The organism is Micromonospora sp. NPDC047670 (genome assembly GCF_043204915.1).
Taxonomy (GTDB): domain Bacteria; phylum Actinomycetota; class Actinomycetes; order Mycobacteriales; family Micromonosporaceae; genus Micromonospora.
Genome location: NZ_JBIDDA010000005.1, coordinates 210,343 through 268,013 on the forward strand (window position 1 = coordinate 210,343; position 57,671 = coordinate 268,013).

Here is a 57,671-nt window from a genome sequence, read left to right on the forward strand (position 1 = left end):
GTAACCGCCTGCGGTGAGGCGTACCCCCGTGGGGGGGGGGGGGGGGCGCCGCCCCCCCCCCCGGGGCCGCGGGGGGGGGGGGGGGGGGGGGGGGGGGGGGGGGGGGCCCCCCCCCCCCCCCGGGGCCCCCCACCACCGGTCGGCCTAGAAGAAGCCGCAGGTGGGGACGCCGCTGACCGGGGCGGCCGTCGGGTCCGCGCCGGTCGGCGCGTACACCTCGAGCCGGATGCCGTCGGGGTCGACGAAGAACACGCCGCCCGAGTTCGCCCCCTCGCCGTGCGGGACGACACCGTCGTAGGCGAACTGCGCGCCGAGCCCTCGCAGGGTCTCCTGGACGGCCTCCACCTCCGCCATCGTCTCGACCTGGAAGGACAGGTGGTGCAGTCCGGGGCGGTCGGTGGGGAAGCGGCCGTCCGACTGCTGCCAGAGCGCCACGAGCATTCGCCCGTCGCGGCCGAGGAACGCGAAGAGCCGTCCCTCCTCCTTGCCCTCGGCCTGCACCTCGAGTCCGAGCACCGTTCGGTAGAAGTCGACCGAGCGCGCCAGGTCGGTGACGTTGAGCCCGACGTGCCCGGTCTTCAGGTCGGTCGGGGCGGCGATCGTGGTCATGGGGACTCCTCCGTAGCGGGGCGCGCCGGATCACCCGGCGCTACCTAACCTGTGATTGGGAGATTAAGGGTTAGAGGACAACCCGTCAAACCCCCTTCATGGGTTAGGGTGGTCCCATGAGTGGCGAGGAACCACCGCGCGATCCGCGTCCGCTCATCGGCGAACCGCTCAGCCTGGACCTGCTCAACACGATCTGGGTGGATGCCGAGGGCGGGCAGGACCTGCTCGGCGACCTGACGGGCACCCGGCTGTGGCTGGCCAGCAACAACCACTCCCACCACCCGGCCACCGAGCCGGTCCGCCAGGCACTGCTCGTCACGCGCGAGGCGATCCGCGCGCACCTCACCGACCCGACTTCGCCGGCGGCGCTCGCAGACCTCAATGCCGTACTCGCCTGGGGGCACATCACGCGCAGCGTCGGGCCGGGCGGTCCGGCGAGCATCGTGCGGGTCGACGACCCGGCACACCTGGCGGCCTGGCACGCGGCGGACAACTACCTCACGCTGCTGGCGCAGCGCCCCGAACGGCTGCGGCGCTGCGCCCACCCGGACTGCGTCCTGCACTTCTACGACACCAGCCCGAAGGGCAATCGGCGCTGGTGCTCCATGGCCGGCTGCGGCAACCGGGCAAAGGCCGCCAGGCACTACGCCCGCGTCCGGCGCCCGGTCAACTGAGCGGCCGGCGTGCACCGGCACGCCGGATCGAGGCCCTGACGCTCCCCGACGCTCCTCGCCGACCTGTACGCGGCACAGGAAAGGTCGACGGTGCCCACGAGCACAGCCCCCGCGCGGTGGCGGCCGCCCGCGCCGGCGGGTACGCGCTGGTGGCCGGTCGGGCGCGCAGCCGTCCGCCCCGAACTTCCGGCCTGCCCGCGTGCCCCGCCGGCGACGGCGGCGGCTTCCCCGTCCTAAGTCATCCGCGACATCGGGTTGGGACCGGTCGTCGGGATCCTGCTGATCACGGGCACCGCCGGGCCCCGGGGCTGAGTCCTGCTGACGGAGGCCGTCGTCCCGTTCGGCGACATGACCAACGTCCTGGCCCACCACAGCTCCGTGACCGCCGCGTACGGCCCCACCGCCTGACCTCGGCGCTGGTCGCGCTCACCGGCCTGCTGATCGTGCTCGAGACCGGTAGGAGCCGTCAGGCCCGCGAGGCCGCCGCGGGGCCCGCCTGACGTCCGCGACCGCGGCGGGGGTGGCCCGGCCGCCTCCCGCACGGGCGCCCGGTGCGCCCGCCGGTCATCCGTCACGAGGCGTCGGTCTGGCGACCCGGGCCTGCGGCGCCGTGCGCCGGACCCTGGCCCGCGTCGTCGGCCCGCCGCCTGCCCGCGGTCTGCGCGCTCCCGTCGAGTTCGGCGCGCAGTTTGCCCGCGTCAGGGTGTCCCAGCCCGTCGAAGATACGCAGCGCCTCCTGCCTGGACCGCCGCGCCAGGGCCGGCTCGCCCGCCAGGTCGTAGGCGGCGGCGAGCTTGCGCAGGGTCTGGCCCTCGTTGCTGAGGTCGCCAGCCTCCCGGAACAGTTCCAGCGCCCGCCGGTAACCGGCCACCGCCTCCCTCGGCTCGCCCCGCCGTTGGTGGATGTAGCCGAGGCTGTCCCAGGTCACCGCCTCACCGAACCGGTCGCCGGCCTCCCGCAGCAGCGCCAGCGCCGCCCGGCAGTCGGCGAAGGCCTGCTCCAGCTCACCCAGCTGCGCGCGCTGCCAGCCCACCGTGTTGAGGGCGTTGGCGGTCATCGCCCGGTCGCCGAGCCGCTCGTACCGCAGCATGGCCTCCCGGGCGTGGTGCAGCGCGTCGCGGGAACGGCCCTCCCGCTCCGCCACCCAGGACAGGTTCCCGTGCACGTGCGCCGCCCCGGCGTCGTCACCGTGCCGTTGGTAGAGCGCCAGCGCCTGGCGCAGGTGGGTGTCCGCCTCGCGCAGCCGGCGCAGCCGGCTGTAGGCACGGCCCAGATGGCGCAGGGCGTGCGCCCGGGGCAGCGGGTCCGCGTCGTGTTCCGCCGCGTCGAGCGCCGCGTGATGCACCGCCACGTAATCGTCCCAGTGTCCCTGCCGGTCGAAGTAGGTCACCAGGGCCCAGGCCAGCTGCCAGCGATGGGTGTCGAAGCCGGTCGACGCCGACTGGACCAGGGCCACCAGCACAGGGTGCTCCGCCCGGAACCACCGCATCGCCGTCGGGGCGTCGGCCGGCGTCTCGGGGCGGGCCCCGAAGCGCGGCGGCACCGGCGCGATCGCGTCCCGGCGAGGATTCAGCAACCGGTCCGCGGCCAGCGCCGTGTGCAGATAGTGGTCCAGCATGCGGTGCGTCGCCGCCCGCCGCCGCCCCTCGTCGTCGCGGGTACGCACCAGCTCGGCGGCGTACGCCCGCAGCAGGTCGTGCATGCCGTACCGGCCCGGGGACGGCTCGTCGAGCAGGTGGGCGCGGGTGAGCGAGACCAGCGCCCGGCGGGCCTCCCCCTCGTCGACGCCCGCCAGGCTCGCCGCGGCGGCCACCGAGACGCTCGGCCCGGGATGCAGCCCCAGCAGCCGGAACACCCGCGCCGTGCTGTCGTCCAGCATCCGGTAGGACACGGCGAGCACGGTACGCAGATCGTTGCGGGGACCGCCGCCGTCGAACCGGTCGAGGCGGTGGTGCGCGCGCAGCTCGGCGGCGAGCGCGGTCAGCGGGAACGAGGGCCGGCCGGCAGCCCGGGCCGCGACGACGGCCAGGGCCAGCGGCAACCGGGCGGAGGCGTCGATGATCTCCCGCACGGCCTGCGGATCCCGGCGCACCCGGTCGACGCCGAGCCGCCGAGTCAGCATCTGGTACGCCTCCGCCGGCGAGAACAGGTCCAGCGGCACCGGCACCGCCCCCTCCGCGGCCACCAGTCCGGCGAGGTCGGCCCGGCTGGTGACGAGCGTGAAGCAGGACGCCGTTCCGGGCAGCAGTGGACGCACCTGGTCGGCGTCGCGGGCGTTGTCCAGCACCACCAGCACCCGCTGGTCGGCCAGCAGACTCCGGTAGAGGCCCGCCTGCGCGTCCAGACCGGCCGGGATCCGCCCGGCCGGCACCTGCAACGCGTCGAGCAGGCCACGGACCGCCTCGGCCGTGGTCATGGCCGGGCCGCCGGGATCGAAGCCCCGCAGATCCACGTAGAGCTGCCCGTCGGGGAACCGCGCGTGCGCCTGGTGCGCCCACCGCACCGCCAGCGCGGTCTTGCCGACTCCGGCGGTGCCGGTCACCACGACGATCCGGGCTCCGGTCCTGGAACGCGCGGCCGCGTCCAGGTCGGCGAGCTGTTCCGCACGACCGACGAAGCCCGGCAGCTCGGCCGGGAGCTGCCGGGGCACGGTGACCGGCAGCCCGCCGCCCTCCGTTTCGTCGCCGCGCAACAGCAGCTGCTGCGCCCGGCGCAGCACGGCACCCGGATCGACCCCGAGTTCGTCGGTGAGTCGGGCCCGAACGGCCGCGTAGACCTCGAGCCCCTCGGCGGTGCGCCCGCAGCCGTGCAGGGCGAGCATCAGCTGGGCGTGCAGCCGTTCGCGGAAAGGCTCAGCCTGCACCGCCTGCCGCAGCGGACCCACCACCTCGGCGTGCCGACCGGCGGCAAGCTCGGCGTCATACCACTCCTCGGCCACGACGAGGCGACGTTCCCGCAGCTCGGGGCCGCGGGCGGCGCGCAGATATTCGGTGGTGCCGCCCAGCTCCGGCCCGGGCCACCCGGCCAGGGCCTGGCGCAGCAGGTCGGCCCGCGCGGCCGGATCACCGGTCTCCCGCTGGGCACGGGCCACGGCCTCGTCGAAGTCGTGCAGGTCGAGCTGGCCGGGCCGCACGGTGATCAGGTAGCCGGGTGGGCGACGGACGATGGTCGCCGGCCCGAGCCACCGGCGCAGGCCCGACACGTACACCTGCACCTGGCCGCGCACCGTCGCCGGCCAGGTCTCCCCCCAGGTGAGGGCGATGAGTTGTTCCTCCGGTACCACCCGGTTGGCGTTGAGCAGGAGCGCGGCCAGGATGGTGCGGGGTTTCGGCCCGCCCAACGGCACCGGCACCCCGCCGTCGTGGACCGTCACCGGCCCCAACAGGTGGTAACGCCGACCCTGGTTCCGGTCGTCCATGCCCCCACTATGGATCGTCTTTCCTCGACGGGTTGTCCCCCTCGCGGTGCCGCGCGCCACACCGCCGCACCGGCAACCCGCACGCCTGCCGCCGGTCACCCGAGCGCCCTCGGCCGTTCATCGGCCGGGCCGCCCGGCCTGCCGTTCGAAGGGTTTTCGAAGCGCCCGTCCCTACCGTGGCGCCGCCCCTGATCCACGGAGACGTCCGCGCCGTCGACGACTCCGCCACCCACCCGCGCAGCGGGACGGTGGCGGGCGCGGCGCCGCGCCTGCTGGCGGAGACGCCCCACCCCGCCTGACCAGGAGCGAGCGGCGTCGCCGGTAGGGGCCGGCACCGGCGGCGAGAGACGCCGACGGATCACCCAGGAGGTCGTGGTGGACAGACAGACACGAAGATGGGACCGGCCCCTTCGGGCCGGGCGTCCCGGCGGCGGTGGCCGCCTCGTCGCCACCGCGCTGTGCGCCGTGCTGGCGGCCGGCCTCGGCGCGGCGGCGCAGGCTCCACCGGCGCAGGCGGCGCCGCAGGGACCGACAGCCCCGGCCGGGGAGCCCGACGGTCCGCTGGCCCGGTCGGACGAGCCGGCGGCGCTGGCCACCGCGCGGCTGACCGGCAAGCGCGTCCTGATCAGCAGCCGGACCACCGCGACCACCCAGTTCTGGGCGCTGCCCGGCGGCGAGGTCGAGGCGGAGATCAGCGCCGGGCCGGTGCGCGTACGCGGCGGTAACGGCGACTGGGTCGATGTGGACACCAGGCTGCGGCGCAACCCGGACGGCTCGGTGACGCCGACGGCGCACCCGTACGGGCTGAAGCTGTCCGGGCCGGCCGGCGCCGGCGAACACGAACTGATCCAGCTCGGCACCGGCGGCCAGCGGTCGAGCCTCGGCTGGTCCGGCCGGCTGCCCGAGCCCACCCTCGACGGCGCCACGGCCACCTACCCGGAGGTCCGTCCCGGGGTGGACCTGGTCGTGACGGCGACCCGCACCGGCTACGAGCAGACGCTCGTGGTCAAGAACCGGCAGGCTGCCGCCCAGGTCCGGCAGATCCGCATGCCGTGGCGCACCGCCGGTACGGCGCGCGCGACCGCGACGCGGGCCCGCCAACTCCCGGCGCTGATGTGGGACTCCCGGGTCGATCCGGCCTCCGGGGAACGCACCCGGCGCGCGGCCGTCGGCGTACGGCACGAGGGCACCGGCGCCAAGTCCGCGGTGGTGCTGACCCCCGACGCGAAGTTCCTCGCCGACCCGGCCACCACCTACCCGGTGGTCATCGACCCGTCGCAGAGCCTCGGCCCGAACTTCGACGCGTTCGTGCAGAACACCTACACCAGCGACCAGTCGACGGCGACGGAGCTGAAGCTGGGCACCCACGACGGCGGCTCCACCAAGGCCCGGTCGTTCCTGAGCTTCCACAACCTGTCCTGGCTGTGGGACAAGCGGGTCACGGCCGCGACCCTCAACCTGTGGAACCACCACTCCTACTCCTGCTCCGCCCGGTCCTGGGAGGCCTGGCAGGTCAACCCGGTCAACAACACCGCCCGGTGGACCGCACAGCCGGCCTGGCTGGCGAAGGCGGGCACCTCCACCGCGACCAAGGGGTTCAGCACCGCCTGCGGTGACGGCTGGGTCAGCGTGCCGGTGACCCTCGCCTTCCAGAGGACCGCCGAGGAACGCTGGCAGACCTCGAACATCGGTCTGCGGGCCACCAGCGAGACCGACAGCTACAGCTGGAAGAGGTTCCACTCCGCCGAGGGGGCGAACCCGCCCAAGGTCACCCTGACCTACGAGTCGAAGACCACCGTCACGACCCAGGCCACCGCGCCGTCCACCGTCTGCGCCACCGGCGCCGACCGGCCGTACGTCGCCAGCCTGACCCCGCAGCTGCGGGCCCAGGTCACCGACGCCGACGGGTCATCCGTCCACGCCACCTTCGAGTGGCACGCCGTCGGGGGCGCGCTCATCGGGTCGGCGACCGAGGGGCCGGGCGCGTCCGGCTCCTGGCTGTCGACCACCGTCCCCGCCGGGGCGTTCGTCGAGGACGGCAGCTACGCGTGGCGGGTGCGCGGCAGCGACGGCGCCGAGGCCGGCGCCTGGTCGCCGTGGTGCGAGTTCACCGTCGACACCGTCGCCCCGTCGGCGTCGCCCACCGTCTCCTCGACCGCCTACCCCGCCGGGCAGTGGGCCGGGGCAGCCGGCACCGCCGGCAGCTTCACCCTCGGTGCCGCCGGGGTGGCCGACGTCGCCGCCTACGAGTACGGGCTCGACACCAACCCGCCGAACCAGGTCGCCAACGCCGCCACACCGGGCGCGAACGTGACCCTGTCGCTGACTCCCGCCACCGACGGCCCGCACACCCTGTACGTGCGCACCCGCGACCGGGCCGGCAACCGGTCGCCCCTGCGCGCCTACCCCTTCTCGGTGGGCGGTGGGGCGTTGACCGGCCCGCGGACCGGCGACATCACCGCGGCGAAGACCGCGATCACCGGGATCGGCCGGTCCACGGCCACCGGCGTGACGTACCAGTGGCGGCGCGCCGACACCGACGCGTGGGTCGACATCCCCACCTCGCACGTGACGGTCGCCGCCGGTGGAGGGGCGGTGACCTGGCCGTTGCCGACCAGCGGCGGCGGCCAGTTCCCGAAGCTGAACTGGGACGTGGCCGCCACCCTCGCCGGCGCTGACACGCAGGCGGTCCCCCGCGACGGCCCCCTGCAACTGCGCGGCACCTTCGTCGGCGGCACCGCCGGCGCGTCCGGCGCGGTCCGGATCACCTTCGACCGGGACCGGGCCACCGCCGCCACCGAGGAGATCGGGCCGGGCACCGTCAACCTGATCACCGGCGACTTCTCCGTCACCGACACCGACGTGTCGGTGGACGCCTACGGCAGCGACCTCACCGTCGGCCGCACCTACCACAGCCGGCGCTCGGCCCAGACGGACGCCGCCGCGATGTTCGGCCCCGGCTGGGTGTCCGGCGCCGCCGTCGAGGAGGCCGACGCGGGCTGGACCGGACTGACCGTGTACGGCTCGCTGGTGCAGGTCGGCACCGCCGACGGGGACACGGTGGGCTTCTCCCGGCGCACCGCCACCGCCTTCGATCCCGAGGTCGGGATGGAGACGCTGAAGCTGACCCACACCGCCGCCACCGACACCTACACCCTGACCGACACCGACGGCACCGCCGTGACGTTCACCCGGATCACCGGCGCCACCGCCGGCCGGTACGTGCCCACCGCCACCCGCACCCCGGGCAGCGACCAGACCACCACCTGGAGCTGGGAGCGGGTGACCCTCAACGGGCAGGAGGTGCTGCGCCCGACCCGGATGCTCGCGCCGGTGCCCGACGGGGTCAACTGCACGACGCTGACCCGCGGCTGCCGCGCGTTGGTGTTCCGCTACGCGACCGCCACCACGGCCACCGGCGGCGGAGAGGACGCCTGGGGCGACTACCTCGGCCGGGTCAGGGAGATCGCCTTCACCGCGTGGGACCCGGACCAGGCCACCCCCGGCATGCGGACCGTGGCGCTGGCCCGCTACGCCTACGACGACGCCGGCCGACTGCGGGCGCGGTGGGACCCCCGGCGGGACCGCACCGACGGCGGTGTCGTACGGCACCAGTGGGAGACCTACGGCTACCACGCCGACGGGGTGCTGTCCACGATCACCCCGCCCGGTCAGGAGTCGTGGCGGTTCCGGTACACCACCGTCCCCGGTGACCCCGGGATCGGCCGGCTGCACCAGGTGAGCCGCTCCGCGCTCGCCGCCGGCACCGCCACCGACACGGTCGTCTACCGGGTGCCGGTCTCCGGTGGCGGCGCGCCGTACGACCTGTCGCCGACCCAGACCGCCCGTTGGGGGCAGTCCGAGGCGCCGACCGATGCCACGGGGGTCTTCCCGGCCGACCAGGTGCCCTCGGGCGACCCGGCGACCGGCGCCCTGCCGTCGAACTGGGAACGCGCGTCGGTGACCTACCTGGACGCCAACGCCCGGGAGGTGAACACCGCCGCCCCCGGCGGACACGTCACCGCCACCTGGCGGGACGCGCACGGCAACGTGACCCGTTCGCTGACCGCCGCCAACCGGGCCCGGGCGCTGGACGACGCGCCCGACGACACCCCGGAGCGGGAGAGCAGCCTCGCCTTGGACCACTCCACCGAACAGGTCTGGTCCGACGACGGGCAGCGGCTGCTGTCCACCCTCGCCCCGCGCCGTGAGGTGGTGCTTCCCAACGGCGCCACCGTCCTCGGCCGGCCCCTCACCCGCAACGCCTACGACCAGGGCGCGCCGTCGACCGGCGGCCCGTACCACCTGCCCACCAGCCGGGAGGACCTGGTCCGGCACTGGGGGCCGACCGGTGGCGAGGTGGACACCGACAAGCGCACCACCAGCACCGCCTACGACTGGGCGCTGCGCCAGCCGACGGTGACCACCGCGGACCCGGGCGGGCTCGCCCACACCGTGCGCAGCAGCTACGACCCGGCCACCGCCGTGGAGACGGTCACCACCACGGCGGCCGGTGGCGCCTCGACGGACACCCCGGCCACCCGCCGGACGATCGTCTACCGGGCCACCGCCGGCTCCGGGCACGCCGAGTGCGACCTGCGACCGGAGTGGGCGAACCTGCCCTGCCGGGTGCAGCCGGGCGGGCAGCCGGCCGACGGGCCCGAGGTGCCGACGACCGTGACCACCTACGACATGTTCCACCAGCCCCGGACGGTCACCGAACGCACCAGCGCCGGGGTGCTGCGGACCACCACCACCACGTACGACGCGGCGGGCCGGGAACACGAGACGACGGTGACGGGTCCGGCCGGTTCCGGCACCGCCGTGCCGGCCGAACGCAAGGTGTACGACCCGGTCTCCGGGCTGCTGCTGCGGACCCAGTCGGTCAGCGGGGGCGCGGTCGTCGCCGAGATCGTGCGCGGTTACGACACGCTGGGCCGGCTGACGTCGTACACCGACGCCGACGGCAACGTCTCGACCACCACGTACGACCTGCGCAGCCGGGTGGCGACCAGCACCGACGGGCGGGGCACGAGGGTGCACACCTACGACGGGGGCACCGAACGGCGCGGCCTGCTCACCTCCGTGCACGACAGCCAGGCCGGCCTGTTCACCGGCCGCTACGACGCGGACGGCACCCTGGTCGCCGAGAACTGGCCCAACGGTGTCGCGGTGAGCCGGCAGATCGACCCGAACGGTGAGCCGGTCGCGGTGGCGTACACCCGGCCGGGTTGCGCCGCCACCGACTGCACCCTGTTCCGCGAGTCGGTGGACCGCTCCGCGCACGGCCAGGCCCGGGAGATCGTCAACACGCTGTCGCACCGGTCGTACCGCTACGACCAGGTCGGCCGGCTCACCCGGGCCGAGGTCACCGTTGGCAACGCCTGCACCACCCGGGCGTACGACTTCGACGCGGCCAGCAACCGCCGGTCGGGCACCGAGTACGGCCCGGCCGACGACGGCGGCTGCCAGGCCACGAGTCCGGCGACGACACGCACCTGGGACTACGACACCGCCGACCGGGCCACCACCGCCGGCTACGCCTACGACTCGCTGGGCCGTACGACGAGCGTGCCGGCCGTCGACACCGGGAACCCGGCCGGCGGGGCGGCCACCGTCGGCTATCACGTCACCGACCTGGTGGACACGATCACCCAGGACGGGCGGAGCACCGACTACCGGCTCGACGTCGACGGCGAGCGGGTCCGTTCGTGGACCGACACGGCGGGCGGCGCGACGGTCACCGCCGTGCACCACTACGACGGCGACGAGGACACGCCGGCGTGGACGCAGGAGAACGCCACCGACCACACCCGGCCGGTGGCCGGGCTGGCGGAGCTGGCTGGAATCTGGGACAGCGCCGCCGGCGCGGTGGCCTGGCAGTTGACCAACCTGCACGGCGACGTGGTCGCCACCATCCACGGTGACGACGCGGGCCTGACCACGGCCGGTGAGGCGTCCGAGTACGGCGTCCCTGCCGACGGCGCCGGCGAGCGCCGGTACGGCTGGCTGGGCGGCAAGCTCCGCGCCGCCGACGCCCCGTCCGGGCTGGTGCTGATGGGCGTCCGGCTCTACAACACCGTCACCGGCCGGTTCCTGCAGGTGGACCCGGTCTACGGGGGCAGCTGCGGCCGCTACGAGTACACCTGCGCGGACCCGGCCAACAAGCTGGACCTGGACGGTAAGCGCATCTGCGTGTGGAAGTACTGCTGGAACCGCAGCGGCGGCTCGGGCAGGGTCCGGTGGTGCGGCACCTGCTGGCTCAACGCCGGCGCGAAGAAGTTCCACCGCTTCACCAAGAAGTGGACGAGCCGCGGCAAGCGCTACGGCAAGGCGTGCGCCTACGGCGCGTTCGGCGGGGTCGTCGCGGACACCATCAAGAACCGTCGGGCGTTCCGGGGCAAGGCGCGGGCGTGGGGCTACGCCGGCTGCTTCGCCTACGTGTACACGAAGTGGTCACGCGGCCGATGGTGACGGCCGGATGACACCGGCGGGCCGGGTCGGCACCTGCCGGCTCGGCCCGCGGGGGCCGGAGGACGAGCGCTTCGGACCGCACCGGTCGGGGCGTCGCCAGGCATCGACCGCAGGACCGTCAGGACCAGCACCGGCCGGCACGCCGCGCGGCCGGTCGACGAACGGAAGTGAGACAGTGATGCCCCTCCTGAACCGGCTACTCGGGATCCCGACCGCGCTGGCGCTGCTGCTCGCCTGGGCGGTGGTGACGGACCCGGACCCGGCGGTCGCCGCGGTCGCCGAGGGGCGGATCGTCCTGTCCCCCGGCACCCACGGCTACGCCTGCTACCGCATCCCGGCGCTCGTCCGGGCCACCGACGGCACCCTGCTGCTCTTCGCCGAGGGCCGCACGCCGGACTGTGCGGACACCGGCGCCCACGACGTGGTGTTGGTCCGCTCCCGCGACGGCGGCCGGACCTGGTCGGCGCCGGCGGTGGTCCACGCCGGCCGGACCAGCACCGCGCACAACCCGGTGCCGGTGGTGGACGCCCGCACCGGACGAATCAGCCTGGTCACCACCCGGGGCTACCGCACGGTGTGGGTGCAGCACAGTGACGACCAGGGAGCCACCTGGACCGCGCCGAGGGAGATCACCGCGTCGGTGAAGCAGCCGAGCTGGTCCGGCTACGCCACCGGCCCCGGACACGGCATCCAGACGACGAGGGGTGCGCACGCCGGCCGGCTGGTGATCGGCACCAACTACTCGGTCGCCGCCGACGGCAGTAAGGGCGGCGCCCTGATCTTCAGCGACGACGGCGGCACCACCTGGCAACTCGGCGCCTCCGACCACAGCGCCGACCCCGACCTGCGGGTGCAGGAACTGTCCGTCTTCGAACGCCCCGACGGCGCGCTGTTCGCCTTCGCCCGCGACGAGAACGGCGCCAACCCGGCGACGGTGGCCTCGGCGACCTCCACCGACGGCGGGCTGACCTTCTCGACACCGTTCCACGCCGGCGCCACCGAGGCCGGCCTCGCGGTACCCACCGTGCAGGCGTCCACCCTGGAACTGCGGGCGACGGACCGCGGCGACCGCTACAACCGGGTGCTGCTGTCGGCGCCCACCCGGCAGGCCGAGACCCGGGAGCGGCTGACCGTGCGCAGCACCTACAAGGGTGGCGCCGAGTGGGTGGACCCGGCGGGCGGCACCCTGGTCTACGCCGGGATGGCCGCCTACAGCGACATGACCCTCGTCAACCGCGACACCGTGGGGCTGGCGTACGAGCGGGCGCGGTCCTGGTCGCACGGGTACATCTGGTTCACCACCTTGACGGAGGCCGACCTGGGTCTGCCCGACGCCGCTTCGGCCGGGAAGCCCACCACCGCGGACCTCTCCCCGGCCGGGCTCGACGCCTACCTGCACGGTGGCGCGACCCGGGTGACCGGTCGGTTCGGCGGAGCGGTCAACCTCGACGGCGTGGACGACCACGTCCGGCTGCCGTTCGCGGAGGCCCTGGCCGTCAGCGACGACGACTTCACCTGGACCGGCTGGTTTCGCTACGGCGCCAGCGACAGCACCCAGGCGCTGCTGTGGGCCTACCACCAGGGGGAGGTCTACTCGCAGCTGTGGCTGCGGGCCGAACCAGCGAGTGGCCAGCTGCGGGCCTGGGCGCAGAGCGGCCAGACGAGCTTCACCCTCACCTCCACCCGGGCCTACGACGACCAGGCCTGGCACCACTTCGCGCTGCGCCGCTCCGGGGGCACCCTGACCCTCCACGTCGACGGCGCCGCCGTCGGCTCGGTCGACGTCACCGGCCTCGGCTCGGTCAGCCCGAGGCGGCCGTTCCAGATCCACCTGGGGCAGCGACTCGACGGCGCGCAGCGCCTCCGGGGCGCCCTCGACGAGGTACGCCTCTACGACCGGGCGCTGACCCCGGCCGAGATCAGCTCGTTGTACACGGCGAACAGCCCCCTGACCGACGGGCTGCGCATCCGGCTACCCCTGGACACGATCCGCCAGCCGTGACCGCGCGCGTCGGCACGCCGACGCGGCCCGTCCGAGGGGGCGAGTGCCGAACGGCACTCGCCCCCTCGGGGCTGCGCGTCGCGCCAGTCAGGTAGTCATTACTCGTACGTTGGTGTTCTGCATGGCACTGATGGATCCACCGAGCTCAGTCCTCTCGGTCGTCACGACCGTACCGTGGTTGCTGAAGCTCCGGTCCGGAGTTGTCCTGTCCTGCTTCCCGTGGACGACGGCCGCAGGCTGCACGCGATCGCGCAGCCGGGCGTTGCGTCCGACGGCGGACCTAGCCCGCCGCGGTGATCCGCTCGAACGGCAGCCACAGCACCTGGCCGATGGTGGCCGCCGTGTTCTGCAGCCGCACGTCGTCCAGCTCGGTGGGGGTGAGCGCGCGGCGGAACACCCGCACCTCGTCCAGCGCGCCGTTCAGGTCGTCCGCGCCGTCCGGCCGCCGCCCCAGGTATAGCCCCTTGATGCCGCCACCGTGCCCGGCGGTGAGCGAACCGGCCGGGGCGGCCCCCGCGGCCACCCGCACCCCGTCGACCCAGAGCAGCAGTTCCCCGCCGGTGCGCTGGAGCGCCAGGTGGTGCCAGGCGTCGTCGCCGTACGCCGGGGTCGTCGACGTCCACCCCGCGGCGACGTCCGACTGGGCCCAGGCCACGATCTGGTTGTCGGCCGGTTGCGCGCGCAGCCAGAGCTGACCGCTGTCGGCGCCGTGGTCGTACGCCCAGAGCAGGCTGTGCCTCCCCGGCCCACCGGGGTGGCGCAGCCACATGGTGATGGTGAAGTCGCCCGCGCCCAGGTCCAGCGTGCCGGTGAAGGGCAGGTGGACGTGGTCGTCGGTGCCGTCGAAGGCCAGCGCGTTGCCGAAGCGGCCGGTGGCGAGCGTGGGCCCGCCCCGCAGCAAGCCGGTGTTGCCGTTGCCGGACAGATCCGCGGTGGTGAGGCCGTCGGCGGTGAAGGGCAGCCGCAGCACGGCCCCGCTGGCGCTGGTGGCGTTGCTGGTGCGGATGGCGTCGATCTCCGCGCCGCTCAGCGCGCGTCGGTAGAGCCGCACCTCGTCGAGCTGGCCGTGGAAGTGGTGGGCGCCGTCGAGTCGCTGCCCGACGTACATCGTGAACGGCCGCCCGGGGCTGATCGAACCGGTCGGCGCGGTCGCGGTGGCCGCCACCGTCCCGTCGACCCAGAGCTTCAGCTGGCCGCCGGCCCGTTGCAGCGCGACGTGGTGCCAAGCGTTGTCGTTGTACGCCCTCGCGCTCGCCACCACCGCGCTGACGCTGCCGCTCTGGATGAAGCCGCGGATGCGGTTGCTCTCCGGCTCCGCACGCAACCAGAGCTGCGAGTGGTCGCCCTGGTGGTAGGCCCAGAGGATGGCGTGGTTGCCGGTGCTGGCGCCGTACCGGATCCAGGCCGTCGCGGTGAAGTCGCTGTTGTCGATCGCGAGCGACTCGGCGAACGGCACCTGTACCGCGTCGTCCACCCCGTCGAGGGTGGCAGCCTCGTCGAACCGCCCCGCGCCGTACGTCGTCCCGCCGCGCAGCCGCCCGTCGTTGTTCAGCCCGGACAGGTCCGGTGTGCGGATGCCCGAGTAGTCGTCCGGCAGCCCCAGGTCGCTCTCGACGAGCCGGGTGAAGCGGATCTCGTCGCGGGCGTCCCCGGTCGACTCGCCGGCCTCGTAGAGCAGCCCGATCTCGCCGCTCGGCAGTTCCGCCAGGTCGGAGTACCCGGACCGGTCCGCGGTGATCTGCTTGGCCGGTGCGGTGCTCCAGGTCCGCCCCTCGTCGTAAGACGACCAGATGGTCAGGTACCTGCGGTACGTCGGGTCGGCGGGCGAGGCGAAGAGGATGCGGTTGTATCGGTCCCCCTCGTCCGCGGCGCGCAACCGCAGCGTGGAGCCCTGCACGCCCGGCGCGGTGACGCCGGGCGTGCTCGCGAAGGGTGCCGCGAAGGTCTCGCCGCCGTCCCTGCTCACCGCCCAGGCCCGGTGGGTGCCGTTGACCTGCGAGTTGGTGCGGGCGGCCGCGTAGATGCCGCCGTCGGTGCGCTCGACGAGGGAGAGCTCCTGCGGGTCCAGGTCGTCCGAGCGGATGTCCGTGGCGCCGAGCTGCCAGTCGGCGCCGCCGTTGTCGCTGTGGACGAGTGCGGCACCGTGGCGGCCGGACCCGTCGGTGAAGTTGACCCCGGCGACCAGGCGGCCGGCGTGCGCTCCCCGGGTGAGCTGGATGGCGTGGCTGGGGCCGGTGGCGTACCAGCCCCACTCCGGCTTGTCGATCTGGGCGGCGATGCTGCGGGCGGTGCTCCAGGTGCTGCCGTCGTCGTCGCTGTACTGCACGTACGGCGTGCGCGGCCGGGAGGTGGTGCTCGGGTTGTACGTGGTGAGCAGCACGATCCGGCCATCGGGGGCGCCGGTGTCCGGCGCGCCGGCGAGTTTCCGGTAGACCACGGGAGCCGGGTTGCCGCGTGTGGCGGGGGTCGTCGGGCTGCCGTCTGTGCCCTCCAGGACGACTCGTTGGGCGCTCCAGGTTCGCCCGTTGTCGGTGGAGCGGCGCATCACCAAATCGATGTGGCCGACGTCGTTGCACCAGGTGGTGCCCGAGATCCGCTTCTCGGCGAAGGCGAGCAGGCTGCCGGCCTTCGTCCGGATCAGGGCGGGGATCCGGTAGCAGGCAGCGCCGAACGTGTCCCGCTGGAACAGCGTCTGCTCCACCAGCGCGGCTCGGGCCGGTGACGAGACCACCAGGGGCCCGGCGAGCAGCAGCACACCGGCCAGCATCTCGCCCAGCCGTCGGCGCCAAACCGCGCGGAACGCCATCCCTGTCCTCCAACCCGTCGACCCGCCGACAGGTGCCCACGCTATGGCCCGTCGTGGTGGGCGCCAACGCGACCGCGATGACGAACGGATGAAGCTTGTGTGTGCGCTTCAGACGGACGCGCTCGGAGTCCGTGCCCGGTCGGCCGCCGGAGCCGCGGCGGCGATTCCCACCCGCACCTGTGGCCCGTTGCTCTGGCCAGCCGAGAGCTGTCGCCTGACTTCACATCGACGTCCACGCCTTCGGTTGACCACGACCGACGATACGTACGTCACGACCGTGCGGCAGCCGTCGCGCGGGGAGACCGGCGACCGGGGCGACGTGGTCGCGTTCGCCGACGCGGCGGTCGCCGCCGGCGTGGACGCCGGGGAGAACCTGCCGCAGCGAGCCGCTGTGCTGGGGCGCATCCGCCGGCCGTGCCACGTGGTCGACGGCGCGGAGCTGGCAGCACTGCGGACCGCGGCCGGCTCGGCCGGCGGCGTGACCCGCTGGCAGGGCGACAACCAGCAGGTCCGCCTGGTGGTGCGGCCGAGCGGGCCTGCGCGGACCTCGGCTGAGGGCTCGGCCGGGCCCGTCGCCGCCGCCCGGTCACTGCCCGGGGGCCGTCCTGCGGGCGCCGGCAGGCCAGATGATCGTGGTCGGGATGCCGTGGCGGCGCGCCCAGTCGACGGTCCGGTCCGTCGACGCCTCGTGGCAGCCCGGTTCGCCGTCCCACACCGCCACGAGTCGCTGCACCCGCCGCACCAGTTCGCGGTTGGCCGCCACGTATGCGGCGGTGTTCGAGCGGTCGTGCCCGGTGTGGACGACTTGCGCCGCCCGGGCGAGCAGTTCGTCGAAGACCGTACGGTTCTCCGGGCGGATCACGGCGGTCCGGTAGTCGCGAGCCGGGAGGATCACCTCGTACGTGCCGCCCAGGTCCAGGACCGTGCGTACGAAGACCTGGTCCGCGCCGGCCGCCAGGCAGGACACGCCGTGCACCGGCCGTTCGCTGATCCGGCGCAACTCGACGCGGAGCGCGTCGGCGACGAGCAACTCGGTGTCGCGGGTCAGGTTGATGTGCCCGGTGATGCCGACGCGCACCGGTGCGGGATCAGCCGGCATCCCCTGGTCCTCTCCGCTGCGCGGGCACCGCGGGTGCCAGCCGGATCAGCTCGAACCCGCTGTCGGACAGCACGTCGGGCAGCGCCCGGATCTCCTCGCGGTTCTGCTCCTGGACGTCGGGGGGCAGTTCGTCCCACGGCCGCAGGGCGGGATGCCGCCGCCGGGCGTCGTCGCGGGGCTCGCCGTACGTCCAGCCCTCCCCTCGCCGTTCCCGGCACCACCGTTCGTGCTCGAGGCGGGCGAGATCCTCGATCCGGTCGTCGATGACCTGCCCGGCGGCGCAGGCGTCCCCGGTGTTGCCACGCCGGGGCGCCACGACGCACCCGAGATTCAACAGTTTGGCGGCGATGTCCTGGACGTGAGCCCGGTTGGCCCGCCGCAGCGACTCCGGCAGTCGCGACCACTCCACCATCGCCGGCGCGTCGCCGGGGCGCACCCCGGCGCGATGCTGGGTGTGGAGGTACCGCTCGTGGATCAGTCGGGCCAGCCGCTCGGTGAGATCCTCGGCGATCAACCGCGCATCGCAGGCGCGGGTCAGCACCGGATAGAGGCGGAGCTTGCCGTGCACCTCGTCGAGCAGGTCGTGGTGGGAGTCGCCGTGGAAGGCGGCGGCGAGCGCTGCCTGCTGGTAGACCGGCACGAAGACGGAACTCTCGGCGAGCTGCCAGAGGGCGGGCGTGTCCAGCACGAACTGCAGGCCGCTGGTCTCGTCCGGCGCGCAGACGTAGATGCGGTCGTAGCGGTCGCGTTCGAGCTGCGCGAGCCCGACGAGGCCGTCGAGGTCCAGGTTGTACGCGGTGAGCTGGCAGACGGTGGCCAGGAACGGGTAGCGGGACGCCGCGACGGCGAGTTCGGCGCCGGCGTCCGGGGCCACGAGGTCCACCCGCAGGGGTGGCACGACGTGACCGGGTGGGGCGTCGGCGCGGCGGGCCCGCCAGTGCCGAGCGGTCTCCACCAGGAGGGCCCGGCGGAAGACGCCGGTGCCGGCGATGAGGACCTTGGTGGGTCGGCCGCTCGCGGGTGGCAGCGGGTGGTACCGGTGCAGGGCGCGGGCGGCGACGTCGTCGACGTGGAAGTAGTCCAGCCGCAGCCGGCTGGATCCGGCGGCGCCGAGTCGTCGGGCCTGCAGTGACAGGCACATCTCGGAGTCGTGGACCAGCACGTAGACCCGAGGTGGTTGCCGTCGGTCCTGGACGAGACGGCTGGCGGTGTTGGCGATCGCGTGGTTGCGGTCGTCGTCCTCGCTGCAGGCGTAGACGGTGTGGGCCCTGCTCAGACCGGCGCCGCGCAGCACCTGAGGGCTGGCCGGGTCGCCGACGACGCCGAGGTATCGGCGCAGGCGGTACTCCAGCGGCCCGAACGGTTCGGAGCGCACCACCACCACGCGTTCCCCGTCGGCGAAGAGCCGGTCGGCGAGCATGTGGGCGAACTGGGAGTCGCCGCAGACCAGGACGTGGCCGCGAGCTCGCCGGGCCCGCAGGCGGCGGCTCTCGGCGGCCAGCAGCAGCCGACCGGCCTCGGCCACGGCGAGGAGGGTGAACAGCGGGGCGGCGAACCGGGCGACCTGTAGCTGCCACGGGTAGGGGCCGGCGTTCTGGAAGGGTTCGGCGCCGAAGACGAAGAGTTGCAGGTCGTAGTAGAGCACGTCGTACGGGTCGTGGGCGGTGCCCGGGCGGGCCTGCAGCAGGCGGTCGAAGCCGACGTAACCGAGTATGAAGGCGGCCAGTCCGATGACTCCGAACACGGCGCGAAGCCACCATACGACCAGGTGGCGCGGGCCGGCGACCGGCTCTGTCATGACCCCGATGGTATTTGACGAGGTCGATCCGGCACTTGCTCGGCGCGCACTATCGGCGGCACCGCCCGTCCGGGCGTCCGGTCGGGCGCGGTCATGGGAAGTCGTCGGGTCTGGTGTCGGGCAGCGCGGCCAGCAGTTGCCCGGCCAGCCGCCGTACGGTGCCGTCGTCCTCCTGGCGGGCGAGCCGCACGAGCACGGTCCGGGTGCGGGTGTCGCCGGAGTAGTGGCGGGTCAGTCCGAGCAGCGCGGTGCGCCGGATCTCCCAGTCGTTGTCGTCGGCGAGCCGCAGCAGCAGCTCGTGTACTCCCACCTGGCCGGCCAGGGTGGCGCCCAGCTGTTCCACGGCGCGGCGCCGGACCTCGAGGTCGGGGTCGTCGCGGACGAGCCCCACCAGCAGGACCCGGACCTCGGGGTCGGCGCCGAAGTGCGCGCCGAGCGCGGCGGCGATGCGGGCGCGGATCGCCGGGTCCTGGTCTGCCAGGCGGCGCAGGAGCCGCAGGGTCACCGTCATGGATGCCGTGCCCTGCTCGGTGAGGCAGCACACCGCCGCGTCGAACACGGCGGGGTCGGTGTCTGATTCGACGCATTCCAGCAGCACGTCGGTCACCACGTCAGGACTGCCGTGTGCGCAGAGAGTCTGCACGGCGGCCAGCCGGATGCCGACGTAGCTGTCTCGGCGGGCTCGCCGGCACAGTGTCTCCGTGAGGCTGTCGGTCTCGCCGTGGCGGGCGAGCGCCTGGGCGGCCGCGCGCAGCACGTTCGGGTCGGGGTCGCGGCTGACCTGCTCGGCGAGGCACTCCAGCACCTCGGGGTCGGGCGGGTCGGCGAGGCGGGTGAGGCGGAGGGTGACCCGTAACCGGACGATCGCGTCCCGCTCCTGGGAGGCGCGGCTGATGAGCAGGTCACGAGTGGCGTGGCCGAGTAGTGGTCGGCCGGTGAGCAGGTCGATCGCGGCGAGCCGGACGCTCGCGGTCGGGTCGCCGTCGGCTTTCTCCAGCAACAGCTCCCCGGTGCGGTGGTCCGGGTATGCCTCGGCCAGCGCGCGCACGGCGGCGAGGCGCACCGTCGCGTCCTCGTCGGCACGAGCCGCGTGCGCCGCCACGGTCCACGCGGTGTCGTCGGCGCGGTCCCGGTCGATCAGTGCGGTGACGGCGGCGGCACGCACGGAGGCGTCCTCGTCCTGCTCGATCTGGTCGACCAGCCGGGCCCGGCAGCGCCCCTCCGGGTCGGGTACGAGCGCCAGCCGCTGCACGGCGACCGCGCGGAGCCGCGCGGAGGTGTCCGAGCCGGCCAGCTTCAGCAGCAGTTCGGTGCTCTCCGGGCTGGGCCGCCCGGGCAGCAGCTCGGTCACCACGCAGCGCCGTACCTCGTCCGGGCTGTCGCCGGTCACCCGCTGCAACGCCCGGGTGCGGGCGGTTTCGGCATGCTCCGGCAGGGCCAGCAAGCCCTTCAGAGCGCACTGCACCACGCCGGGGTCGGTGTCGGTGGCCAGCAGTCGCTGCAGTGTCCCGGGGGCGTCCGGCAGGTCGGCGCGGTGCGTGGTGAGCACTTCGGCGGCGGCCCGCCGCACCGCGGTGGCGGGGTCCTCGGTGGCCCTGGCCAGCACCTGGCGGACGTCCTCGGACAGCTCGGTGCGGCCGCCGAGGGACTGTACGGCCAGCGCGCGCACCGCGTGGTCGGGTGAGTTGGCAAGGTCACGCAGCACGTCGAGGTGGTCGGGGTCGGCGCCGAAGTGCGCGACCAGGGCTCGTACGGCGGCCTGCCGCACCGCGGTGGAGACCTCGGCCTGCGCCTGGGCGAGCAGGAGGTCGCGGCATCGGCGGCGGCTGCGGCTCGTGGTGTCCAGCCGGCCGGCGGTCTCGGCCAGCCCCGCGACCAGGATGAGGTGGGCCTGCCGCTCGCGGCCCTGCCCGAGTTCCCGGATCAGCAGTTCCTCCAGCTGCTCCTCGGCGGTGGAGAGCGCCGCCGCGATGCGGGTGGCGAAGGCGGAGCCGGAGCGCCAGCTGGTCCGCACGCCGCGACGGCGGTACCAGTGCAGGAAGGTTTCCCGGCCGGGCCAGTTCGGTCCGAGTGCCCGGATCGAGGACAGCAGCTCCTGCTCGGTGAGCTCCACCAGGTTGGGGTCGTCGACGGAGATGCCGTGTTCGATGAGCCGCACGACCTGGCACAGCACCGCGTCGCCCGCGCCGGCCAGGTCGGCGGGTTGTGGCGCCTCCGCCACGCACTGCGCGGCCAGCACCAGGTTCCATGGTGGGCCGATCAGGTTCAGCGGCGGCCAGGGTTGGTTGGCCTCGGTGGCGAGCAGGATGACCAGGTCGTTGGCGGTCTGGGCGGGCAGGGCACCGGCGACCAGCCGGAGCACCTCCCGCCAGGAGGGGTCGGCCCAGTGCTCCCGGAACAGGGCGCGCAGTTGGTCGAGGCCCCAGGCGTCCGGGTCGTGCTCGAACCTGTCCACGATCTCCTCGGCGCAGAAGAACTCCAGGAACGTGCGGTGCACGAACCCGAACAGTCGCAGTCCGTACCGTTCCAGGATGAAGCTCCGCTGACGTAACTTGTCGATCATCGAGTAGGCCATGGCGAGTGCCCGCTCGTTCTCGAAACCGTAGAACGCGACGAGATGGTCCCGGAAGATACGCGCCAGTTCGTCGGATTCAATGTAGTTTCCGGCCGGGCCGGACTCGCGGAACTGCATCCAATACGCCAGGTGGCGCACCAGCCGGTGCTTTGCCTGCAGGTCCAGTTGCGGCACGTCGCCGTGGCTTTCCCGCAACTGTTTGGTCACGTCCCACTCGGAGATCAGTACGTCGGTGACGTGCGCGTAGAGGCGGTGCCGGTTGCGGGGCAGCGGGTGGCCCCGGCCGACGATCGCCATGAGCATCAGCAGCAGGGGGTTGCCGGCGATCTCGTGCATCGCTCGGGACCTGTTCACCACGTCGAGGATCTGTCGCCGCTGCCGGTCCGCCTCGGCCGCCGGTGTGGGCATCACGTAGCGGTACCAGTTGCCGAGGAACTGGGCGATGCGCTCGTCGTCGAGGTCTTCCAGCGTGAAGTGGTCGAAGCCGGCGTTGGCGAAGGTGTGTCGCAGGTAGCCGGCCGCCCGCGAGGTGACCAGCGTCCGCACCCCGGGGTATTCGTTGGCGAAGGTGGCGATCTGCGCGGCCACCTCTTCGCGCTGCGCGGGGTCGAACACCTCGTCCAGGCCGTCGAACAGGAACAGCGCCTGGCCGCCCTGGCGCAGGTACGCCTCCAGCACGCCCTGGTCTATTCCGGCTAGTCCCTGCTGGTGGCGGTGGCCGACGTAGTCCAGCAGGCCGTCGCACCGCCCGTCGCCGCAGTGCGCGGCGTAGGAGCGCAGCTCGATCAGGACGGGCAGGTACCGGTCCAGCGCCGCCAGTCGGGGCTCGGCGCAGACCCCGGCCAGCGCCAGCGCCAGGTATCGCGCGGCCGCGGACTTGCCGGAGCCGGGGTCGCCGAGCAGCACGATCGCTCGCCGGCCCGGATCGCACACGACGTCGAACAGTGCCAGCGCGTCCTTGGCCGCGTACTCCTCCCAGAGCCGCTCGACCTCCTCCGGGTTGACCACCCCGGGCAGCCCGCCGGCGTCGCCGCTCGCTGTGGAGCTGGCCCAGCGCCACCAGGCCAGTGGCATCTCCGGCCGGGTGTCCTCGTGCACGCGGGGCTCCACGAACATCTTCGGTAACCCGACCGTGAGGTATCCGATGGTGGGGCGTGGCGAGACCGCGTCCAGCGGAACGGCCTGGTATCTGAGGGCCAACTGTTTGTAGTACTGGCTGCGCGCGGCTTCCGGCAGGTGGGTGTCCGGGTCCGCGGGCTCGCGCGTCGGGGATCGGCCGCTGCGCACCTCGGCCAGCGCCATGGTCACCTTTGCGGCGAGGTCGTCCACGCCGGAGAAGAAGGCGCAGAGGTGGCGCTCCTTGAGTTCCCGGCGCAGCGCGACGATCTGTTGCCAGTCGGCGTCCCGGTCGATCATGTCGACCGGCCAGGGTGTCTCCTCGGCGAGTAGGAAGATCAGGCAGGGCTTTCCGGCCGCGAGTGCCTCACGGTACTCCAGTTCGGTGATGGAGGACTCCTGGCCGGGCGGCCGGAATCCGTAGCGCCAGGCGAACAGCCCGACGTAGAGGTCGCACCGGCGCACGTCGGCCAGGCAGCGTTCCAGCGGTGGTCGGATGTCGGCGCCGTACGCCTCCATGGCGACGTCCTCGATTTCGAGGCGACGTGCCACGACGTGTACGGCAGCACGATATTCCAGCAGGTCCTTTTGGGTGGCTGAAATGTAGACCTTCATGAACGGCAAACTCCAGGGGGTGGCTGGCGACCGCACCAATGAAAATATCAGTCGATGTCGAATCGTCCCTGCCCGCGGACGCCCGCCACCCCCGTCGTACATGGGAATCCCGCGGACAGTGGGCTTATGATGTGCACAGGACAGGTAGGGATCCGGGGCGAGCCGGATCCCGTCCTTGCGGGGAGTTTCGGTAAACCCGCGCGGATCCGTGTCGGTGCGGGTCACGGCGGCGTACGTCAATCACCATGGGACCGCGTTCCGCGGGGCGACCGCGGAGCCGTGCCGGCGATGCGGAGGAAGCCATGCTCACGGTGGGTGAGGTGCACACCAGCCTGCTGCAGCACAGCACGGCGCTGGCCCAGGAGCAGAGCTCCGAGGTGCTCGGCCTGGTCGAGGGTGAGGTTGTGCTGACCTCCCGACGTCCTTCGCTCTACGCGGTGTCGCCCGACGTCCGCACCGGCGTGGACTGTTGGCTACCCAGCGCCAGGAACCGCCAGCTGCGTGGGGTGGGTGCGGTGGTCACCCGGGCCATCGTCACCGGCGGCCGGATCGTGCAGGCTTCCTCGGTCATCCAGGTCGTCGCCGGAGAGCGTCGCCGGCCGTGGTCGCACTATCTGGCCAACCCGGGCGTCCTCGAGACGGTCGGCAAGCTGGATGCCGCGGACCTGACCGCGGGCTTCCTGCGCGGCAACAACGCGGACGTGCTGAACCTGGAGGCGATCACCGGCCGGGTGCTCGACGGCGTGCAGATGTCCGACCTGCTGGACCGGCACCCGCCACTGCGCGCGGCGCGCACCCGGCTGCGCTGGACCGCGCAGGTCGACCAGCAGCCGGGCCGGGACGTCTCGGCGGTGGTCACCGTGGACTCCCCCACCCTGCGCACGGTCGAACTCGTGGTCGGCCCGCAGGACGTGCCGGCCGCCGTGGCTGGCCTCTGCGAAGACCTCGCGCTGCACGACTGGCTGCTGACCATGCTCTCCTCCCTGGTGGAGGCCGCGGTCACCCGACCGCCCTCCGGGCAGGAGCACATCGAGCGGCTGCGGCCGGTGTTGGAGCATCTGCTGCACCTGTGGCTGCCTGGCGCCCGGGTCCACCCGCGGTTGCGGCCGATCTGGGACCGCCTGGAGCAGGTGCCCGGGTTCAGCCGGCAGTGGAAGTCGTCGGTCAACTGGATCCGGGATCAGATCAGCGTCAACAACATGGCCCTGCTGCGTGACCTGGCGGACCGGGTGGCGGTCAAGCAGCCGTGCGGGCGCTGATGCCGCCTACTCGCCGATGAACACGTAGCTCAGCCGGTCGACCAGTTCGCTGGGTAGCTGGAGCCCTTCGCCGCCGGCCCGCTTGGCGACCTGCTGCGCGACCGCCGGTGGCACCGCCACCTGGCCGAGGATGGTCCGTACGGCCAGCTCCACCGGCAGGTACTGGGTGTCCATCAGGGTCAGCGTGCGGTACGCGCAGAACGGCGCGGCGACCGGGTTCAGCTGGACGATCGCCGGCAGCTCGTCCCAGCTGGTGGGCAGCTCCCCGGCGAGCCGGCACGGCTGCCTGATCGTCTCACCGCGGTGCCGCAGCACGCCCAGCCGGGTCAACTGCCAGACCGAGGCGAGCAGCGCGCATGCCCACACCCGGGTGTTCGGCTCGTCGGACCACAGCTCGATGTCGACGAAGATGGAGTGCTGGGGATCGCCGGACTGCACCGGCGGGGACCACGGCCGGGGCAGGGTCATCGCCGGGGCGTCGACGTGCCCGGGCGACCGCTGGCCGTTGGACAGCCAACCCGACTCGCTCAGGGGTGGGCGGCTCCCGGTGGTGTGCCGGGGCGGCTCCACCACCAGGGTGTCGACCACCAGCTGGGCCAGCTCGACGCCGTCGTGCCGCGCGAAGCTGGACTCCCGGGCCACGTAGTCCAGCACCAGGCCGTGCTCCGCCGCGGCGCTCTGCACCTGCGGGATCACCTCGCGGGGGGTGCCGAAGCGGTGGAAGTAGTCGTCCACCATGAAGCAGGTGCTGATCCGTGGTTGCCGGTGCGGGGGCAGCCCGCGTCGGGCCAGGGCCGGGATCGCGGCCGACCAGTCCGCGATCCGCTCGAACTTGCGCCGCAGCTCCTGGCACCCGTCGCCGAAGTCCTCCGCGTAGAAGTGCCCCAACTCCACCGACAGATGCGAGTACGCCACGCTCTCTGTACGTCGCACCGCAGCTGCCTCCTGGAACCTGACATCCACGCCAATCACACGGTCTCCCATGCCGTCTCGTCGAAGAGCTTCTCGGTCAGTTCCACGAAGGCGTCCACGGTCTTGACGTTCGCGATCTTGCTTTGCACGTCGTGGTCCGAGATGAGCTGCTCCCGCCACTGCAACAGGGGATCCAGTGGCACCGCGCCGAACAGCGTGGTGCGCCCGACGCCCCGCCGTCGGGCCAGCTCCGACAGCTCCGCGTCGCACTTGCGCAGGAATGCCTGCTGCGCGAGGTCGAGGTGGCCGACCTCGGGGCCGCGTGAGTCGATCACCGCCGTGCGGATGAATCGCAGCGACTCGCGCAGCCGCTCCGGCTCGTGACCGTACTCCTTGCCCATAGCCACGATCCCGCCCGCCTCGAAGGCCAGATCCGCAGCCGCGGTGACGTGCTGGGGAGTCCACCGGTGGAAGACCAACCAGCGCACGGTCACCTTGCGAAGGGTCGCGATCGCGGTGGCTGCCAGCGCGATCTGGCTGGCGTACGACCGGCCGGCGCTGAGGTCGACCAGGGTCAGGTCGAACTCCTCCTCCAGGCGGAGGAAGAGTTCGGCGCAGCGCTTGGCGATGTCGTTGGTGAACCCGAACTCGCTGCCGTTGCGCTGCCCGGGCAGGAGAACCAGCGGACCGGACCCGATGGGCCGCTGGCGCAGGCTGGCCCGCTCCGACGTGCCCCACACGTCCAGCTGCTCCGGAGACGGGATCTCCCCGCGCAGATAGCGGTGCAGGCCACCGCCGTTGGGCCCGGTGCCCTCCACTCCGTTGACGGCCTGCGGGATCTGGAACGTGATGCCGGCCGTCGGCGAGCCGAAGTCGTAGTCCAGGTAGCAGGTGGGGCGGCCGGACAACGCGCTGCGGTAGGCGATGTTCGCTGCGGTCACCGAGCGCCCGGTACCGCCCTTGTGCGACGTGACGAAGACCAGCATCAGATCCCCTCGCTGGCTTTCTGCTGCCCGGTCGCGACGTCGTTGAGCAGCAGCAGCAGGGCGTTCGCCAGGGCGGCCGCCGTGCCGGGGCGTTCGTCCACCAGCAGCTGTGCCCGGCGCAGGCTGGCCCGGATGCTGCGCATGCTGCGCTGCATCGCCTCGCCGGCGAAGGTGCCGCGCATCAGCTCCCGGTCGAACAGGTACTCGGCCTCGTCGATGAGATCCTGCGCGTACGCGGCGAGGCGGCCAGCCCGCGGGAACGGCCGCTCCCAGAGCAGCTGACCGGCGGTGACCAGCGCCTCCACCACCCGCTGGGTCAGGTACCAGGAGGGCGCGTCCGGCTTCGGCGCCAGCCCGGGGTAGGCGCCGGCGGCGTGGTCCCACAGCCCTCGGTGCTGACCGTCGGGGATACGTCGCAGCAACAGGTGATCCCACACCTCGTCCGCCAGCTCGAGCAGTTCGCTGCGGCGCCGGGCGTTGCTCAGCAGGCCGGCGACGGTGGCCGCCCGCTGGAGCAGCACCGTGGAGTACTCGTTCACGTTCCACGTCATGATCGGCTTCGACGTGTCGTCGTTCAGGGTCACCCGCTTGCCTGGCGCGTGCAGGAGCAGCGCCGGCTCGTCGGGCGAGGCACGTCGGGTGATCCGCGCCCGCTGCGCCAGCTCGACCAGCACCGAGGCGATCCGACCGAGCTCCTCGTCGGCGCCGCGCCCGCCAGCGATCAGGCCCTTCACCGCCAGCGACGTGGCCTGCAGGGTGTAGTAGTCGGTCCGGTCGCCGTCGGTCGTCCGCCAGGGGATGTCCTCGATGGGCCACCGCCGCCGGTTGTCGAAGGTGGCCACCGTCGCCCAGTAGGTCCGGGTCAGCTCCCAGCGCAGCTGCAGTGCGCGGGACAGCCGCTGCTGCTCCTCGTTGAGCAACCCGAGCAGGCGGGTGCGCTCGGAGTTGAGGTCCTCGATGGCGTCCATGGCGATGACCGTGAAGTAGAGGTAGGGGGCGTTCTCCGCCGAGCCCTCGCGTTGCAGGCCGGTCGGCTCGGTGGTCGGGACCTCCTCGGCGCCGGCGATGATCCCCCACGACCAGCCGCACTCGAACAGCATCTCGCTGTTGTCCAGGTCCTCGGTCACCCGGCCCGACCCGATGACCACGTTGCGCAGGCTGGCCATGGTTTCGCGCAGCTGTTCGCGCAGCGCGGCCACGAGTTCGCGGCGCGGCAGCTCGTCCTGGTTGATCATGTCGCACAGCCGGACGCCGTACTCGTCGGTGGCGGTGAAGACGAAGGTGCTGAAGCTGCGGAGCAGGCCGACCATGGCCGCGGTGAGCCGCGCGCTGGCCATCGCGTCCAGGGCGTCCAGCTGCGCCAGCAGGTCGCGCCGCTTCGTGGTGCCCCGGTAGACCTTGACGAAACCGATCGTCGCCAGGGTGAGCGTGACCGACACCGCGAACGAGTCGACGATGTCCAGGGAGCGTTGCTCCTCGGTGAGCTCCGGGCCGTCATCGAGCGGGGTGAGGTAGCTTCCGCCGCTGAAGATCGGGGTGCCGGTCTCGTCGGTGTACCGCGTGAAGTAGTCGCTGATCACGCTGACCAGCCGGCGGGGAATCTCGATCGCGCCGCCGAGCGGGCTGAGCGCCTCGATCACCTCTTCGTCGGCGCGATCCGGGTCGTCGAGTGACAGCACGGGGACCCTGGCCGCCGGGAGCAGCAGGGTCAGTAGCTGCTCGGCATCGCTGATCGAGTTGCTGCCGCTTCGACCACCCCAGCGCCATTCACCGTTCTGCCAGCAACTACGCACCGTGGCCCGCCAGATGTCGAGGATTTCCTGGCGTGGCTGTATCCGCACGATTCACCGCCGTCTGCTGTAGTCGTCGCCTCGAAACTGCTGGTGGTGCCGTTCACAGGATGATCTACGGTGGTCCACAATGACGTGCAACAACATGGTAGCGGGCCCGTCGAGTGCCACTTGAACAGCTTCGATGGCCGCGTGTCGGCGGCCCGGCCCACCTGTCGGGCGCGGTCGCGGCTGGAGTATCAGCCGTCACGCGTACGGTCCCGCACCACCGCGGCTTCGGCCGGTGGTCAGCAGCATGCTCAGGTAGCCGTCGCGCAGCGTGGGCGTGAGCCGCACCTCGTGGACGTCCAGGTCGTACGCGCCGGCCGCGATGCTCGCCACCACCTCGGCGCGTTGCAGCGCCACGGCGGGGAAGACGCGCTGGCCGACGCTGTAGCCGCGGGAGTCGAGCATGACCGCCACGGCAAAGGGTGAGCTGGGCCGCAGCGCGTCGAGGAAGCGGCCGATCGCGTGCTCGGCTTCCGCGCGATCCGCCGATATGGAACAGGCCACGAAGAACATCGTGCCCGCGTCCCAGGCATGCCTCGGCACATCGAAGACACTGGTCCGCATCACTCGGCCGACCCGCGCCAGGCGGCCCCGCGGATCAGTCAGCGTCGAGTACGCCGGGTGCTCCGCGCACACCTGCCAGTACGGGTCCCAGAGCTCGTCGTAGCTGTCGACCTGCGTACGCAGCCAGCTGACATTCGACGCCGACCAGTCACACAGGTCGATCGTGCGGGCAAACGGCAGGAGCGCCAGCGCCGGGTAGAGGTTCGCCCCCGACCCCACGTCGACACAGTGCGCGTCGGAGAGCTTCGCCTCGGCAAAGAAATCCCTGGTACGGCGGAGGATTTCACGATCGTCGGCACGCAGGACCGCGTAGTTGTGCCGGACATATGCCAGGGGGTCGAAGCTGTCCCATTCGACGTCTGAATTCACCGGCCTCGCGGATTGGCTCGGTGGGGATGGCGTCGACGACTCGTCGCAACCGCCGCCAGCCTCCGGGGTCAACGCCATGGACGTGCCTCCATCGATGTCGGCGGATCCCATTGGTCGTCGTTTCGGCGCGCTCCTTCGCGCTGCTCATGTGTATCCGAGGCGGTGTTGGCTCGCAAGCAGCGGCACTTCGCCAACCCCGGGGATTGACGACCTTGGCGGTGACCACGCCGACCGGTCCAGTTCACGGTGCCGAGGCGTGGGCCTGACGCGCTCTGACGGACATCCGATATCGGGGCCGCGCGGCACCACCACACACAACTCGCGGCGCCGAGGAGCGGCTGATCAACAAGCACGTGGCCCGGCGAGGCATCGAACCCGCTACGACAAGACCCCCCGCAGAGCGACCTCGCCGTCCTCCGCCTGCGCCCCTCGGTGGACCAGGATCGAAGAGCTCACCCGGACAACCCGTTGATCACAATAGGATGCGCAGTGACGGACGGTGAGCGAGGCCGACGATGACGCAGGTGAACACGGCGGGGACGGGGCAGGGCGACGCCGGCCGCCGGGACACCGGCGCCGGGGCCTGGCGCGCCCGCATCCGCCGGGTGATACGCGCCGCCTCCCGCCCGAGCCCCTGGAGGCGCGGTCCGGTGCTCGCGGCGCTGGCGCTGTTGCTCGGCCTGATCCTGCTGCGGCACGCGCAGATCACGAACCGCGGGGGCCTCGGCAGCCTGGTGGAGACCTTCCTGCCGTGGCTCGGCCTCTTCATCCCCGTACTGCTGATCGGGGCGCTGTGGCGTCGTTCCGCCTCCGCGGTGGCCGCGCTGCTGCTGCCGGCCGTGGCGTGGCTGAACCTCTTCGGCGGGCTGCTTGGTGACAAGTCCCGCCCGGGCGGAGACCTCACCCTGGCCCAGCAGAACGTCAACGCCGACAACCCCGACCCGGCGGGCACCGCCCGCGACCTGGCCGCCTCCGGCGCGGACGTGCTGGCCCTGGTGGAGCTGACCCCGCAGGCCACGGGCACGTACGAGAGGGAACTGGCGCAGGCGTACCCGTACCACACGGTGCAGGGCACGGTCGGGCTGTGGAGCAGGCTGCCGCTGTCGGACACTCAGCCGGTCGACATCCAGACGGACGCCGGGCCGCTGGCGGCCACCAAGCCGGTCGACGTCAAAATGGCCTACAACCGGGCGCTGCGCGCCACGGTGGCCACTGACCAGGGGCCGCTGGCGGTGTACGTGGCCCACCTGGGGTCCGTACGGCTGTATCCCAGGGTGGGCTTCTGGACGACCCATCGGAACCGGAACGCGCAGGCCCTGGGCGAGGCCATCGCCGCCGAGCGGAACGAGCGGGTGGTGCTGCTCGGCGACCTGAACGGCACCATGGACGACCGCGCGTTCGCCGGCATCACCTCGCAGTTGCGCTCGGCGCAGAGCGAGGCCGGGAAAGGCTTCGGCTTCACCTGGCCGGCGACGTTCCCGGTAGTGCGGATCGACCACATCCTGGTCCGCGGCGTGCAGCCGGAGAGATCCTGGGTGCTGCCGGCCACCGGCGGCGACCATCTTCCGGTGGCGGCCAGCATCAGCTGGTGAGCACCGCGTAAGAGCTCCGGTGCTGTCTCGAAATCCGGGAGAACGCGACTCAGGCGCGCCAAATGATGATCAATGGGACCGGCTCACGGTGCCCGACGGTTGGCGCGCAGGGCGGCCAGCACCAGGCCGGGCGTGACCAGCGACCTCGGATGCGCACGCATGGAGACGACCTCGTTGAACCGCCGCGCGACAGCCACGTCCGTGACGGTCGCCGCGACGATCTGCCGGCTGATCCGGCTGGAGAACCGGTACCCGCGCGGGTAGGGCCCGTCGACGTGCGGAAGGGCCAGGTCAGCCGACGTGGACGTCGACCACGCGGCATCGACCACGATCTTCTGCCAGTCGAAGAACCGGCGCGCGGGCAGGCCCAGATCCGGCCGAGACCGCAGGTACGCCGACAGGCAGGCAGCGTGCAGGGCCGCCGCCGTCATCCCCTGCCCGTACACCGGGTTGAACGACGCGACGGCGTCGCCGACGCTCACCAGCCGGCTCGGGAACCGCTTGAGCGCGTGGAAGTCCCGCCGCCGGCTGTCGGCATGGCGGTAGGTCGCGACGTCGCCGAGCATCTCGTTCCCGGCGACGGCACCGAACTCCGGTGGGAACTGGTCTCGCAGCCGCCGCACGAAGTCCTCGCGGCTACTCCCCGGCCGGTTGTCGCCGTACCCGGCCATCATCGCCATCCACCGGCCGTCCTCGACGGCGAAGACCGCGGCACCGGCCACGTCCGGCGACGTCCCCGGACTGTGCAGTGCCATGACGACGGTGAGGTCGGGATGTGTCTCCCGGCGTCGGAACAGGGCCGTCGCGTAGTTCAGGTTCACGGTCATCCGCCGCGTGACGGGGCGGTCCCAGCCGGCATGCTCCAGCCACTCGGACAGCCTGCTCGAACGCCCCATGGCGTCCACCACGAAGTCACCGCTCTCGACGCCGGGCATTCCGCCGACGTCGCAGCGGACGCCGGTGGCCGCGCCACCGTCGAGCACGAGACCCGTGGCGCGGGCGACGACCGTCTTGACGTTGGGCAGCCGGAGCACCTGCTGACGGATCAGCCCCTCCAGCAGCGGTCGGGTGCCCGCCAGGCTGTCCGCGTCGTCGGGTACGACAACCTTCAGCCGGCCGTCGAGGTACGCCCGTCTGGTTACGGGGGGAGCCTCGATCGCCCCCTGGGCCAGCGCTTGTTCCCGGAAGCCGGGAAAGAGGCGTTCGAGTTGGAGAAAGCCACCGGGCAGCAGTGCGTGCAACTGCGTCCCCTGTGGCACGCCCCGCCGGCCGCCGGTCAGATGCAGGTCGTCGCGGTCGATGACGACGACGCTCTCCGCGTGGTCGGACAACGCCCGGGCGGCGAGCAACCCGGCGACGCTGCCGCCGACCACGACAGCCCTCTGCATGATCGGAGACTGCCGGGCGGGTGGTCGCACGGCGTTCAACGCGGCGAAGACCCTGGTCGGGGAGAGGGGCATCGTGCTCTCCAAGAGGTACGAGAGGCGCACGCGCACGCACCTGCCGAGCGGCCTGAGCGTACGCGGCCGCGCAGGACGGACCGGTCGAGATGACGCCCGTCGATCGTCGCACAGGCACCGGGCTCCGCCCCGGCGTCCGACGGACCGCCGACAGAAACGGTCGGTGGGTCACGGCCGACGGGGCACACTGACGCTCCTGCTCACCTGGCAGCCGCTGCTGCGGCCGGACGCGCTCACCCTGACCGCCGCGGCGGCCGTGCGGCGCGTGTACCCGGTGGTCGGGGTTTGTCGACCACCACCTCGCCAGCCCCGTCGCGTCAGAGGGTGATGACGACTTTCGCCCGGGCGTGTTCGCCTTCGAGGTACCGGACGGCTTGCGGCACCTCGTGGAGCGGGTAGGTCCGGTCGATGACGGGGGTGAGGTGGCCGGCCTCGGCGTGGGCGCGGAGCGTGTCGAGGTGGTGGCGGCTGGGTGCCGTGGTGAGTGTGACGATGCGGTGCCGGACGAAGGGTGCCATGAGCCGCCCGCGCGCGAGGAGCCAGACCGGTCCGACGAGACTGCCGCCGCGGTACACGCCGCCGCCGGAGAGCACCAACGTCCCGGTCGGGGTCAGCGCCCGCCGGAGCGCGGTGAGGGAGCGGTTGCCGACCAGGTCGAACACGACATCGTGGCGGCGGGCGTCGCGGGTGAAGTCCTCGCGGGTGTAGTCGGCGACGTGGTCGGCGCCGAGGGAGCGGACCAGGTCGGTGTTGCGGGTGCTGCACACCCCGGTCACGGTCGCGCCGAACGCCTTTGCCAGTTGGACGGCCAGGGTGCCGACGCCGCCGGAGGCGCCGTTGATCAGGACGCGGTGGCCGGGCTCGACCTGCCCGACGTCGCAGAGCCCCATCAGCGCGGTGACACCGGCCAGTGGCAGGGCGGCCGCCTGCTGCGGCGTCAGGTTCGCCGGCTTCGGCGCGACCAGAGTCGCGGGCACGCACACGTACTCGGCGAACGCGCCGTTGGCGTCGCCGAGGTCGCCGAAGACGGCGTCCCCCGGGCGTACCTGTCGGACATGGGCGCCAACGGCTTCGACCCGGCCGGCGAAGTCGCGGCCGCGGATGCGCGCGCGGGGCCGCGACCGGCCCATGGCCAACCGCGCCATCCGGGGATCGCCACGCATGGCATGCCAGTCGTACGCGTTGAGCGCGGCGGCCTCGACCCGCACGAGCACCTCGTCGGCGGCGGGCACCGGCGCGTCGACGTCGGCGAGCTTGAGCGTCTCCGGCGGACCGTACCGGTCCTGGACGATCGCTTTCATCTTCCCCTCCCTCAAAGGTGTACGGCGTACACCTCACGGTAGGTGTACGCCGTACACCCGTCAAGGCGGTTATGGTTTCAACCGCTGCCGAAGACGAGGACCGAGATGGCTGAGCAGGCTGAGACGCTGCGCCGGGCGCCGCTGAGCAGGGACCGGATCCTGCGCGCCGCCGTCGCGCTCGCCGACGAGGCCGGGATCGAGTCCCTCAGCATGCGCAACCTCGCCCAGGATCTGGGTGTCGTGCCGATGGCCCTCTACAAGCACGTGGCCAACAAGGACAAACTGCTCGACGGCATGATCGACATGGTCGTCGGCGAGATCGACCCGCCGGTGCCCGGTGTCGATTGGAAGCACGCGGTCCGCAGCCGCATCCTCTCGGCGCGGCAGGCGCTGCGTCGCCATCCCTGGGCGCCGCTCGCCATCGAGTCGCGGAACATGGCGACGCCGGCCATCCTCGCCTACCTCGACTCGATGATCGAGGCGTTCCGGGCCGGCGGGTTCTCCGCCGACCTCACCCACCACGTGATGCACGCAATGGGCAGCAGGATCCTGGGGTTCAGCCAGGAACTGTTCGACGCCTCCCGGAGCGCCGGCCGGTCCGGCACGACCAACCCCGACCCGCCGGCGGCCCTACCGCCGGAGATCGCGGCCCGGTTCCCGCACCTCGCGGAGATTTCCCTGGCGGCGTCCCACGACGACGCGTCGGTCGTGGGGCAGGGCTGCGACGACCAGTTCGAGTTCGAGTTCGCGCTGGACCTGCTGCTGGACGGCATCGAACGGCTGCAACAGCAGGACTGGACATCGTCGCGTCGAACCCGGTGAGACGTCATCACGAGCCATGACGCACGACCCGTCACGGTGCAAGCGCCCGGGTTGCGGCGATGAGAGGGCTCGAGGCAGCTCCGCGCGTCGATACAGTGCTCCGTGATCAAGGACCTGACGGGCGCGTACCTCCGAGCGGTGGACGAGGCACTGCCGGGCTTCGTCGAGAAGCTCTACGTGGTGGGCTCGGCGGCGCTCGGAGCCTGGGTGCCCCACGCCAGCGACGTCGACACGGTCATCGTGACATTACGCGTCGCGAGCCCAAGTGACCTGGCTGTGCTGGCAAGGGTTCACGAGGCCATGCCGGCCAAGCCGCACCTAGGCAGTGTCTCAAGTCGGTGTCCTGGCGCAGCGCATCTGATGTGGTGCAGTGAAGTTGACGTCTCGGCTTGGGTGAATCTGATGCCGGCTCAGTGAAAGTGATGCGGTAGCTGTCGGTGGCGTACGCCAGCGCGGGCCGTTGGGATCTTGCGGGAGTGTCGTTCGAGCCGTGCCGGCGCGGTACGCCGGTTCACGTCGCGGCAGGGGCAGCGCAGGGAAGGGGATTGTGCCACCATCGACCGGTTCTCTTGCTCGGCAAGCACCCAGAGAGGCGAGGACGTGATGAGGGCCGACTACTACGACGGCTTCGCCCAAAGCTACTCAAGAGAGAACGAGTCAGGCCTCTTCAACGCCCACTACGAGCGACCGGCAATGCTCAAGCTCGCCGGCGATGTCCACGGCCGTCGAATCCTCGACGCTGGCTGCGGCTCCGGGCCCCTGTCCGAAGCCCTCCGTGCGAGGGGCGCCGTCGTGACCGGGTTCGATTCCAGCCCCGCCATGATCGAACTGGCACGAAAGAGGCTGGGTGAGGACGCCGACCTGCGGGTAGCCGACATCAGCCAGCCGCTACCGTTCGCCGACGGCGCGTTCGATGATGTCGTCGTCTCGCTCGTGCTGCACTACCTGCAAGACTGGAAAGCACCACTGTCCGAGCTGCGGCGCGTGCTGAAGCCCGGTGGTCGCCTCCTCCTGTCGGTCAACCACCCCCGCGTCCTCGAAGCGAGTGACCCCAAAGCCGACTACTTCTCCGTCACGCAGTACTCGGACGAGTACATCTTCGGCGACGAGCGCGCCGTGCTGACCTTCTGGCACCGACCCTTACACGCCATGGCGGACGCGTTCACCGAGGCCGGCTTCCGCATCGCGGTCATCAGTGAGCCTCCCTTCTCACCCGACACCCCACGCGAACTCCTCCCGCCCGACCTCGGCGACCGAACAGCCTTCATCTGCTTTATCTTCTTCGTCTTGGAAGCACACTGACGGCAGCCGTGCCGATGTCCCGATCGAAGGGACTCGGTGGATCTAATTACGGCTCAGCCGTAGCGTCACCAGGGTGGGCTTGCTGATGGTGCTGCGCCGCCTCCGGTAGAGGGTTCATCGACCAAGAAGACCCTGAATACCGGAGACCTCGTGGCCACCATAGCGGTGACGAGGCGGCACGACCTGACTGACGCCCAGTGGAGGGTGTTGGAGTCGCTGCTGCCTGTGGGTAAGCGGCCGGGCCGACCGTCGCGGTGGAGCAAGCGACAGCTCATTGACGGCATCCGGTGGCGGGTGCGCGTCGGTGCGCCGTGGCGGGACGTGCCGGCCTGCTACGGCTCCTGGCAGGCGATCTACGCGCTGTTTCGACGCTGGCAGCGGGCCGGGTCTGGCAGCAGATCGTCACCGAGCTGCAGGCCCGCGCCGACGCGGCCGGTTTGATCACCTGGGATGTCAGCGTCGATTCCACCATCGCTCGAGCCCATCAGCACGCCGCGGGCGCACGTCGGCGCCCGCACGAACAGATCGAGCCACCCGGCGGTGCCCGTGCCGAGCCGGGCGACCATGCTCTCGGCCGGTCCCGTGGCGGGTGGACCACCAAGCTGCACCTGGCCTGCGAGCAGGGCGGCAAGCCGCTGTCGGTGCTGCTGACCGCCGGGCATCGCGGTGACAGCCCGCAATTCGCCGCCGTGCTGGTCGGCATCCGCGTGCCCCGACTCGGTGTCGGTCGTCCTCGCGTGCGACCCGACCGGGTCATCGCCGACCGGGCCTACACCTCCCGCGCCAACCGGACCTACCTACGCCGCCGCGGGATCCAAGCGTGCATCCCGAGCAAGGCCGACCAGGACGCCCACCGGCGGGCCAAGGGCTCCGCCGGCGGCCGGCCACCTGCCTTCGGACCCCGAGATCTACCGACAGCGACACGCCGTCGAGTGCGGCATCAACCGACTCAAACGCCACCGAGGGCTGGCCACCCGATACGAAAAGCTGGCCGTCCGCTACGAAGCCACCATCCACGTCACCGTGATCAACGAGTGGCTACACGCACTTCGAGACACTGCCTAGACGGCGTGTACCTTGATCAGGCGGCGTTCGAGGAGTTGCCCATTGATCCTCGCGTTGTTCCATTCGTAGTCAATGGCGAGCCTCGCACTGGCCCGCCATGCGGTGAATTGACTCCTGTGCTCTGGCTAATCTAACACCACAGTCGGCGACATGACGATCCTGCTGCCGGACCTCGACCCGGACGACCTCGACAGCGTGACCGACCCAACGGACAGTCTCGTCGAGGCCCTCGTCGAGGGCGCGTCCTGGCGCGGCACACAGTTCGAGGAATGCAGCGTCCGCAGCAGCCGAATCACCGGTGCAGACCTCAGCGAGAGCACCTGGGAAGCCGGAGCGCTCTACGGCTGCGAGATCACCGGCACCGACCTCTCCGGCGCAACCCTCACCGGCACCACGATTGAACGGAGCGCCGTCACCGGCTCACGGTTCACCGGCATCAGACTCACCGACGTCCGCCTCAAAGACGTCCTGTTCGACAACTGCCGCTTCGACTACGCCACCTTGCAGCGCATCACCGCCGCCGGGTCGGTCGCCTTCACCGACTGCACCCTCACCAACGCCACCTGGTCCTTCTGCCGGCTACCTGGCATAGCTTTTCGGTCATGCCACCTCGCTGGCATGGAACTGGACTCGTGTCAACTCGACGGCGCAGACCTGCGGGGCAGCCGCCTGCAAGGGCTCAAGACGCCACTTGAAAACCTACATGGCGTCACCCTCGGCGAGGACCAACTTTCCGATCTCAGCCAGCTGGTCGTCGACGCCCTGGGCCTCACCGTGCGTAGCGACTGACGGCAAGGAAACCTCGTGGCCGCGGACGCCGTCCCTACCGATAGCCCCGAACACGGCGACTCGGAAAGAGCAGCACCGCCCCGTGCTACGACCCGAGGGAGCCGCTAATGTTGCTTGCTCCGCTCACCATCGACCGGATCCCCGACGTGGAGAGCCTGCTGGCTCTCGGCGAGCCGCACATCAAGCTGCGCGGATCATCCAACTACTGATTGTACGCGAAGCTGTTCTCCACGACCTGCCCCATCGGGGTCTTGGACGGCGAAATTGTCGGCTGCGTGATCGCATTCCGGAGCCAGGACGACCCGGCCAAGATCGATCTGCAGGACGTGATGACACACCCCCGACCACCGGCGTCGGGGGTAACCGGAGCGTTGGTGGACGAAGTTCGATGGCAGGGCTCGCGCTGGGGCTGCCAACGTCTTTACCTCACCCTTGAACCCGCCAACCGGGCTGCGCACGCCGCCTGGCTGGCGCTCGGTTTTGTCAACGTAGAAGGCGACCGGCTGGTGGACGGCGTGTCCGTGATCTCCAACTACAAGGGGCCTGGAAAGCACCGCGCCGTGTACGAGTGCCACATCGGCTCATGATTCGTTGCCGTCAACGCGCGGTGCCACGTCACCGCCTCAATCGATGCAACCGAATGCCGTTGACATCAGCGCTTGGTTGAGCGGTACTGGATACACGTTCCCCGTGCGGCGGTCTCGTTCGCCGGGCCATATCGGTCGATGCGCGGGCGCTCCATGGAGCGCCCGCTGTCGTTGTGGCCTGGCCTGGGCGGACTCGTTGTCAGAGAACCAGCGAGACGACAGGAGGACCACGATGAAGGATCTTCTTCCGGCGTGAGCCCCGTCGCCGTGCCGCAGTATGTCTCGGCGGTCGGGAGCGTGGCCGTGGCCCTATCCCGTGCCGTTGCTGGGCCTGAGCGCCGGCCCCGGGATGACACCGCCAGCTTGCAGGGCCGAGGTTCGAATACCTCGCGCATGTGGCCGCGCATGCCGCGGAGGGTGCTGAACACATCCGCGTGACCGGCTCGCAGGCATGCCGGTGCCTTGCTCGGCCTCTCCAGAGCCGATCGCGCCTGCCCACCCTTCGAAACCTGCCGGCCGTTCCCTGGTTCGACCGCTGGTCCCAGTCGGTTCCGGCAGTCAGCGCGGCATACCGCCGTCGGTGCCACACCGGCGGCGCTGACCACTTTTCAATACGACAGAGGAGTTTCCTTGTTCTCTACAGATTTCTCCGCCGCCAGGGTCGCTGGCGGTGACAGCTTCCGGCTTGACCTCCGTTGCGGGGTCGGGCTTGACGTCCCCGTTGGGGTCAGTCTTCAGCCGGACCCTCGAACGGACCCCCTGGTTCCTCTCACACCGCAGCTCAGCCCGTCCGTCAGAGCTGGCGGCTTGTCCTGCGACAGACCCTGCCTGGTCTCGGGTCTCTCCCCCTGGGCGGCGGCATCTGCTCGGAGGGAGGTGGTGGCTGGTGGATGATCCGGTTCTGCGGGTCCAGTCGCAGCTGACCGACCGCGATCGGGTGCTGCTGGGCTGGCTGTACGACCACGGGGTGCTGACCTCGTTCCAGATCGCCCGCGCGTTGTTCCCGTCGCTGGACTTCTGCCAGCGTCGGCTGCGCACGCTGTACCGGCTGCGGCTGGTGGCCCGGTTCCGGCCGCAGCGCGCCGACGGCGGCTCGTACCCGTACCACTACGTCATCGACCAGCTCGGTGCCGAGGTTGTCGCCGCCGCCCGCGACGAGCGCCCACCTCGCCGCGACCACGCCCGTGCCGAGCGGCGGCGGTGGACATCCAGCCGTACGCTGGCTCACCGGCTCGGGGTGAACGGCTTTTTCACCGACCTCGCGGGCTATGCCCGCACCCATCCCGACGCCGAGCTCAGCGAATGGTTGCCGGAGGCGGTGTGCCAGCGGGCCGGCACGTTCACCGGGCCGGATGATCCGGGTCTGGTGCGGGGCTACCAGCCGCGGGTACGCCCGGACGGCTACGGCCTGTGGGCGGAAAACGGCGTCACCGTGCCGTTCTTCGTCGAGTACGACACCGGCGGCGAGCAGCTGTCGGTCCTGGGCGGCAAGCTGGCCGGCTACCGGGAGCTGTTCGCCACGATCGGGCGGGCGTGGCCGGTGCTGTTCTGGCTGCACTCCGCTGCCCGCGAGCGGAACCTGCGCCGCCTGCTCGCCGACACGCCACCGCGGATTCCCGTAGCCACCGGTGCCCGCGACCAAGCCGTGTCGGCGGGACTGTGTCCCGCTGAGGCGGTCTGGGGCCCACCCGGTGGAGGAGGGCAGTGGTGGCGCCTGGCCGATCTGGCTGCCTACGTCGTCAATGGCCAGGACCACCCGGGCGAGGCGGCGTGATGGCAGGTAGCGGCCATGTGGCCGCAGATGATACCTCGCCTACGTGCAGGACAGCAATGTCCGGCCGCTCCCGCTGCTCTCTGAGTGTTTGGCCCGCGGCGGCTGACAGCGCGGTGAGAGCGGCGGACCGTTCCGTCAGCGGCGGGACGGAGGTATGGTCCCGCACCTTCTGCGGCCGGTCCACCACCGGTCGCTGGTCCGCGTTCGTCGCGGTCCGCGACGGGGACTCCCGGACCGGCCTCCTCACTACCGAATCCAGCTTGGCTGGCGGAGCCTTCCCCGCGGTCCCGCCCGGGGAGGTGGTCCGCTACGCCACCGGTATCTGATCCGGGCCGTGGTCCGCGCTCGAGTCGAGTCGAAGGTGGCGTCCAAATCGTGATCATGCTGGCCATCGGTGGGGCGGCTGGTGCGGCCAGCTTCACCCACGTCCACAACGTCGCCGCCGCCCATGGCCAACCCGGCTGGCTGGCCTGGGCTGACGCGGTCGTGCTGGAGTTGATGTCCATCGCCTCCGGCCTGGAGCTGCGCCGCCGCAAACGCGCCCACACCTCGACTGTGTTCCCCGCGACCGTGCTGGCCTGCGCGGTCACGCTGTCTCTGGCCGCGCAGGTCGTCGAGGCCGAGCCGTCCCCGATCGGCTGGATCGCTGCGGCGGTGCCGGCGCTCGGTTTCCTTGTCATGGTCAAGGTCGCCCTCGGCTATGCCAGTACGGCGCCCGGGACCGACCGGACCACTGCCGCACCGTCCACCGTCCACCCGGTGAGCCCGTCCACCACCAGCGCTTCACCAGACGGCGGACCGGAAGAAGGCATCCGGTCCGGCGCACGCGCGGTGGACCCGGCCGTCCCGACGCGGACGGTCCACCAATCCGATGGCGGCCGTCCCGGCGGACCGGACCCCCACCAGTCCGGGAGACCGGGCCGCCGGCGCAGACCACCGCGCCGCAGTCCGTCACCCAACAACCCGGCCGGCCTCAATGAGCTGCTGCCAGCGGCACGGCGCGTCCACGAACGGCTTACCACCCATGGGCAGCCACTGACCCGTGCCGCGCTGGCCGCCGCGCTGCGCGCCGCCGGACACACCGTGTCCAACACCAGGGCCTCGGAGTTGCTGAAGATCCTCAAAGCCGAGCAGGCCGCAGCATCCGCACCAGGCTCGCACCAACAAGTGGCCGCGAGTCTGGCAGCCGACACCGAGCCGGCGACACCACCGGGGCCAGCCACCGCCTCACCGGTGGCCCCACCCACACCACACTCGCCCACCCCGGAGTCGGGGACCCCGACGCCATGACCAACATCGACCTGACAGAGCAGCCCTCAAATCCGCCGTGGTGGTGGGGCCCGAAGCAGGGCGCGGCACGGCACGTGTCTCGGCTGTCCTCGGCGGCGACGACTTGATCTTTGTGGAGAGTCGAGCGTCAATGCACCCGGTCGCCTTCCGCTGGCCTGCGTGGCGGCCATCGGCGCCAACACCAACTGTCGAGGGGCAAACGCTAATGACATCGCCGCGCCGCCACCCTGTGCCCGCAGCGTTACCGACGCCGACTGTGGTGCTCACCTCCAGCTCTGCCGCCGCTCACCTCCTTCACCCCGGACAGCCCGGCGGCTGCGCCAGCGTGCCTACCGGCCGTGCATCGCGAGACGGACTTCCCGCTACGCGGCAGGCCATCACAGGAACACACGCCCTGATCATCCCCACCCCACTGCCACGGGAGAACCTGTGCCTTATCGCCCCCGTATCCTGCGACAGCTAACCCACACCCTCTCTGCCCAGAGCACCGCACGGACTGCCCACGGCGACGCCGTGAGCGCCCCTGACACCACCGGCAACTTCGGCAGCGGCGAACTTCTCGCTGACGTCGCCGCGGACTTGGCCGACGCGGAGACCGAGCAGGGGTGGGCATGAGTATCGAAGCGGTCGCCTGGGCGCTCAACCACGCCCCCGACGTTCCACCCCAGTGCCTCGCCGTCCTGATCGGCCTCGCCAACCACGCACACGCCAACGGCCGCGCCGCATACCCCACACAAGACCGGCTCGCCCACTACGCCCGCAAGTCCGTCCGCTCGGTACAACGCGACCTTGACGAGTTGGCGCGACGCGGCCTGATCCGGCGCGGCGACCAACGCCACACCGCGTTCCTCCCGGCCGACCGCCGACCCGTCGTGTGGGACCTCGCCATGGAACGCCGCAGACCGCTACCCGACGCCCTCGACCCGCTCGCGGAGCCGCAGTCCGGGCGCCCCACCGAGGTGCCTGAGCCTGTGGATAACCGGGGTGACGCACATGACGCCCCGGTGCCCGACCGGGGTGACGTACACGTCCGAACGGGGCGACGTACACGACCGGACGGGGCGACGTACACGTCGCATAAACCGTCCTTAACCGTCCAGAACCAAACGCGCGCGCGTACGCGCACGCGCGCGTTTCATGGCACCGCGCCGCCCATTAACCCCATTGCGCACTGCCCTCGACACCGGGGATCCCCCGCCGGCAACTGCGGGCCATGCCGTTCGGAAATCTTGGCAGGTGGATCATGACGCCGCCGCCGGGCTTGCGCTCCGCCTCGTCGAGGATCCTGTTGAGGACCCGAAGTCAGTCAGTCAACGGGTCAGATCCCGGCGGGAGGTGCTCACGAACATCATCTGTCAGTCGACGACCGCACGGTGTCGTTACCAGGCGCATGAACGGCTCGTCCACCCGCACTCCCGCACGTGGTCGGGCGGATGCTCTGCCGCTGCGCCTGCCAGCCAGGCTGCTGCCCACCGCACCACCGGCCCCCAGGAAACCGCCCGCCGTCAAGATCGACTCCGGATCGGTGACCGTGTCCGCCGGCCGTTCTTAGCCGGTGCAGCTCGTCCGGGTGGTGCCCCCGTCGGGGAACCTGACCGTGGCTCAACAGCAGGTATGGCTCGGCCCCGCCTTGGCCGGCGACCCGAAGTTCCCGTCACCCGAGCTACTCGACATACAGCCCGCTTGATTCGTCGACTCCGCTCACCGCTCGCGCATATCAGTGCGACGTCAGGTGGCTTGGCTGGCACTGAGCGGCGCGGACGGACGCCCGCCGCCCCGCCGGTGAGAGCAGCCTCCGGCTGCTCTGGTACGAACGCCAGGTGGCCTACTTCGAGGACTTGAGCGTTTACAGCTGCAGCGACGTCGACATCATCGAGATGGACTGGGGATGGCTTCAGTTCCAGCCCGGATACGACCGGATCAACGTCGGATGGCTCGATGCCTCGCACGCGTTCGAGGAAGGACTCACCCCGAACTGGTTCGCCGACGCGCTGCTCGACATCATCGCGGGACCGCGAATCAACACCATGCGTGGATATCACCGGTGCCCCTTTTGCCCGAAACGCCCGGACGATCACATGCTCTCCGTGGGCCATCCGAACGGCACTCTCCTGCTGGGACACGCCGAGATCAGAGTCCCGTCGGGGCAGGGCGTGACGTTCGCCGCGCCCTCGCTCATCTGGCACTACGTCATCGCCCATTCCTACCGGCCGCCGGCCGAGTTCATCGAGGCCGTCAAGCAGTACGACCACCGCTGGACTGCGGAACCGAGCCCGTGGATACCCCACAACGCTCACCGCATCACGTTCGACTGAGCCGCAGGCGCTCGTAGCGTCGCACCCAACCGGGCCGAGAATGCGCGGCAACCGAAGGTGCATGGTCGCCGTCGGCGGCGACTCAGGTAAGTGTTCGAGTCGGCGCCTGCCGGCGTAGGGTCACCCGGTGACCGTGTACGACATCGCCGTCAGGATGCCCACCATTGAGCTGCTGCGGGAGCGATGCAAGGCACTGGCCGTGCTGGAACGCATCATCGACGGCGGCAAGCCCTACTACGTCTACATCCCGGCATGGGGCAAGGATGAGGCGGCGTTGATGAGCAACGGCAGCGGTGACGAATGGGCGGTCGTGTTCACCGAGGACGGCGTGTTCATCCGGGTTTTCGATCACGAGTCAACGATGTCGCCGTACGGCGATCCGGACCACGAGTTGTGGCCAGGCCTGACTGACGGCATCCCGGTGGCGTTGTGCCCGCAACTGGAAGAACCGGCGTTCTGCGATGAGACGGGGCAGTTCATCGCCACCGCAGTGCTATGGCGGCTCGTTGGTGACGACCGCTGGCACGCCGGAGAAGGCATTACCTTCCCACCGCTGCGCGGACCGTACGACGACACCGGGCCGGACGGTTCCAGCATGCTCGAGATCCTGCTCGACGACATCGTTGACCGGTTCGTCGAGTTCGCCAGGGACTACTACGAGATCGAGGTGGACCGAGCGATTGTCGAGCACGTCGTCGCGCACCAGCCGCTCAGCGATGCCGTGATACGGGCGCTAAACCCTCACCTCACCGTCGCCGATCTGCGCAAGGACGTCGCCACGATCGGCTACCCGATCGCCGCGACGTAGCGGCGCCCTCGGCCCGCGGAGCGCCTATCGCGCGACAGGGGCGCCTGACCGGCGGCAAAAGTGCGTGCGGTTCAGGCGGGTATGGAGGCTCTTCGAGGTTAAGCGGGGTTGAGGTGTCCGCGGTGGCGGCGCAGGTACGTAAGCGCTGGTTTTCGGGGTTCAAGCTGTAGGCGTCGCGGCGATGGTCTTGATGACCCGGTTGGTTCCTTCGGAGCCTGCGTTGGTGATTTCGGTGGTCAGTCAGGAACGCGTGGATCTGCGGCCACCAGATAGCGGCGCAGGCCGCCGATATCGGCGACAGCCCTAGAGGTTTTCCGGGGCTGTCGCCGGTTGCTAGTCCGGTCACAGGGTGACGATGGCGTCCTCGGCGAGGGTGAACAGACCGGCGTCGAAGGTGATCGTCTTCAGCTTGGTGCCCTTGGGCACGTCGAAGTAGACGTTCGCCTTCACCGAGTTACCCGGGTTAATCTCGTCGAGGAAGCCCTTGGCGTCATCGTTGCCATAGATAGCGGCCTCTCCGTCGACGTCGTACTCTCGGCCGGAGGCGTCCTATGCGGTGATGGTGCCGTCGGCATGGAATAGGTGCGCGCTCTTGGTGACGTTCTTAGCGGTCACGCTTACCCGGCAGAAGGTGCCCTGCGCCTTGTGGTTGAAGTAGCTGCTGCCGACCTGGGAGATCCCACACTTCACGCTGTTGACGGTGAACTCGAAGTCGCCGCCGCGCACCTTGTCGCCGATGCCAAAGGTCTTTGGCTTTGCCGGCGCCGGGGCGGTGGTCTTCGGCGCGGGCGCCGCGGAGCTCCTCGTCGGGGCCGGGGCCGCCGCGCTCGGGGCCGAGGTGCTCGGGTTGACGGCGGGGATTTCCTTGTTGGCGGAGACACCATCGGTCTTCTTGTCGTCGCTGGCCAGGCCGATCACCATCGAGCCGCCGCAGCACAGCACCACGAACACACCAACGCCGATGAGGGTCGGAAGCAGCCAGGAGGGACGCTTCCTGGCGACGGGAGGCGGCAGGAACTGGCCGGGCGGCGGCAGGAACTGGCCGGGCGGCGGCAGGAACTGGCCGGGCGGCGGCGGGAACTGGCCGGCGGGAACCTGCGGAAACTGAGCGGTCGGCGGCATCGGCTGCTGGTCGGGCTGGTTCTGGGCAGGGTCGTAGGGGGTGGTCATGGGTGTGGAGGTCTCCCAGCTCTGGTTCGCGCTGCCCGTACTGAGCGCAATACCACCGACGCTCTCACAGCCTCCCCACAGATGCCTCCACTGGCAGTGCTGACATAGACGCCGGTTGCCTGGAGCAATATCCGATCGACTGACCCACAGTCCGACGATGAGTCACCCGCCAGTCACGCTCCGGCCGCGGCATCCCAGAACGAGTCGACCTCTTCGCCGAGCAGCAGCGGCACGTCGTACACGGATCGGTTCAGCCGCGGACGCACGTACCACGCCCGGTGACGCCAGCGCCGGTGCTCGAAGGTAGTGTCCACTCGATCTCAGCCACCGCAGTCGGCTCCATCTGCACGTAGAGCAGTGCCTCGGACCGGTCCAGCTGCCCGCTCCAGCTCGCGGGCAGCGGCTGCGGCCAGGGGTGCGCGACGATGCTCCGGCGCTGCAGCCGGGGTGGGGACAGCAGCTGCCGATCTCGGACGGACTGGCGGCGTCGCTGTTGCAGTGGGCACAGACATACGACGCGTTGGATCAGGATGATCCAGCCTCGTCCGGATTCACCAACGCAGACCAGGAGGCGGACTTCCACGCCACCGGGCACGAGCTCGCCCGGCGTTCCGCCGCCGAACTCTCAGGTCGGTACCCCGTCGAGTACTTCGACTGGCGAACCGGACGCCTGGTCCCCGCTGGCTCGTAGGGCGGACACGCACTCACAGCCAGACGCAACGGGAACGGAGCCGGCGGGTCGCCGGCTACCACTGGGCGCCAGGGCAGATCCGCAGCCAGTGCTCGTCCGCGCTCACCGGGGCAGGCGGCGGGAGCAGGCGCTCGTGGTCGGCACGGAGCAAGCAGCGCTGGCCGCCGGGCATCCGCAGGTCGCAGAAGACCCGGTGACGCACGTGCTGGTTGTCCTCTTCCGAGACGGTGATCTCCCCCGGGTCGGTCTGCGGAAGCACCAGCAGCCAACGGCTGATCACCCGGGCCAGCCGCTGCGCGGCCGGCAGGTCGGCGGCGGCCACGGGCAGGTGGACGACGTACCGCTGGGTCATGCTTGGTTTCCCAGGTTGGCACGGGCGCGGGCCTGCTCGGACTGCCAGCGGCGCAGCGCGTGCTTGATGACGGCGGTCTCCCGACGGCTGGCGGCCAGGGCGGCATAGACGGTGGCCATGTCGCCGGCGACGCGGTCGAGGAAGTCGTAGACGTCGGCCGGTTCCAGGCCGCGACGTCCGAGCCCGACCGACTTGAAGCGGCGCTCACGCACCTGCCACGGCAGCAGGCTGGTGTACGCCGAGGAGCGGTAGGTCGCTCCCGGTCGCTGGTTGCGGACGCTCATCTGCGGCCTGCCTCTCCCTCATGGATTGGAAGGGGTGGCCCGCCCGCCCTCCCCGCACGCACGGGCCACCCCGCCCTGCCGCCGCAGCTTCGATCAGCGGTACGACGCCAGAGCCTGTGGTCATCCGGTGACGGCGCCAGCGTCGAGGCAACGTTCCACGGCAGAATTCTTCCCAGGTGTATTGACTTTCTTTGCTGCTATCGACAGCTGTTACATGGCCAGGTGACGCGGTGTTGCGCGATGGAACCAGGGAGTGTCCGGGTGACCGAGGTCGTCGGATCGACCGTGCCGCGCCCGCAACTCGGCGGCTGCTACGCCAGTACCGCACCGAGGCGGGCGTGGCCCTCGACGCCCGCCGAGGCCCTCGAATACAGCCGGCAGAAGATCTGGCGGATCGAATGCGGCATGGGCCCGGTCCGGGTGCTTGACATCAAGGCGATGTGCGAGCTGTACGGGGTGTCCGCCGAGATGACCGAGGCGATGCGCGGGCTCGCCACGGAGACGAAGTCCAAGGGCTGGTGGCACGCGTACGGGGACGCGGTCCCGAACTGGTTCGAGTTGTACGTCGGCCTGGAGTCCGCCGCTTCGCATCTCAGGCAGTACGAGGAGACGCTTGTCCCCGGGCTGCTTCAGACTCGCCAGTACGCCCTCGGACTCGCCCGACTCGACTGCCCCTCGCTCAGCGAGGAGGAGCATGAGAGGGCCGTCGAGGTGCGGCGGCAACGCCAAGGGCTGCTCACTCGACGGCTACCCCAGCCGCCGCAGCTCGACGCGATCCTGTCGGAGGCGGTACTCCGCCGCACCGTCGGTGGCCCCGGAGTGATGATCGGGCAGCTCGGTCAACTCCTGGAGGTCGCCAGCCTGCCCAATGTCAGCGTGCGGGTGCTGCCCTTCGCCGCCGGACCGCATTCCGGCGCGGTCGCCGGCTCCTTCGTCATCCTGGACTTCCCCGCGACAAAGGCGGTCGAGCTGCACCGGAGCCGTCGGTCGCCTACAGCGAGTCCCTGACCGGAGCGCTGTACCTCGACAAGCCAGACGAGTTGGCCGCCTACCGGGCCGCCTGGAAGAATCTCGATGCGCTAGCACTCGATGAGGCACAATCGAGCGACATGATCGAGGGGATCATCGGGGAGCTGCGGCATGACTGACCTGACCGGCGCCGTCTGGCGCAGGAGCACTCGCAGCGGCGGCAACGGCGGCAAATGCGTCGAGGTGGCCACCAACCGTCCCGGCACCGTCGCCGTCCGCGACTCGAAGAACGACACCGGATCGGCACTGGCCTTCGCCCCCGATGCCTGGCAAGCCTTCGTCAGCAAGGTGAAAGGCGGCGGCCTGACGTCTTGAGGCGCGCCACGGCTCGGTTCTTCCAGCCTGGTATCCGACGTCCCGCAATGGAGAAATGAGTGGATCGCCTCGCAGCACGTGTACGGGCGTTCGCGGAGGAACGTGAGTGGCAGCAGTTCCACACGCCCAAAAATCTGGCCATGGCGCTCGCCGGCGAGGTCGGTGAGCTGCTCGCCGAATTCCAGTGGCTCACCTCCGAGCAGTCCACCGAGATCATGTCCGATCCTGAGGCCGGCGCCCGGGTCAGGGCCAAAATCGGCGACGTGATGATCTACCTGACACGGCTCGCCGACGTCCTCGGCATCGACCTGGTCGAGGCGGCCATGACCAAGCTGGACGAGGTGGCCACCCGCTACCCCATCGAACAGGTGAAGGGCTCGGCCGCGAAGCGGTAGTCCACGCCGTAGCGACGAGATGATCTCTTCGCTACAGTCCCCCCATACAGGCGCGTAACGACGGGCTTCCGGTAGTGGCCGGACACGCCCCCCATGCGCACGATCACTTCGTGCTGCCCGGGGGCAAGTGTTGTCAGCGTTCCGCACCTCCGCCGATGGTTTGCTGCGCCTGGCGACGAGCGGCGTCCTCCCTGACCGGATCGCCGAGAGCATCGGCCACAATGTGAGCGCCAGCGAACGCCGCTCCTGGTCCCGGAGCCTGGCCGTACTCGGGAATGACCTCGCGGACGCCGGGCTGGGTCAGGTCGAGGTGCTGGTCGAGTACCAGCTCCCGCTGACCAGCAAGCGGGTCGACGTGGTGCTCGCTGGCGTGGACCCGAGGACCTCCGACGACTCCTACGTCATCGTCGAGCTGAAGCAGTGGTCACAGGCCGAGTCCTACGAAGGCTCCGACCGGCTCGTCCTGGTCGAGCACGCGAGGGGCCCTCGTCTGCACCCGGGCGTGCAGGTCGGCGACTACTGCGAATACCTCACGGATTTCCTCGGCGTCCTGGCCGGTCGACGCAACCCCGTACGCGGTGTCGCCTACCTGCACAACGCCGTCGACCGGGATGTCAACGACCTGTTCGCGCGCCGTCCGACCGAGCAGAGCCGGATCTTCACCAAGCAGCGACGCGGCCAGTTCCTCGACTACCTCCGAACGCACCTGGCGCCCGCGTCCGGCGCTGCCGCCGCAGACCGCTTCCTCACCAGCTCCGTGCGACCCAGCAGGCACCTCCTCTCGTACGCCGCGCAGGAGCTGAAGGAAAGGTCGCACTTCACGCTGCTGGACAAGCAGCGCCTGGCGTACGAGCTGGTGTTGCACGCGGTGGAGCGTGCCCGGTCGGCGGACCGCAAGTCCGTCGTGGTCGTTGCTGGCGGACCCGGCAGCGGAAAGAGCGTCATCGCCCTGTCGGTGCTCGGTGAGCTGGCCCGCCAGAACCGGTCGGTCATGCACGCCACCGGCTCACGGTCGTTCACCCAGACCCTGCGGCGCTACGCCGGCAGGGGCTCCACCCGGCTGAAGAACCTCTTCGCCTACTTCAACAGCTTCATGACGGCAGAACGCAACGGTATCGACGTGCTGATCTGCGATGAGGCGCATCGGATCCGCGAGACATCGGTCAACCGGTTCACGCCGAAGGCGAAGCGCGACAAGGCACGCCCGCAGATCGACGAACTGATCGCCGCCGCACGGGTTCCCGTGTTCCTGCTGGACGAGCACCAAGTGGTCAAACCCGGCGAGTCGGGGAACGTCGACGTCATCTCCCGGTACGCCGAACACCTCGGCCTGGAGGTCGAGGTGGTTTCGCTGCACGACCAGTTTCGCTGCGGCGGCAGTGAGGCGTACGAGCAATGGGTTCTCGACCTGCTCGGTCTGGACAGCGGCGATCCGACGGTCTGGACCGGCGACGGCCGGTTCGACCTGCGGCTGGCCGCCTCGCCGGAGGAGTTGGAGGCGTTCCTCGCCGCGAAACAGGAGCACGGTGAGACGGCGCGCATGTCGGCGGGCTACTGCTGGCCATGGAGCGATCCGCGCCCGGACGACACCCTGGTGCCGGATGTGCGGATCGGCGCCTGGTCCCGACCTTGGAACGTCAAGAGCGACCGCAGCGTCGGCGAGGCGCCAGGTAGCGCGTTCTGGGCCACAGACCCGCACGGCTTCGGCCAGGTGGGCTGCGTCTACACCGCGCAGGGATTCGAGTACCGGTGGTCCGGCGTCATCATCGGTCCGGACCTGGTCGCCCGTGGCGGTCGGCTGGTGACCCGCCGCGAGGAGTCGAAGGATCCGGCGTTTCGCAGCCGGAAATCGGTGAGCGACGAAGAGGCGGATCGGCTCATCCGCAACACCTACAAGGTGCTGATGACCCGGGGCATGCGCGGCACCATCCTGTACTCCACCGATGCCGAGACCCGAAACTACCTGGCCTCGCTGGTTCAGGTGCGGCGCACGCTGGAGACCGTGTACGAGCCCGTCTTGGCGGAGTGACCGAACCGCTGAGGCGGCCCGGTCAACTGGTCGCGTCGGACCGCGGCGCTCCCGGCCTCCCCGTTGCGAGCCGGCCCAGGCCTGACGTGAGCAGCCGGAATGCGTTGTCGGCAGCGGCTTTGGCCGTGTCGTACAGCGAGGCGGCTGTTTCTCCGGCGGCTAGCCGGCGCCAGTTCTCCCGGGCCAGGATGCGTTGCGCCGCGATGATCTGGGCGGCGGCGAGCCGGGCCGTGAGCTGATCGGGGATTCGTGCGGTCTGGACCAACGCGTCGGCCAGCGCCTCCTCGTCGCGGGCGGTGTACTCGTTCAACCGCGCGGCGAGGCTCGGCGTCGAGAAGATCATGTTGTGGAAGGCGAGGACCTCGGGGTCGTCGTTGAGCCCGGTCACCGGATCCCGCCGAGCGAGGCCGTCCAGGAAGTGCTCGTGCAACGCGGCCAGGGGCCCCTGGCTCGCGGACCGCCGCCGGACCACCCGCGCCGCTTCCCCCTCGTGGTCCGCGATGCGGTGCAGGACCAGGTCCTCCTTGGACCGGAAGTAGCGGAACAGGGTGGGCTTGGATACTTCGGCCGCCGCCGCGATATCCGCCACGGACACCCGGTCGAAGCCGTGCTCCAGGAACATCGAGATCGCTGCGGCCGACACGGCGTCGTGTGTGCGCTGCCGCTTACGTTCCCGCAAGCCCACCTGCTCCGCCATGGCTCGACTGTATCACTGCTGAGACCAGGGCAATATTGATTCGCGGATAGAAACGTTACCCGGTTACAGTATTGCGTCGAGCGCGCCTCCGGAGGGTTTCCATGTCATCGCCATCCACCACGCAGCACGCCGAACGCGACCACCTCGACCGCGACTTCGCGGAGGAGGTGGCGTTCCTGGCCCGGGCCCGGCAGGCGCTGGCCTGGATGAAGGAGCACGCCCGGATGCGGGTCACCACCGGTGAGCAGGTAGCCGGCGACCGGTACACCGCCGAGCAGCTCGGCCGGATGCTCAAGAGCTACGCCAAGGAACTGGCAGAGGAGCCGGACAGCCCGCTGTACTTCGGGCGGCTGCAGTTCGGCACCGGGCCGGACGCCGACGAGCACCGCGACCAGAACTACTACATCGGCCGGCGGCGGATCACCGACGAGAGCGGCCAGCCGCTGGTCATCGACTGGCGGGCGCCGGTGTCGTCGCGCTTCTACCGGGCCAGCGCCCGCGACCGCCAAGGCGTAACATCCCGACGCCGGTTCGGCTGGACGACCCGCCACCCGGTACAGCTCACCGGCTTCGAGGACGAACGCCTGGACCACGGCGAGGAGCTCGGCACCACGAGCCGACTGCTGACCGCGGAGATCGAACGCCCCCGCGTCGGACCGATGCGCGACATCGTGGCCACGATCCAGCCGGAGCAGGACGAGCTGGTACGCGCGGACCTCGACCGCTCGCTGTGCGTCCAGGGTGGGCCGGGCACCGGGAAGACCGCCGTCGGCCTGCACCGCGCGGCGTACCTGCTCTACACCCACCGTCAGCAGCTCAAGCGCAACGGCGTCCTGGTGGTGGGGCCCAGCCCCGCGTTCCTGCACTACATCTCCGCGGTGCTCCCGGCGCTCGGCGAGGTGGACGTGCAGCAGCGCACGCTCGACGAGGTGCTCAGCGAGCGTCCGCCCGCCGCGGTGGACACCGACGAGGCCGCCCGCGTGAAGCACGACGTGCGGATGGCGGCCGTGCTGCGCCGGGCGCTGTACGCCCAGATCGCCGACCCGGTCGAGTCGATCGTGGTACCGGACGGCTCGTACCGGCTGCGGGTACCCGTCACCGCGCTGGCCCGCCAGGTCGCCGAGATCCGCAGCGAGGACGTGCCGTACGGCGTCGGCCGCGAGCGGTTGCGCGCACGCATCGTCGCCCTGCTGCAGCGGCAGTTGGAGACGCGCGCCGAAACCCCCGGCAAGATGTGGATGCAGAAGATCGGCCGTGCCCGTCCCGTGGCCGCGGCACTCGACCACGCCTGGCCGAAGGTACGCCCGGAGGAACTGCTCACCACGCTGCTGGGCGACCCGGAAGCGCTCGCCCGCGCCGCCGACGGCATCCTGACCGCCGAAGAGCAGAAAATGATCCTGTGGCAGCGCCCGCGCAGCGTCAAGAGCGCGAAGTGGTCAGCGGCCGACCTCGTGCTGCTCGACGAGATCGCCGGCCTGATCGAGCACCCCGCGAGCCACGGGCACATCGTGGTCGACGAGGCGCAGGACCTGTCCCCCATGCAGTGTCGGGTGCTCGCGCGGCGCAGTGAGCACGGCTCGCTGACCGTGCTCGGCGACCTGGCGCAGGGCACCAGCCCCTGGGCGGCGAGCGACTGGCACGAGCAGATGGCGCACCTGGGCAAGCACGACTCGCCGGTCGCGGCCCTCACCATGGGCTTCCGGGTTCCCGCTGAGGTACTGGCCTTCGCCAACAGGCTGCTGCCCGGGCTGCGCGTCACGGCACCGGCGACCCGGTCGATCCGCACCGATGGCGCGCTGCGTGTGCGTCACGAGCCCGACCTGGCGTCCGCCACCGTCGCGGCGGTCCACGCCGCCCTCGACCGGGAGGGCTCCGTCGCCGTGATCGCGACCGACACACTGCTCACGAGCCTCTCCGCCGCCCTGCACGCCGCCGGCCTCGCGGTCAACACGGCCCAGGAGGACGACCCCGACCGGAGGGTGACCCTGCTTCCCGCGGTGCTCGCCAAGGGCCTGGAGTTCGACCACGTGATCGTGGTCGAACCCGACGACATCGTGCGGGCCGAGCCACGCGGCCTCAACCGGCTGTTCGTCGTACTCACCCGGGCCGTCTCCCGGCTGGACGTGCTGCACTCCCGCCCGCTACCCGCGCTCCTCGCCGCCGAGTAGGGAGTATGGATCTAACGGCCTCGCTCGCGGCGGAACTCAGCTGTGAGTGACCCCTGAGACCGGACACCTCCCGACTTGGCGTCCTGCCGAGGAGGACGAAACCCTGCGACTCGACAGAGCAGGTACCCCGAGGAGTTTCGGCGGCAGGCCGCTGCGCTGGTGCTCGGCTCCGGTCGCACAATCCGTGACGTCGGCCGTCGCGAACGATGCTGGCCGCCCGGATGTGTAACCAACCCTTCACGCGCCGCATCGAGGTGTCGGGTAACTTGAACAGCCCTCACCATGGTCATCGATAGGAGAGACGGTGTCGCGCATCGAGCTGGTCACCGGTGAGCTGCGGGTCTTGATGCGGTGTGGGCAGAGCCCAGGGGCTGGCCGTCGCTGCCGACAACCAGGCGCAACAGGTGGCGCTGCGTGCCGCAGGCGCCGGCTTCGCCGCGGTGGCAGCCGGCATGGCCCGGGTGCGAGATGCGATCGCGTCGATCCAGGGCGGATTGGGCGGCATTGCCAGATCGATAGACGAGGCCACGAAGATGATTGCCGCCGTTCCCCGCGAAGCCACTCCCGAAGAGACCGTCGCCGCACTGATGCCGGTCCAGGCCGGTGTCGACAGCGCCCGTGACGCGGCGGCTGCTGTCATCACCCAGGTCGGTGCGGCACAGCAACTCGTCAACATAGTTCTCCAGGGCGGGCAGCCCAGTCCACTGCTGCAGTCACTGGAGAGCTTCAAACAGGTCCTGGTGTCCGTGGTCCAGCGCGCTGGTTCCGCCCGTCAGGCCGTCGATACAGCCGTCGCCGAAGCACGGCAGCTGGGGTCGGGAAACTGATCGGGGCTGGCGGTCCCACACCGGCCAGCCCTACCCCGCACGCCACCGGAAGCCCGACCCCAACGGCTCCCGCCTCGAGTGACGGCACCTCCCACGGCCGCGGCCCGACGGCGTGGAGCAGGCACCCCACCGGTGATCAGGGCGGGTCGCCGACCGGGCCGCGTACCAAGATCCCGCCCCGCGAGGACGACACGGTGCGACGATCGCTGGAGCTGGAGAACGAGTGCGCCGATACCCTGGCACGCGAGGGCTACCTGGTGCACCAGAACCCGACGAGACCGGAGATCGCCGATGCACGGCTGAAGACCGGCGACGTGGGCAAGCCGGACAAGGATCCCGATTACCTGGTCGAGGGTCACGTCTTCGACTGCTACTCGCCCACTCCCGCCAAGGCGGTGCGCGGGGTGTGGACGGAGGTCTCGGGCAAGGTGACGAGCCAACAGACCCAACGCGTGGTGTTGAACCTGCAGGACTGGCGCGGCGACCTCGCCGCCCTGCAGAAGCAGTTCGACGACTGGCCGATCGAGCACCTCAAGGAACTGGCGGCGGTGACCCGAAGCGGTGCGATCATTCAGATCGTCCGCGAGACTGAGAAGGCAGGCAACAGGTGGGTATCGAATACCGATTGACACTGGCGGGTGACATCCCGCTGGAGCAGGTCGCCTCGGTCGCCGCTCCGGAAGGCGTCGAAGAGTCGGCCCTACCCGGCTACCCTCGGCTGCTCAGCAGCGGTCTCGCCGAGGAACTCGGGTACACCATCACCGTCTCCGGGGGCAGCCACGGCTACTTCGACGCCGAGAACGACGACGGAACCCAATGGGAGTGGGAGCCAGACGCGTACGTCAACGTCGTCTTCCACATGCGCAAGAACGACCAGCCCGAGGCCGCGATCCCCAACATGGTGTCGGCCGTAGGCCGCGTACTCGCCAGCCAGATGGAAGACGCCGCGCTGGTACTGAACGGCAACTGGCTACTGCTCACCCGAGTCGCCGGGACAATACGTAAGCACCGACCGTCCTGGTGGGACAACTACGGCATCGGCGACATGATCTTCGAGTGAGCGGGCTCTTCGCGTACTCCCGCGGGCTCCTGCCGCTACATGGCAACCGAAGAGTTCGTCCGCGGTGCTGGCATCGACCAGCGCACCACCGTCTACACCCTCGGCCGCACCATCCACCACCTTCCGGACTCCCCACACGACTGGCGGGGATCGCCGGCCCAAGCCAAGATAGCGGCCCGCGCGAGCCGTGCGGCACCCGCAGACCGATATTCGGACGTGGCGGGTTTGGTCGCAGCCTGGCGACCCACGCTGAGGTCGTGAGGCACCGCGACAGCCATTCTTGACCGGCCCACGTCGCCAGCCGGTCGCCAACCCGATCGAGAAGCGACGCGGCGGGCATCCCCCAGAAGCGACCGGCAGCGGTTAGGACCAATGCCATGAAATCGGCAACGCATGCCATGGCCAGCAACTCGTCGACCGACAGGCCGTAACGCCTAGGACTTCCGCGTGCGATTGGTTGCGGTTGCGATTGTGTACGCGCCCCGCCAACCTACACTCACCGCAACTTACTCCACCTCGAAGCCACCGTGTTCGCGAGACAGCGCCAGCCATTCGAGCCAAGCGACCCATTTCGGACGCGATTCGAGTTCCGCCCGGTGACTTGCCGGCGCCTTGGCGTACGCAACCAGCGCTTCGTCGATCTCGCGCGCCGTCACGATCCAACGATCATTCGAACCCAGCTTGAACAGCGGGATCCCCAGCCTGCCCGGTGTGGTCTGCGATCGCCACGCCACATCCCACGCCAGAGCAGCGGCTTCGTCCGACACCCCTCGTCCGGTGCCGACATAGGGCTCCCAGGGCGCGATATCGGCCTCGTAGCCCATGCCAGTCAGCAACATCCCTTCGCGGATGTCCACAAACTGGCGATACCGGAACTCCCACGGATCGATGACACTGACCGCCTGGTAGCGCTCGGCGCAGTTCGGGTCATGGTGGCATGGCTTCCCCGAGTCGCGGCACCTATCGTACTGATATACGGCGGCGGCCACGTCGGCCAATGAAAGGTCGAGTCCCACGCGTCGCACTCCTCTCCGGTGGGGGTGCCTCGCAAGGCACTCTGCGACAACTCTGCCAGGTCATGTGGTCACCGAGCGTCCTGCGCTCGCACACCAGCCGCGACCCGGCGCTTAGGTCAATGTCGAGGTGGGGGTAAGTGCCTAGACAAGCTTCACGGGCACCAGTATGACCAGCGATGATCAGCACCGCTCTCCGATTTCTCGGAACCCTGTCGGTGCCGCCCCGATATACCTCACACCCCTCCGCGCGGCTGCGACGGCGAATGCCCCCGGCCCGCGCCGCGCCCCCGGGACCCCGGTCGTCGGGCGACGAGCGGTGCGCCCAACATCGAGATCTATATTCCGGGCTGTCGCGCCGCTACCAAGCTGGTGGTCACCCACAGGGAGCCGTCCGGTGCGTACGCGACGGTTCGCAGCCGGGTGGCCGAGGCTGTAGACCGGTGATTCGGCCATCGGATTGCCCCAGGGCACGCTGCCGTCCGGACGGATCCGCAGGATCCGTCAGCCGCGACACGATCACCGAGGCCGCCCGATTGCTTGGAGCGGGCGCGGAGTGGATGTCGTCGAGACCCTCGTTCGCCCTGCTGGTGCATTCGGATGTGCGGCTCGCGCCACGCAACGACCACACGTCGGTTTCTTTTCCGTACGGGCTCGCGCGTGCTGCCGGTCCGCGACGGGCCCGGCGATCGCCGTTCGGGTGCTGGCCGTTCGCCGCGCCTGACCGCGCCGGCGGGTGGCTGCGTGCCGGCCTGGGTGGGGCAGCACGCAGCCAGCGCTCAGCGCAGCGCGCCGAGGTCGATGGCCTCGGCCATCGCGCGGTAGCCCGCGTCGGATGGGTGCAGGTGGTCACCCGAGTCGTATGCCGGGTTGATCCGCTGCGGGTCGGCCGGGTCACGCACCACCGCGTCGAAGTCGACGACGGCGTCGAAGTCGTCACTCGTGCGGATGAACTCGTTCACGGCCTGCCGCACACGGTCCCGTTCCTCGGTGTAGGAGCGCCATCCCTTGATCGGCGTGATGGTGCCGACGACGATCCGCAGGCCCTGTGCGTGCGCCTGGGCGGCGATCTGTCGCAGGGCGAGTTTCAGGGTCTCCGGGTCGGGGTGTTGGAGGTTGAGGATGTCGTTGACGCCCTCGAGCACGATGACCGTGCGCGCCCCGGATGTGGTCAGCATGTCGCGGGACAGGCGTGCGAACGCGTTCGGGCCGCCGATCCCGGTTCCGGTGCTGCTGTTCAGGATCCGGTTGCCGCTGATGCCGCTGTTGACCACGCCGAGCTTGGTGGGTCCCGGCTCAGCGGCGAGCCGGTCGGCGAGGACGTCGGGCCACCGCAGGTTCGCATTGTTGGTCGACCTGTCCCCGTCGGTGATCGAGTCGCCGAAGGTCACCACCGTGCCGCGCGCGGACGAGGATCGGACG

The 57,671-nt window shown here is 70.9% G+C and carries 41 protein-coding genes and 4 pseudogenes (1 of these 45 running past the window's edge); 26 read left to right on the plus strand and 19 right to left on the minus strand.

Annotated features, from left to right (window positions below; translation table 11 throughout):
* Positions 1-144: 144 nt before the first annotated feature.
* On the minus strand, positions 145-609 hold the full coding sequence (locus ACGF7U_RS14630; protein ID WP_393106596.1) for a VOC family protein: 465 nt from the start codon (positions 607-609) through the stop codon (positions 145-147).
* Between the two features lie 116 nt (positions 610-725).
* Between ACGF7U_RS14630 and ACGF7U_RS14635 the strand changes: the two genes are divergently transcribed.
* Positions 726-1,283 carry a CGNR zinc finger domain-containing protein gene (locus ACGF7U_RS14635; RefSeq protein ID WP_393106598.1) on the plus strand — a complete coding sequence of 186 codons (558 nt, stop codon included), beginning with the start codon at positions 726-728 and terminating at the stop codon, positions 1,281-1,283.
* A 571-nt stretch (positions 1,284-1,854) separates the two neighbouring features.
* Here the strand turns inward: ACGF7U_RS14635 and ACGF7U_RS14640 are convergent.
* A complete protein-coding gene (locus ACGF7U_RS14640; protein WP_393106600.1) occupies positions 1,855-4,701 on the minus strand; it encodes a BTAD domain-containing putative transcriptional regulator in 2,847 nt (948 codons plus the stop codon).
* Between the two features lie 176 nt (positions 4,702-4,877).
* On the opposite strand from ACGF7U_RS14640, the gene ACGF7U_RS14645 reads away from it, so the two are divergent.
* The 3 genes from ACGF7U_RS14645 to ACGF7U_RS14655 all read left to right on the plus strand — a co-directional run bounded on the left by ACGF7U_RS14645 (position 4,878) and on the right by ACGF7U_RS14655 (position 13,177).
* Complete coding sequence (locus ACGF7U_RS14645) at positions 4,878-5,000, plus strand: hypothetical protein (protein ID WP_393106602.1); 123 nt, start codon at positions 4,878-4,880, stop codon at positions 4,998-5,000.
* A 76-nt stretch (positions 5,001-5,076) separates the two neighbouring features.
* Positions 5,077-11,175 carry a DNRLRE domain-containing protein gene (locus ACGF7U_RS14650; protein WP_393106604.1) on the plus strand — a complete coding sequence of 2,033 codons (6,099 nt, stop codon included), beginning with the start codon at positions 5,077-5,079 and terminating at the stop codon, positions 11,173-11,175.
* A gap of 178 nt (positions 11,176-11,353) precedes the next feature.
* Positions 11,354-13,177 (plus strand): exo-alpha-sialidase, encoded by a 1,824-nt coding sequence (locus tag ACGF7U_RS14655; protein WP_393106606.1) that lies wholly within the window; start codon positions 11,354-11,356, stop codon positions 13,175-13,177.
* A 280-nt stretch (positions 13,178-13,457) separates the two neighbouring features.
* Here the strand turns inward: ACGF7U_RS14655 and ACGF7U_RS14660 are convergent, their stop codons facing one another.
* The 4 genes from ACGF7U_RS14660 to ACGF7U_RS14675 all read right to left on the minus strand — a co-directional run bounded on the left by ACGF7U_RS14660 (position 13,458) and on the right by ACGF7U_RS14675 (position 23,288).
* The gene (locus ACGF7U_RS14660) at positions 13,458-15,983 is read right to left on the minus strand and encodes a LamG-like jellyroll fold domain-containing protein (RefSeq protein ID WP_393106608.1); all 2,526 of its coding nucleotides are present in this window, start codon (positions 15,981-15,983) and stop codon (positions 13,458-13,460) included.
* Between the two features lie 586 nt (positions 15,984-16,569).
* Positions 16,570-17,082 carry a hypothetical protein gene (locus ACGF7U_RS14665; protein ID WP_393106610.1) on the minus strand — a complete coding sequence of 171 codons (513 nt, stop codon included), beginning with the start codon at positions 17,080-17,082 and terminating at the stop codon, positions 16,570-16,572.
* Positions 17,072-18,880: a RyR domain-containing protein gene (locus tag ACGF7U_RS14670; RefSeq protein ID WP_393106612.1), complete on the minus strand. Its 1,809-nt coding sequence runs from the start codon at positions 18,878-18,880 to the stop codon at positions 17,072-17,074. Before ACGF7U_RS14670 ends, ACGF7U_RS14665 begins: the two co-directional genes overlap by 11 nt.
* Before the next feature lie 91 nt (positions 18,881-18,971).
* Positions 18,972-23,288 carry a HEAT repeat domain-containing protein gene (locus ACGF7U_RS14675; RefSeq protein WP_393107157.1) on the minus strand — a complete coding sequence of 1,439 codons (4,317 nt, stop codon included), beginning with the start codon at positions 23,286-23,288 and terminating at the stop codon, positions 18,972-18,974.
* 200 nt (positions 23,289-23,488) lie between these two features.
* Between ACGF7U_RS14675 and ACGF7U_RS14680 the strand changes: the two genes are divergently transcribed.
* Positions 23,489-24,445: an SCO2521 family protein gene (locus tag ACGF7U_RS14680; protein ID WP_393106614.1), complete on the plus strand. Its 957-nt coding sequence runs from the start codon at positions 23,489-23,491 to the stop codon at positions 24,443-24,445.
* A 6-nt stretch (positions 24,446-24,451) separates the two neighbouring features.
* Here ACGF7U_RS14680 and ACGF7U_RS14685 read toward each other — a convergent pair whose 3' ends face one another.
* The 4 genes from ACGF7U_RS14685 to ACGF7U_RS14700 form a co-directional block, all read right to left on the minus strand.
* The gene (locus tag ACGF7U_RS14685; protein ID WP_393106616.1) at positions 24,452-25,429 is read right to left on the minus strand and encodes an SCO2522 family protein; all 978 of its coding nucleotides are present in this window, start codon (positions 25,427-25,429) and stop codon (positions 24,452-24,454) included.
* Positions 25,414-26,343, minus strand: coding sequence for an SCO2523 family variant P-loop protein (locus tag ACGF7U_RS14690; protein ID WP_393106618.1), 930 nt, complete (start codon positions 26,341-26,343; stop codon positions 25,414-25,416). The genes ACGF7U_RS14685 and ACGF7U_RS14690 overlap by 16 nt, the downstream gene beginning before the upstream one ends.
* The gene (locus ACGF7U_RS14695; RefSeq protein WP_393106620.1) at positions 26,343-28,184 is read right to left on the minus strand and encodes an SCO2524 family protein; all 1,842 of its coding nucleotides are present in this window, start codon (positions 28,182-28,184) and stop codon (positions 26,343-26,345) included. Before ACGF7U_RS14695 ends, ACGF7U_RS14690 begins: the two co-directional genes overlap by 1 nt.
* Positions 28,185-28,379: 195 nt before the next feature.
* Positions 28,380-29,192, minus strand: coding sequence for an SCO2525 family SAM-dependent methyltransferase (locus ACGF7U_RS14700; protein WP_393106622.1), 813 nt, complete (start codon positions 29,190-29,192; stop codon positions 28,380-28,382).
* A 437-nt stretch (positions 29,193-29,629) separates the two neighbouring features.
* On the opposite strand from ACGF7U_RS14700, the gene ACGF7U_RS14705 reads away from it, so the two are divergent.
* Positions 29,630-30,706 carry an endonuclease/exonuclease/phosphatase family protein gene (locus ACGF7U_RS14705; RefSeq protein ID WP_393106624.1) on the plus strand — a complete coding sequence of 359 codons (1,077 nt, stop codon included), beginning with the start codon at positions 29,630-29,632 and terminating at the stop codon, positions 30,704-30,706.
* A gap of 83 nt (positions 30,707-30,789) precedes the next feature.
* Here the strand turns inward: ACGF7U_RS14705 and ACGF7U_RS14710 are convergent, their stop codons facing one another.
* Positions 30,790-32,094 (minus strand): FAD-dependent oxidoreductase, encoded by a 1,305-nt coding sequence (locus ACGF7U_RS14710; protein ID WP_393106626.1) that lies wholly within the window; start codon positions 32,092-32,094, stop codon positions 30,790-30,792.
* Positions 32,095-32,483: 389 nt separating this feature from the next.
* Positions 32,484-33,467 (minus strand): NAD(P)-dependent alcohol dehydrogenase, encoded by a 984-nt coding sequence (locus ACGF7U_RS14715; protein ID WP_393106628.1) that lies wholly within the window; start codon positions 33,465-33,467, stop codon positions 32,484-32,486.
* 105 nt (positions 33,468-33,572) lie between these two features.
* Between ACGF7U_RS14715 and ACGF7U_RS14720 the strand changes: the two genes are divergently transcribed.
* The 11 genes and pseudogenes from ACGF7U_RS14720 (at position 33,573) to ACGF7U_RS14770 (ending at position 44,219) form a co-directional block, all read left to right on the plus strand.
* The gene (locus tag ACGF7U_RS14720; protein ID WP_393106631.1) at positions 33,573-34,289 is read left to right on the plus strand and encodes a TetR/AcrR family transcriptional regulator; all 717 of its coding nucleotides are present in this window, start codon (positions 33,573-33,575) and stop codon (positions 34,287-34,289) included.
* 102 nt (positions 34,290-34,391) lie between these two features.
* Positions 34,392-34,706, plus strand: a complete 315-nt coding sequence (locus ACGF7U_RS14725; RefSeq protein ID WP_393106633.1) for a nucleotidyltransferase domain-containing protein — start codon at positions 34,392-34,394, stop codon at positions 34,704-34,706.
* A 186-nt stretch (positions 34,707-34,892) separates the two neighbouring features.
* A complete protein-coding gene (locus ACGF7U_RS14730) occupies positions 34,893-35,591 on the plus strand; it encodes a class I SAM-dependent methyltransferase (protein WP_393106635.1) in 699 nt (232 codons plus the stop codon).
* Positions 35,592-35,741: 150 nt separating this feature from the next.
* Positions 35,742-36,656 (plus strand): annotated as a pseudogene (locus ACGF7U_RS14735) (IS5 family transposase).
* A 150-nt stretch (positions 36,657-36,806) separates the two neighbouring features.
* Positions 36,807-37,445, plus strand: a complete 639-nt coding sequence (locus ACGF7U_RS14740; RefSeq protein ID WP_393106637.1) for a pentapeptide repeat-containing protein — start codon at positions 36,807-36,809, stop codon at positions 37,443-37,445.
* 209 nt (positions 37,446-37,654) lie between these two features.
* A complete protein-coding gene (locus ACGF7U_RS14745; protein ID WP_393106639.1) occupies positions 37,655-38,032 on the plus strand; it encodes a GNAT family N-acetyltransferase in 378 nt (125 codons plus the stop codon).
* Between the two features lie 886 nt (positions 38,033-38,918).
* Positions 38,919-39,806, plus strand: a complete 888-nt coding sequence (locus ACGF7U_RS14750) for a replication-relaxation family protein (protein ID WP_393106641.1) — start codon at positions 38,919-38,921, stop codon at positions 39,804-39,806.
* 381 nt (positions 39,807-40,187) lie between these two features.
* Positions 40,188-41,096 (plus strand): DUF2637 domain-containing protein, encoded by a 909-nt coding sequence (locus ACGF7U_RS14755; RefSeq protein WP_393107159.1) that lies wholly within the window; start codon positions 40,188-40,190, stop codon positions 41,094-41,096.
* Between the two features lie 611 nt (positions 41,097-41,707).
* Positions 41,708-42,343 (plus strand): helix-turn-helix domain-containing protein, encoded by a 636-nt coding sequence (locus ACGF7U_RS14760; protein ID WP_393106643.1) that lies wholly within the window; start codon positions 41,708-41,710, stop codon positions 42,341-42,343.
* 573 nt (positions 42,344-42,916) lie between these two features.
* Positions 42,917-43,411, plus strand: coding sequence for a hypothetical protein (locus tag ACGF7U_RS14765; protein ID WP_393106645.1), 495 nt, complete (start codon positions 42,917-42,919; stop codon positions 43,409-43,411).
* A 127-nt stretch (positions 43,412-43,538) separates the two neighbouring features.
* Positions 43,539-44,219 carry a hypothetical protein gene (locus ACGF7U_RS14770; protein WP_393106647.1) on the plus strand — a complete coding sequence of 227 codons (681 nt, stop codon included), beginning with the start codon at positions 43,539-43,541 and terminating at the stop codon, positions 44,217-44,219.
* Positions 44,220-44,561: 342 nt separating this feature from the next.
* On the opposite strand, the pseudogene ACGF7U_RS14775 reads toward ACGF7U_RS14770, so the two are convergent.
* The 4 genes and pseudogenes from ACGF7U_RS14775 to ACGF7U_RS14790 all read right to left on the minus strand — a co-directional run bounded on the left by ACGF7U_RS14775 (position 44,562) and on the right by ACGF7U_RS14790 (position 46,716).
* Positions 44,562-45,389 (minus strand): annotated as a pseudogene (locus ACGF7U_RS14775) (DUF4352 domain-containing protein).
* A gap of 173 nt (positions 45,390-45,562) precedes the next feature.
* A complete protein-coding gene (locus ACGF7U_RS14780; protein ID WP_393106649.1) occupies positions 45,563-45,703 on the minus strand; it encodes a hypothetical protein in 141 nt (46 codons plus the stop codon).
* Positions 45,704-46,182: 479 nt separating this feature from the next.
* Positions 46,183-46,432: pseudogene (locus ACGF7U_RS14785) on the minus strand (hypothetical protein).
* Complete coding sequence (locus ACGF7U_RS14790) at positions 46,429-46,716, minus strand: DivIVA domain-containing protein (protein ID WP_393106651.1); 288 nt, start codon at positions 46,714-46,716, stop codon at positions 46,429-46,431. Before ACGF7U_RS14790 ends, ACGF7U_RS14785 begins: the two are co-directional and overlap by 4 nt.
* A 261-nt stretch (positions 46,717-46,977) precedes the next feature.
* Between ACGF7U_RS14790 and ACGF7U_RS14795 the strand changes: the two genes are divergently transcribed.
* The 5 genes from ACGF7U_RS14795 (at position 46,978) to ACGF7U_RS14815 (ending at position 50,484) form a co-directional block, all read left to right on the plus strand.
* Positions 46,978-47,724, plus strand: coding sequence for a DUF5753 domain-containing protein (locus tag ACGF7U_RS14795; protein WP_393106653.1), 747 nt, complete (start codon positions 46,978-46,980; stop codon positions 47,722-47,724).
* 8 nt (positions 47,725-47,732) lie between these two features.
* Positions 47,733-47,864: a Scr1 family TA system antitoxin-like transcriptional regulator gene (locus ACGF7U_RS14800; protein ID WP_393107161.1), complete on the plus strand. Its 132-nt coding sequence runs from the start codon at positions 47,733-47,735 to the stop codon at positions 47,862-47,864.
* Positions 47,857-48,060 (plus strand): DUF397 domain-containing protein, encoded by a 204-nt coding sequence (locus tag ACGF7U_RS14805; RefSeq protein WP_393106656.1) that lies wholly within the window; start codon positions 47,857-47,859, stop codon positions 48,058-48,060. Before ACGF7U_RS14800 ends, ACGF7U_RS14805 begins: the two co-directional genes overlap by 8 nt.
* Positions 48,061-48,119: 59 nt before the next feature.
* Complete coding sequence (locus tag ACGF7U_RS14810) at positions 48,120-48,455, plus strand: nucleotide pyrophosphohydrolase (protein WP_393106658.1); 336 nt, start codon at positions 48,120-48,122, stop codon at positions 48,453-48,455.
* 223 nt (positions 48,456-48,678) lie between these two features.
* A complete protein-coding gene (locus ACGF7U_RS14815; RefSeq protein WP_393106660.1) occupies positions 48,679-50,484 on the plus strand; it encodes a DNA/RNA helicase domain-containing protein in 1,806 nt (601 codons plus the stop codon).
* 22 nt (positions 50,485-50,506) lie between these two features.
* Here the strand turns inward: ACGF7U_RS14815 and ACGF7U_RS14820 are convergent, their stop codons facing one another.
* Positions 50,507-51,181 carry a TetR/AcrR family transcriptional regulator gene (locus tag ACGF7U_RS14820; protein WP_393106662.1) on the minus strand — a complete coding sequence of 225 codons (675 nt, stop codon included), beginning with the start codon at positions 51,179-51,181 and terminating at the stop codon, positions 50,507-50,509.
* Between the two features lie 101 nt (positions 51,182-51,282).
* Here ACGF7U_RS14820 and ACGF7U_RS14825 point away from each other — a divergent pair, with 101 nt between their 5' ends.
* From ACGF7U_RS14825 to ACGF7U_RS14840, 4 genes and pseudogenes are all read left to right on the plus strand, one after another.
* Positions 51,283-53,349, plus strand: a complete 2,067-nt coding sequence (locus ACGF7U_RS14825; protein ID WP_393106664.1) for a HelD family protein — start codon at positions 51,283-51,285, stop codon at positions 53,347-53,349.
* Positions 53,350-53,653: 304 nt separating this feature from the next.
* Positions 53,654-54,176: pseudogene (locus ACGF7U_RS14830) on the plus strand (DUF6244 family protein).
* A gap of 194 nt (positions 54,177-54,370) precedes the next feature.
* Positions 54,371-54,805 (plus strand): hypothetical protein, encoded by a 435-nt coding sequence (locus ACGF7U_RS14835; protein WP_393106666.1) that lies wholly within the window; start codon positions 54,371-54,373, stop codon positions 54,803-54,805.
* The gene (locus ACGF7U_RS14840) at positions 54,784-55,236 is read left to right on the plus strand and encodes a SitI3 family protein (RefSeq protein WP_393106668.1); all 453 of its coding nucleotides are present in this window, start codon (positions 54,784-54,786) and stop codon (positions 55,234-55,236) included. The genes ACGF7U_RS14835 and ACGF7U_RS14840 overlap by 22 nt, the downstream gene beginning before the upstream one ends.
* Before the next feature lie 506 nt (positions 55,237-55,742).
* On the opposite strand, the gene ACGF7U_RS14845 is transcribed toward ACGF7U_RS14840, so the two are convergent.
* Complete coding sequence (locus ACGF7U_RS14845; RefSeq protein ID WP_393106670.1) at positions 55,743-56,252, minus strand: hypothetical protein; 510 nt, start codon at positions 56,250-56,252, stop codon at positions 55,743-55,745.
* A gap of 776 nt (positions 56,253-57,028) precedes the next feature.
* Positions 57,029-57,671: the final stretch of an SGNH/GDSL hydrolase family protein gene (locus tag ACGF7U_RS14850; protein WP_393106672.1), read on the minus strand. It continues 1,802 nt past the right edge of the window; 643 of the gene's 2,445 nt are visible here — the last part of the coding sequence; its start codon lies beyond the right edge, outside the window — the gene reads right to left on this strand; its stop codon occupies positions 57,029-57,031.

Bases quoted from the DNA above. Each gene is read 5' to 3' on its own strand.
- ACGF7U_RS14710 (WP_393106626.1), bottom strand. From the start codon at position 32,094: ATGCAGAGGGCTGTCGTGGTCGGCGGCAGCGTCGCCGGGTTGCTCGCC.
- ACGF7U_RS14755 (WP_393107159.1), top strand. From the start codon at position 40,188: ATGCTGGCCATCGGTGGGGCGGCTGGTGCGGCCAGCTTCACCCACGTC.
- ACGF7U_RS14805 (WP_393106656.1), top strand. From the start codon at position 47,857: ATGACTGACCTGACCGGCGCCGTCTGGCGCAGGAGCACTCGCAGCGGC.
- ACGF7U_RS14680 (WP_393106614.1), top strand. From the start codon at position 23,489: ATGCTCACGGTGGGTGAGGTGCACACCAGCCTGCTGCAGCACAGCACG.
- ACGF7U_RS14635 (WP_393106598.1), top strand. From the start codon at position 726: ATGAGTGGCGAGGAACCACCGCGCGATCCGCGTCCGCTCATCGGCGAA.
- ACGF7U_RS14820 (WP_393106662.1), bottom strand. From the start codon at position 51,181: ATGGCGGAGCAGGTGGGCTTGCGGGAACGTAAGCGGCAGCGCACACAC.
- ACGF7U_RS14640 (WP_393106600.1), bottom strand. From the start codon at position 4,701: ATGGACGACCGGAACCAGGGTCGGCGTTACCACCTGTTGGGGCCGGTG.
- ACGF7U_RS14790 (WP_393106651.1), bottom strand. From the start codon at position 46,716: ATGAGCGTCCGCAACCAGCGACCGGGAGCGACCTACCGCTCCTCGGCG.
- ACGF7U_RS14760 (WP_393106643.1), top strand. From the start codon at position 41,708: ATGAGTATCGAAGCGGTCGCCTGGGCGCTCAACCACGCCCCCGACGTT.
- ACGF7U_RS14720 (WP_393106631.1), top strand. From the start codon at position 33,573: ATGGCTGAGCAGGCTGAGACGCTGCGCCGGGCGCCGCTGAGCAGGGAC.
- ACGF7U_RS14690 (WP_393106618.1), bottom strand. From the start codon at position 26,343: ATGCTGGTCTTCGTCACGTCGCACAAGGGCGGTACCGGGCGCTCGGTG.
- ACGF7U_RS14740 (WP_393106637.1), top strand. From the start codon at position 36,807: ATGACGATCCTGCTGCCGGACCTCGACCCGGACGACCTCGACAGCGTG.
- ACGF7U_RS14825 (WP_393106664.1), top strand. From the start codon at position 51,283: ATGTCATCGCCATCCACCACGCAGCACGCCGAACGCGACCACCTCGAC.
- ACGF7U_RS14685 (WP_393106616.1), bottom strand. From the start codon at position 25,429: ATGGGAGACCGTGTGATTGGCGTGGATGTCAGGTTCCAGGAGGCAGCT.
- ACGF7U_RS14675 (WP_393107157.1), bottom strand. From the start codon at position 23,288: ATGTACGACGGGGGTGGCGGGCGTCCGCGGGCAGGGACGATTCGACAT.
- ACGF7U_RS14670 (WP_393106612.1), bottom strand. From the start codon at position 18,880: ATGACAGAGCCGGTCGCCGGCCCGCGCCACCTGGTCGTATGGTGGCTT.
- ACGF7U_RS14655 (WP_393106606.1), top strand. From the start codon at position 11,354: ATGCCCCTCCTGAACCGGCTACTCGGGATCCCGACCGCGCTGGCGCTG.
- ACGF7U_RS14700 (WP_393106622.1), bottom strand. From the start codon at position 29,192: ATGGCGTTGACCCCGGAGGCTGGCGGCGGTTGCGACGAGTCGTCGACG.
- ACGF7U_RS14630 (WP_393106596.1), bottom strand. From the start codon at position 609: ATGACCACGATCGCCGCCCCGACCGACCTGAAGACCGGGCACGTCGGG.
- ACGF7U_RS14705 (WP_393106624.1), top strand. From the start codon at position 29,630: ATGACGCAGGTGAACACGGCGGGGACGGGGCAGGGCGACGCCGGCCGC.
- ACGF7U_RS14660 (WP_393106608.1), bottom strand. From the start codon at position 15,983: ATGGCGTTCCGCGCGGTTTGGCGCCGACGGCTGGGCGAGATGCTGGCC.
- ACGF7U_RS14665 (WP_393106610.1), bottom strand. From the start codon at position 17,082: ATGCCGGCTGATCCCGCACCGGTGCGCGTCGGCATCACCGGGCACATC.
- ACGF7U_RS14730 (WP_393106635.1), top strand. From the start codon at position 34,893: ATGAGGGCCGACTACTACGACGGCTTCGCCCAAAGCTACTCAAGAGAG.
- ACGF7U_RS14715 (WP_393106628.1), bottom strand. From the start codon at position 33,467: ATGAAAGCGATCGTCCAGGACCGGTACGGTCCGCCGGAGACGCTCAAG.